Raw genomic sequence first — 56,532 nt, 5'->3', positions numbered from 1 at the left:
CCAGCGGGCGCCCGTACAGGAAGCGGATGATGAACCGCTCGATCAGCACGCCCATCAGCCCGGCCACCAGGAACGCGCAGGGGATGCTGATCGCGAGCGACCAGCCGAACAGGGACGGCGCCTGGGTGCGGATCAGCTCCTGCACGCCGTAGGTCGTGTAGGCGCCGAGCATCACCATCTCGCCGTGGGCCATGTTGATCACGCCCATCACCCCGAAGGTGATGGCGAGCCCGATGGCGGCGAGCAGCAGGACCGAGCCCAGCGAGATGCCATACCAGACATTCTGGAGGGCGCCGAGGATCGCGAGCCGCGTCTCGATCGCCGCGATGCCGCGGGCGGCGGCGGACCGCACCGCCTCGCTCGGATCCGCCGCAAGACCGCGCAGGATGCCCATCGCGTCGCCATCGCCCCGGGCCTGGATGGCGGGAATTGCGGCAATCCGGTCGGCTTCCGCGGTGCCGGGCTTGGCGAGGAGCACGGCGGCGCGGGCCTCGGTGAGCGCCTGGCGGACGCCCGGATGGGTCTCGCGGGCGAGCGCCGCGTCGAGGGCCGGCAGCGCGGCCGCGTCGCGAGCCTTGAACACCGCGTCGGCGGCGGTGCGGCGCTTGGTCGGATCGGGGCTCGCGAGGTCGAGCTGCCCGCGGGCGGCCTCGATCGCCCGGCGGACCCGGTTGTTGGCGCGCACGGGCTTGAGATCGGGGCTGTCGGCAGCCGGGGCGCCGGTCTTCGCATCCACGACGGCGTTGCCCTGCCGGATGAGCAGGGTCTTGTCCGGGCTCACCAGCAGGCGGCCGTCCGACAGGGCCGCGAGGATCGCGTCGGCGCGCGGGTCGCCGGAGGCGGCGAGGCCGGAGACGCCGGCCTCGATCTCGGCATAGCCGTCCCCGGCGAGCTGGCCGTAGGGGTCGGGCGCCTGGGCCAGCGCGGGGGCGGCGAGGAGCAGGAACAGGAGGGTGAGGAGACGGAGCATGGCACTTCTGGCGCGGCCGGACTCTCCTCCCCCTTGCGGGAAGAGCCGGAGGTGGGGGTGGTGCAGGATCGAGCGGTGCGGTGCCTCCTGCACCACCCCCACTCCTACCCCTCCCCACAAGGGGGAGGGGATGAGAAGCGGCTCAGGCGCCGCCGCAGGTCTTGGTCTTGGTGTTGTAGTTGCCGCACTTGAGCTTGACCCAGTCGGCCTCAAGGTCCTTCGAGCCCTCGAGCTGCTTCGACCAGGCCTCGCCGGGGATCAGTTTGTCGGTCTTCCACACCACGTCGAACTGGCCGTTCGCCTCGATCTCGCCGATGAAGACCGGCTTGGTGATGTGGTGGTTCGGCAGCATCTGCGCGGTGCCGCCGGTGAGGTTCTTCTGCTCGATGCCCGGCAGCGCGTCGATCACCTTGTCGGGGTCGGTGGTGCCGGCCTTCTCGACCGCCTTCACCCACATGTTGAAGCCGATATAGCTGGCCTCCATCGGGTCGTTGGTGACGGCCTTGGGGTTCTTCTTGAACGCCTGCCACTTCTTGATGAAGGCCTCGTTCTCCGGCGTCTTGATCGACTCGAAGTAGTTCCAGGCCGCCAGGTGCCCGACCAGCGGCTTGGTGTCGATGCCGGCGAGCTCCTCCTCGCCCACCGAGAAGGCCACCACCGGGATGTCGGTCGCCTTGATGCCCTGGTTGCCGAGTTCCTTGTAGAACGGCACGTTGGCGTCGCCGTTGATGGTCGAGACCACGGCGGTCTTCTTGCCGGCCGAGCCGAACGCCTTGATCTTCGACACCTCCGTCTGCCAGTCCGAGAAGCCGAACGGCGTGTAGTTGATCAGGATGTCCTCGTCCTTGACGCCCTTGGACTTGAGATAGGCTTCGAGGATCTTGTTGGTGGTGCGCGGGTAGACGTAGTCGGTCCCCTCCAGCACCCAGCGCTTGGCGCCGCCGCCATCCTCGGACATCAGGTAGTCGACCGCCGGGATCGCCTGCTGGTTCGGGGCGGCGCCGGTGTAGAACACGTTGCGCTCGCTCTCCTCGCCCTCGTACTGGACGGGGTAGAACAGGATGTTGTCGAGTTCCTTGAACACCGGCAGCACCGACTTGCGCGAGACGCTGGTCCAGCAGCCGAACACGGCCGCGACCTTGTCCTTGCTGATCAGCTCGCGGGCCTTCTCGGCGAAGAGCGGCCAGTTCGAGGCCGGATCGACCACCACCGGCTCCAGCTTCTTGCCCAGCACGCCACCCTTGGCGTTCTGCTCGGCGATCAGCATCAGCATCGCGTCCTTGAGGGTGGTCTCGGAGATCGCCATCGTGCCCGACAGCGAGTGCAGGATGCCGACCTTGATGGTCTCCTCCGCCCGGGCTGCCCCGGCGCCGAGCGCCCCCAGCGCGAGCCCGGCGGCCAGTGCGGCGGCCGAGGCCCAAGTTCCAAATACTCTCACGGCGGTGCCCTTCGTCGTCTTCGTTGAGACGCCCCCGGGCTCGCAATTCATGTGCCACATATTTAGGCAGTCGCGCCCGGGTGGTCGATCCCCGGGGCGGCATCTGCCTACCGGCACGGCGCCGACCTGCCGATCCGGCGGTCCGCGGACAGGTTGCGTATGGATCCAGACAGATTGATCCGCGAAAACTAACCTACTCAATACTGCGTCGCGTGGTGTTGTGAGACAGTGAGCATCATCCGCCGGGGTCCCGGCGTGCGGGTGATTGGGAGATGGCCTGTGCTCCTGCCCGGAAACGGAGGAGCCCCATGGCGCTGCCGCTGCAATCCGTCCTCCGCAACCGTCTGCTCACAGCCCTGGATCCGGAGGCGTTCGGCCGCCTCGCTCCCGCCCTGGAGCCGGTGCCACTTCCCCTGCACGAGGTGCTGATCGCGCCCCGGCAGCCGATCACGCAGGCCTATTTCGTCGAGGACGGGATCGTTTCCCTCGTGGCCGACACCCGCGAGGGGCGCATCGAGATCGGCCTGACGGGCCGCGAAGGCTTCGTGGGCGTGCCGCTCGCGCTGGGCACGGAGAGCACGCCCCATACGGCGATCGTACAGGCCGGGGGCCAGGCGCTGCGCATCGCGGCCGATGCCCTGCACGAGGCGCTCGATGTGAGCGCCGGCCTGCGCCGGGTGCTCGGGCGCTACGTGCAGAGCCTGATCGTGCAGGTGGGCCAGACCGTCTACGCCAACGCCGACCTCACCGTGGAGGCGCGCCTCGCCCGGTGGATCCTCATGACCCACGACCGGCTGGAGCAGGACGAGTTGCCGCTGACACACGAGGTGTTGTCGAAGATGCTCGGCGTGCGCCGCCCCACCGTGACGATGGCGACCCACGCGCTGGAGGGGGCCGGCATGATCCGGGCCCGGCGCGGGCGCATCACGGTGATCGACCGCGTGAAGCTGGAGGATCTGGCGGGCGCGATCTACGGCGGGGCTGGGGTGTAGGTTCGGTTGGACAGCGGGCGCCGCCGCTTCTCCCCCTCCCCCGCATAGGGGGAGGGAGAATCCCGCAGGCGCGCGGACGCCGCGCGTCCGGATCCTGCCGGTCAGCCCAGCCGCACCCGCCAGATCTCCTCGGCGTATTCCCGCATCGCCCGGTCGGAGGAGAACCACGCCATGCGGGCGGTGTTGCGGATCGCCTTGGCCCACCAGCCACGGGGATCGCGCCACGCGGCGTCGATCGACCGCTGCACCCGCCAGTAATCGTCGAAATCGGCGGTGAGCAGGTACTGGTCGCGCCGGCGCAGGTCGTCGGTCAACGGCCGGAACCGGCCCGGCTCCTCCGGCGAGAACCGCCCGGAGGCGATCATGTCGAGCGCCGCCGCCAGTCGCGGCGAGGCCTGGATCGCCCGGGCCGCGTAGTCCGGCTCAGCCTGCCGGGCGCGGACCCCGTCGGCCTCCAGGCCGAAGATGAAGATGTTCTCCGCCCCGACATGGTCGCGGATCTCGATGTTGGCGCCGTCGAGCGTCCCCACCGTGAGCGCGCCGTTGAGGGCGAATTTCATGTTGCCGGTGCCCGAGGCCTCCAGGCCGGCGGTGGAGATCTGCTCCGACAGGTCGGCGGCCGGGATGATCGCTTCGGCGAGGCTCACCGAGTAGTTCGGCAGGAACACCACCTTGAGCCGGCCGGCGACCTCCGGATCGTCGTTCACCGCCTTGGCGATGTCGCAGGCGAGCTTGATGATCAGCTTCGCCTGCACGTAGCTCGGCGCCGCCTTGCCGGCGAAGATTTTCACCCGGGGCGTCCAGTCCCGGTGCGGCTCGGCCTTGATCGCCTGGTAGAGCGCCACCGTCTCGACGACGTTGAGCAGCTGGCGCTTGTACTCGTGGATGCGCTTGACCTGCACGTCGAACAAAGCGTCCGGATCGATGTCGATCCCGGTCCGGTCAGCGACGACCTTGGCCAGGGCCTCCTTGCGCCCCCGGCGCACGGCGGCATAGCGCGCCACGAAGGCCGGATCCTCGGCATGGGCCTCAAGGCCGCGCAGCAGCTCCGGATCGTCGAGGACGCCCGCCCCCACCGTCTCGACGGCGAGCCGGGTGAGCCCCGGATTGGCGTTGTGGAACCAGCGGCGGAAGGTGATGCCGTTGGTCTTGTTGACGATCTTGTCGGTGTCGAGCGCGTGCAGGTCCGAGAAGACCGTCGAGCGCATCAGGTCGGTGTGCAGGGCCGAGACGCCGTTGACCCGGCGCGCCCCGTGGAAGGCGAGGTGTCCCATCCGCACCCGGCGGCCGTTCGACTCGTCGATCAGCGAGATCGAGGCGAGGTAGGCGGCATCCTGCCGGCCGTGCTTCGACTGCTCCTCAAGGTGCATCCAGTTGATCAGGTAGATGATCTGCATGTGGCGCGGCAGCAGCCGCTCCATCAGCTCCACCGGCCAGGTCTCGAGCGCCTCGGGCAGGAGGGTGTGGTTGGTGTAGTGCAGCGTGTTGGTGGTGACGTGCCACGCATCCTCCCAGGAGAGGCCGTGCTCGTCGATGAGCAGGCGCATCAGCTCCGGCACCGCGATCGCCGGGTGTGTGTCGTTGAGCTGGATCGCCGCGTGGTCGGGCAGGGAGCGGACGTCGCCGCGCTCGGCCACGTGGCGGGCGAGCAGATCCTGGAGCGAGGCGGCCGTGAAGAAGTATTCCTGGCGCAGGCGCAGCTCCTGGCCCTCGGCCGAGGAATCGCTCGGATAGAGCACCCGGGAGATCGCCTCGGCGCGCATCCGCGCCGCGACCGCGCCGACATGGTCGCCGCCGTTGAACCGGGCGAGGTCGATCGGCTCGCCGGCCTCGGCCTTCCAGAGGCGCAGCGCATTGACGTGGCGCCCGCGCCAGCCCAGCACCGGCACGTCATGGGCCACCGCCCGCACGATTTCGGCCGGCTGCCAGTGCCGCCGGATCACCCCCTCCGCCGAGGACGACATCGTGACGGTGCCGCCGAAGCCGATCGCGTAAGCGGCCTCCGGCCGGGCGAACTCCCAGGGGTTGCCCTCGGCGAGCCAGGTTTCCGGCGCCTCGCGCTGCCAGCCGTCCTCGAAGGATTGGCGGAACAGGCCGTGGTCGTAGCGGATGCCGTAGCCCATCGCCGGGATGCCGATGCTGGCCATGCTCTCCATGAAGCAGGCGGCGAGCCGCCCCAGGCCGCCATTGCCCAAAGCCGCGTCGGGCTCGGCCTCCTCCACGGCACCGAGATCGACCCCGAGCTCCTTGAGCGCCGCCCGGGTCGTCTCGGTCAGGCCGAGGTTGTTCATCGCGTCCGACATCAGCCGGCCGATCAAAAATTCCAGCGACAGGTAGTAGACGCGCTTGTTCGGCACGCCGTGCTGAGCCGCCATGCAGGCCGCCACGATCCGCTCGCGCAGGGCCAGGGCGGTCGCGGCGAACCAGTCACGCGGGCGCGCCGTCTCGGACGTCCGGCCCAGGGTGAAGGCCAGCTTCGCGCGGATCGATTCCCGCATGTCCACCACCGCGTCTCCACTTACGGAGAGGGTCGGGGCGGCCCATGCCGTGGGCGCCTCGGCGGCACGCTCCTCGTGCGAGCCTTCCTGCGGCGCGGGCCGGGTCAGAACGTCGTTCAACACGTGCAGGTCCCCCAAAGTCTGTGTCCCGGATCGTTGCCGGGGAAATCGTGGGCCGATTATCTTATGTGATGGATTGCCGCCGTATGAACGGTCAGGCGATCCGTGCCCCGAAGCATTCGACTGTGCGGACAGCTTCCGGCGAAGTCATGGCAGCGCCGCTCCACTAGGGCGTGCAGGCCCGACACGCGTGATATAGCACGCGCTCGTGACATTCCAGTCACACCGGCCGGATAGGGAGTTCGGATCACCGGTCGCCAGCGGAGCGGTTCGCCGCTAATCCCGGCTCGGCAACGCGAGGGGCTGAGGCATGACCGAGACTGTCTGGTGGAAGCGCGGGACCGTCTATCAGGTCTATCCCCGCTCCTTTCAGGATACGAACGGCGATGGGGTCGGCGACCTGCCGGGCATCACGGCGCGGCTCGACTACCTCGCCTGGCTCGGGGTCGACGCGGTGTGGATCTCGCCCGTCTACCCCTCCCCCATGGCGGATTTCGGCTACGACGTGGCCGATTATTGCGGGATCGACCCGCTGTTCGGCACGCTCGCGGAGTTCGACACGCTGATCGCGGAGGCCCACCGGCGCAAGCTGAAGGTGATCCTCGACTTCGTGCCCAACCACTCGTCGATCGCGCATCCCTGGTTCGCGGAGAGCCGGTCGTCGCGCACGAATCCGAAGCGGGACTGGTACATCTGGCGCGATCCCGGCCCCGATGGCGGACCGCCCAACAACTGGGTGTCGAATTTCGGCGGCCCGGCCTGGACGCTCGATAAGGCCACCGGCCAGTACTACTACCACGCCTTCCTGCGCGAGCAGCCGGACCTGAACTGGCGCAACCCCGCCGTGCGGGAGGCGATGCACGACGTGCTCCGCTTCTGGCTGGAGCGCGGGGTCGACGGATTCCGGGTCGACGTGATCTGGCACCTGATGAAGGATGCGGGCTTCCGCGACAATCCGGTCAACCCCGATTACGCGCCGGGCGCGCCCGAGATCACCCGCTTCCATCAGGTCTACTCCGCCGACCGGCCGGAAATCTTCGACGTGATCGCCGGCATGCGGGATGTCCTGCGCGCTTACGGCGAGCGGGTGCTGATCGGCGAGATCTACCTGCCGGTGGAGCGGCTCGTCGCCTATTACGGGCCGGACCTCACCGGCGCCGATCTGCCGTTCAACTTCCAGCTGATCCAGACCCCGTGGCGGGCCGAGGCCGTGGCCGACCTCGTGGCGCGCTACGAGGCCGCCCTGCCCCCGGGCGGCTGGCCGAACTGGGTGCTGGGCAACCACGACCAGCCGCGCATCGCCGCCCGGGTGGGGGAAGCCCAGGCCCGCATCGCCGCGATGCTGCTCCTGACCCTGCGGGGCACGCCGACCCTCTATTACGGCGACGAGATCGGGCTCGGCCACGTGCCGATCCCGCCGGGCCGCGCGCAGGACCCCTGGGAGCGCAACGAGCCCGGGCACGGCCGCGACCCGGAGCGCACGCCCATGCAGTGGGACGACAGCCCGAACGCGGGCTTCTCCGCGGCCGAGCCCTGGCTGCCCCTGTCCGAGGACTGGCCGACCCGCAATGTCGAGGGCCTGCGCTCGGACCCGGCCTCGATGCTCACCCTGTACCGGCGCTTGCTGGCCCTGCGCCGCGACCATGCGGCCCTCTCGGTCGGCGCTTATCGCGGCGTGAAGCTGGGGGCCGCCGAGGTATTCGCCTACGAGCGGTTCGCCGGTGATGAAGTTGTGCGGGTGGTGCTGAATTTCGCTGCGGCGCCGCAGACCCTGCCGCTGCCGGAGGGCGACTGGACGCTGCTGCTCTCGACGCGGACGGGCCGCGCGGGCGATTCGGTCCGCGCAAGTCTCACCCTCGATCCCGCCGAGGGCGTGATCCTGCGGCATGCCTGAACGCCCGCTACGGTCCGAATAGAAGTTCTCTCTGGCTGAAACGACCCGTTCTCTATGCGCCTCATGCCGCATTGCACTATGGCGTAACCGAACTTTAAGGAAGCGGGTGGCCTATTTTGTGCGTCGCAACGGAACCGGTGCGGCGGAGGAGCATTAACCGTGGTTGAGATCGCGACAGCCGTGTCTGCCCGATCGTCTGCCAGACCGGGGCATCCCGCCCGGCTAGGATCCGTGCCGATGCTCGATGCCCGCTTTGGTGGGGCCCTGACGGACCGGATGTCCGGAGACGGCGAGGGGAGCTACGCGAGCCCGATTCCGGCCAGGCCAGTCTCGCTGCGCCGCCGCATCCTCTACGCCACCCCCGAGATGGCCGACTTCGTGAAGACCGGCGGCCTCGGCGAGGTCTCGGCCGCCCTGCCCCGGGCCCTGGTGCCGCATTACGACATCCGCGTGTTGATCCCCGGCTACCGGCAGGTCCGGGCGGCGTTTCCCGAAATCCCGGTGGTGGCACGCCTCGAGGGCTTCGCGGGCGTTCCGCCCTGCGACCTCGGCCTCGTAGAGGCTGCCGACGGGCTGCGCATCTACATTCTGCTCAGCCCCGACCTCTACGAGCGCGACGGCACGCCCTACGGCGACCAGCACGGGGATTTCGGCGACAACGATCTGCGCTTCGCCCGGCTCAGCCTCGCGGCGGCGGACCTCGCTGCCGGCGCCGACCCTGACTGGGCGGCCGACCTGCTGCACCTCAACGACTGGCAGGCGGCGCTCGCCCCCGCCTATCTCGCGTGGCGCGGCCGGCGGGTGCCGAGCGTGCTGACGATCCACAATCTCGCCTATCAGGGCCTTTTCCCGCGGGACGCCCTGCCCCGGCTCGGCGTGCCGGATTCGGCCTTCCAGGTGGACGGCGCCGAGTTCTACGGGCAGCTCTCCTTCCTGAAGGCCGGGATCTTCTACGCCTCGCAGGTCACCACGGTGAGCGAGACCTACGCCCGGGAGATCCAGACCCCCGAGATGGGCTGCGGCCTCGACGGGCTGCTGCGCACCCGCGCCGGCCAGGGCCGGCTTGCCGGCATCCTCAACGGCATCGACGAGACCTGGGACCCGAGCACCGATCCGCACCTCGCCACGCGGTTCGAGATCGACGACTGGAAGGGCAAGCGCGCCAATGCCGAGGCGGTGCGCCAGCAATTCGGGCTCGCGGTCTCCCGCGGGCCGCTCTTCGCGATCGTGTCGCGCCTCGTGCACCAGAAGGGCATCGACCTGAGCCTCCAGGCGGCCGAGACCATCGTGGCCGGGGGCGGCCAACTCGTGGTGATCGGCCAGGGCGAGGGCCGGTTCGAGCAGGCGCTCCAGGGCCTCGCAAAACGCCATCCGGACGCGGTCGGCGTGCATGTCGGCTTCGAGGAGGCCCAGGCCCGGCGGATGTTCGCGGGCAGCGACTTCCTGCTGATGCCCTCGCGCTTCGAGCCCTGCGGCCTCGCCCAGATGTACGCCCAGCGCTTCGGCTCCCTGCCGATCGTGCGGCGCACCGGGGGCCTCGCCGACACGGTCGAGGACGGGGTGACGGGCTTCACCTTCGCGGAGCCTTCGGCCTCGTCCTTCGGGGCGGCGGTGCGGCGGGCGCTGGAAGCCTTCGGCCAGAAGAAGCGCCTCAACGCCATGCGGCGGCGGGCGATGTCGGCCCGGTTCGGCTGGGATCAGGCCGCCGACAATTACGCCGGGCTGTATGGGCGGGCGATCGGCAACAGCGTCGGGCTGCGCTGGCGGGTGGCGTAGGGCGCCGCCCGCGCCCCGCAGAAGCTACCGGGCTTATGATCTCAGTTTGATACCAACATCCTGAAAGATGAGCGCTTTTCCCCTCCCCCTTGCGGGGAGGGGGCAGGGGTGGGGGTGGTGCAGGAGGCACCGCTGCGCTCGATCCCGCACGACCCCCACCTCCAACTCCTCCCCACAAGGGGGAGGAGAGCGCGTCGCGGCCAGCGGTGGGCCAGAGAGTTGCCTCTCACCCCTCCAGCAAAAAGATCATCGTCGCCAGCGGCGGCAGGGTGAGCGACAGGCTCTGGCCCTGGCCGTGGCTCGCCTGATCGTCGGTGTGGCGGCCGCCCGCATTGCCCACATTCGAGCCGCCATACACGCCGGCATCCGAGTTGAACGCCTCACGATAGAACCCCGCCTGCGGCACGCCGACCCGGTAGCCCTCACGCGGCACCGGAGTGAAGTTCGACACCACGATCGCTACCTCGCCGGGCTTCGCGCCCTTGCGGGCCCAGGCGATGACGCTGTTGTCCTGATCGTCCGCCACCAGCCACTGGAAGCCCGTGTGCTCCACGTCGCGGCTGTAGAGGGCCGGCGTCGAGACGTAGAGCCGGTTGAGGTCCCGGACCACGTCCTTGACGCCCTTGTGCAGCGGATCGTCGAGGTGGTGCCAGTCCAGGCTGGTGTCGTGGTTCCACTCGCGCTCCTGGCCGAACTCGCCGCCCATGAACAGCAGCTTCTTGCCGGGATGGCCCCACATGAAGCCGTAATAGGCCCGGAGATTCGCGAATTTCTGCCAGCGGTCGCCCGGCATCTTGCCGAGCAGCGAGCCCTTCCCATGCACCACCTCGTCGTGGGACAGAGGCAGGATGAAATTCTCCGAGAAGGCGTAGAGCAGCCCGAAGGTCAGGTTGTGGTGGTGGTAGCGGCGGTGGATCGGGTTCTCCTGCATGAAATGCAGGGTGTCGTGCATCCAGCCCATATTCCACTTGAAGCCGAAGCCGAGGCCCCCGGTATAGGTCGGGTGCGAGACGCCCGGCCAGGAGGTCGATTCCTCCGCCACCGTGATCGTGCCCGGGGCGTGGCTGTAGGTCGCCTCGTTGGTCTTGCGCAGGAAGTCGATGGCGTCGAGGTTCTCGTTGCCGCCGTAGCGGTTCGGGATCCACTCGCCCTGGCGGCGCGAGTAATCCAGGTAGAGCATCGAGGCGACCGCATCCACGCGCAGGCCGTCGAGGTGGTAGTGCTCCAGCCAGAACCGGGCGTTGGCCGCCAGGAAGGTCGCGACCTCGGTGCGCCCGAAATTGTAGATGTAGGTGCCCCAATCCTGGTGGAAGCCCTGGCGCGGGTCGGCATGCTCGTAGAGATGCGTGCCGTCGAACAGGCCGAGCCCGTGGGCGTCCAGCGGGAAGTGCCCCGGCACCCAGTCGAGCAGCACGCCGATCCCGGCCGCGTGAGCGGCGTCCACGAAGGCGGCGAAATCCTCAGGGGTACCGAAGCGGCTCGTCGGCGCGAACAGCGAGACCGGCTGGTAGCCCCAGGACCCGTCGAACGGGAACTCGGTGATCGGCAGCATCTCGATATGGGTGAAGCCCATATCCTTGACGTAGGGGATCAGCCGCTCGGCCAGCTCCCGGTAGGTCAGGTAGCGGTTGCCCTCCTCCGGCACCCGCGCCCAGGAGCCGAGATGGACCTCGTAGACCGAGATCGCGGCGTGGCGCGGGTCGTTGGCGCCGCGGGTGCTCATCCAGCCCGAATCGCGCCAGTCGAACTCCCCGACCCCGTAGGTGATCGAGGCGGTCTCCGGCGGGTGCTGGGCCGCGAAGGCGACCGGATCGGCCTTGAGTGGGACCAGGGCGCCGTCGGGGCCGCGGATCTCGAACTTGTAGCGCACGCCGGCCTTGAGGCCCGGCACGAACAGCTCCCAGACGCCACCATCCTGCCAGAGGCGCATCGGGTGGCGCCGCCCATCCCAGTCGTTGAAGTCGCCGACGACGCTGACCTTGCGGGCATTGGGGGCCCAGACGGCGAAGCGGAACCCGTCAATCCCGTCGAGCTGGCCCGACTGGGCGCCGAGGATCCGGTAGACAAGGTTGGTGCCGACTTCGCGGAGCGCGGCCACGTCGTACTGCTCGATCGACGAGCCGAAGCCGTAGGGGTCGTAGCGGCGACGCTTCGCGCCGTCCCAAGACTCGACCTCGATCTCGTAGAGCGGCCGACCCTCGCCCTCGACCCGCGCGACCCAGAACCCGTCCGGGTGGCGCTTCTCAAACGGCACGGTCCGGCCATCCATCACCAGGGCGGCGGCGCGCGCCTCGGGCAGCACGGCACGCACCTCCCAGGCATTCGGCCCGACCCGATGGGGGCCCAGCACCGAGAAGGGGTCGCCGTGGCTTGCGCCCATCAGGGCGGCGATCGCGTCCGGATGGACGCTCGGTGCCGCGCCGGCGGAATCCGGGACATCCGCGCTCCGCGCCTGCCCAGCCTCCGGGTCGGCCCGTCCTGCGAAGGTCTCGTCGATCGCCGTCATTCGGTTTCCCCGGGCTCGTTTCGGTCCGTGTCCAGAATGGTGAGAACCCCACGGGCGGGGATTTCGATCCAGTCCGGCCGGTTGTTGGCCTCGTAATCGACTTCGTAGAGCGCCTTCGTCAGCAGGCAGAGGCGCAGCAGCCGGTCCCGCGTGTCCGGATCGGTCACCGCCGCCCGCGAGCCCTCGATCGCGGCCAAGTAGCCGGCGAGGAACGCCGCCTCGATCATGCCGCGCCACGCGGTGGCGGCATTGCGCGCCCGCTCCTCGGAATCGGCGAAGCGCGCGGTGATCTCCCGGATCACCGTCTCGGCGCCGTACGCGAAGGAGCGCATCAGCCCGGCCACGTCGCGCAGGGGCATCGACTTGGCCCGCCGCTCATCGGCCGGCCGCGAGGGCTCGCCCTCGAAGTCGACGATGATCAGGTCGTTCTCGGCCACCAGCACCTGACCCAGGTGATAGTCGCCGTGGATGCGGGTCTTGTGGGCGCCGCGCGGCGGCTCAGCGGAGAGCTGCTCGATCAGCGCCTCGACCTCCCGGCGGCGCTGGGCCAGCTCCGTGCAGGCCGGCTTGCCGGCATCGAGGCCACGCTCGACCTGACCCTTGAGCGCCCGGAAGGCGCGCTCGGCCTGATGGCGGGCGTCGCGGGCCAGCACCGCGAGGTCGCCCTCCTCGAACGGCTCGGCCGCGAAGGCCGGGTCGTCGGTCTCGATGGCGAGGGCCGCGTGCAGCTCGGCGGTGCGCCGGCCGAGTAGGTCGGCCCAGGGCCCATGGGCCTGGAACGCCTCCTCGGGGGTGGCGGCCTCGCTTTCCGGGGTGAGCACCACGGTCTCGAAGTCCCGGCGCAGCCCCTCCAGCATCAGAGTCCAGGCGTCGCCCTGGTTCATGACGAATTTTTGGAGCACAGCGAGGGCCGTCCGGGTGCCGTCTTCGGCCACGTGCTCCAGGGTGCCGAGCAGAGCGGGTGTATTGGAAAAACCCGCCTGCTCGGTGAGGAAGCGGCCGACCTCGATCTCGGGATGCGTGCCCGGCTGCAGGCGGCGCAGGAGTTTGAGCATCATCTTCGAGCCGATGGCGATCGAGGTGTTGCTCTGCTCGGCCGAGAGCCGGCGGATATCGGCCACGTCGACCGTGATCTCCGGATCGAAGGCCGAGGTGGTGGCGAAGACGAGCCGCCCGCTCTCCGTGGGCAGCTCTGTGCCCTGGCGCATGGCGTCGATCAGGCCGGCCGCGAAGTCGTTGGAGCCGGCCGCCCCGTAGAGCAGGCCGGTGCGCGGACCCCGGCGGACGCGGGCCACCGCGAAGGGCAGCAGCGTCTCGTCCTCGCGGCCCTCCTCGACGCCCACCGGGACGAAGTACTGGTGGGTCTCACCGTTGGCGAGCAGCACGTCGAGGCGCGGCAGCAGGAAGCGCGCGCTCCCGTCGACATCCTTGACGGCGGCGCAGTCGATCACCTTCACGCCCTTGATCCGCGAACCCTTGGCGCCGAACCAGCGCCGGCTCATCAGGAAGGGCGGCACCACGGTGCGCTCGAAGGCAACGCGCTCGCGCCCGCTCATCAGGGTCTCGATCCCACCGGTGAGCACCAGGGTGAACAGCTCCGGCGGCTCCTGCTGCGGGCCGATCGCCCCCGACCGGGCGGCACTCAAGCTGAACCAGTAGAAGCCGTAGGACGGGAGGGTCAGCAGGTAGGGCAGGTCGCCGATCGGCGGAAATTCGGTGCCGCCGGTCAGCTCGATCGGCACCGCGGTGCGCAGCTCCGACAGATCGAGCTGCACCGCCTGCGGCGCCCGCGAGAGGTTCGCTACGCACAGGATCCGCTCGTCCTCGTGCTCGCGGATCCAGGCCAGCACCTTGCGGTTGCTCGGATACAGGAACTGAATCGTGCCGCGCCCGAGGGCGACGCTGTTGTTGCGGATCGCGATCATGCGCCGCGTCCAGTTCAGCAGGCTCGTCTGGGCCTGGGTCTGCGCCTCGACGTTGATCGCGTCGAAGCCGTAGATCGGGTCCTGGATCGCCGGCAGGAACAGGCGCTGCGGGTTGGCGCGCGAGAAGCCGCCATTGCGGTCGGGCGACCACTGCATCGGCGTGCGCACGCCGTCGCGGTCGCCGAGATAGATGTTGTCGCCCATGCCGATCTCGTCGCCGTAGTAGAGCACCGGCGTGCCGGGCATCGACAGGACGAGGGACTTCATCAACTCGATCTTGCGCCGGTCGTTCTCGAGCAGCGGCGCGAGGCGGCGGCGGATGCCGAGGTTGATCCGGGCGCGCCGCTCGGCGGCATAGAACGACCAGAGGTAGTCACGCTCCTCCGCGGTGACCATTTCGAGCGTCAGCTCGTCGTGGTTGCGCAGGAAGATGGCCCATTGGCAGCCCTCGGGGATCTCCGGGGTCTGGCGCATGATGTCGGTGATCGGGTGCCGGTCCTCCCGGGCGATCGCCATGTACATCCGCGGCATCAGCGGGAAGTGGAACGCCATGTGGCATTCGTCGCCGTCTCCGAAATATTGCGCGGTCTCCTCCGGCCACTGGTTGGCCTCGGCGAGCAGCATCCGGTCCGGGTAGCTGGCATCCAGCGCCGCCCGGATTTTTTTGATCACATCATGCGTTTCGGCCAAGTTCTCGCAGTTCGTGCCGTCCCGCTCGATCAGGTAGGGGATCGCGTCGAGCCGCAAGCCATCGACGCCCATGTCGAGCCAGTAGCGCATCACCTCGATCACGGCTTCCAGCACGGCCGGGTTGTCGAAGTTCAGGTCCGGCTGGTGGCTGTAGAACCGGTGCCAGAAATACTGCTTGGCGACCGGATCCCACGTCCAGTTCGAGGCCTCGGTGTCGAGGAAGATGATCCGCGTATCCTTGTACGGCTCGTCGGTGTCCGACCAGACGTAGAAGTTGCGCTCCGGCGAGCCGGGGGGCGCCTCGCGGGCGGCCTGGAACCAGGGATGCTGGTCGCTGGTGTGGTTGATGACGAGCTCGGTGATAACCCGCAGGCCCCGCTCGTGGGCCGCGTCCACGAAGGCCTTGAAATCCTCCATGGTCCCGTAAGACGGATTGATGCCCTCGTAATCGGCGATGTCGTAGCCGTCGTCGCGCAGGGGCGAGGGATAGAACGGCATCAGCCAGATCGCCGTTACGCCGAGATCGCGCACGTAGTCGAGGCGCTGGGTCAGGCCCTCGAAATCCCCGATCCCGTCGTTGTTCGAGTCGAAGAACGACTTGACGTGGATCTGGTAGATGATGGCGTCACGGTACCATTGCGGGTCGCTGCGATCGATCATCGCGTCGCTGCCTCATCGGTCGAATCGGACGGGACCGGCGGGGAAACCTGCCGGGGCGCGGGCTGGCGGCCGTCGCGCGGGTACCAGAGCCGGTGACGGGGATGCCCGCCGCCAGCCTCAACTGTCATGATCGAGTGCCACGGGCAGCCTCAACCCGCAACCCGCCGTGGCGCGCGAAGACGCCAGATGATGCAGGATCGCTCGGCCGGATCGAGGGCGATCCGGTGGGTCTTGCCGCGCAGCTCGAACGTGTAGCCCTGGAGCAGGTCCTCGACCTCGACCGCCCCGTCGTCGGGCAGGCCGAACAGCCAGAGCGGCACCTCGTAAGTGCATTCCTGGCGGTTCTTCGGATCGAGGTTGACCATGGTGAAGACGCAGTTGTCGCGCTCCGGCGTCGCCTTGGCGTAGGCGATGATGTTGTCGTTCCAGGCGCCCGTGAAGGTCACGTTGCGGAAGTCCCAGAGGGCCGGGTTCTCGCGCCGGATCTTGTTGAGCTTGACGATGTGCTCGCGAATGTTGCCAGGCCGGTCGTAGTCCCAGGCCTTCAGCTCGTATTTTTCCGAGTTCAGGTATTCTTCCTTGCCGGGATACGGCGCGGCCTCGCACAATTCGAAGCCGTTATAGATGCCGTAGACCGACGAGAGGGTCGCGGCGAGCGTGCCGCGAATGACGAAGCCGGCGCGGCCACTGGTCTGGAGGAAGTACGGGTTGATGTCGGGCGTGTTCGCGAAGAAGTTCGGGCGGTAGTACTCGCCCATCTCACCGGCCAGCTCCAGGGCGTAGTCGGTCAGCTCCTGCTTCGTGTTGCGCCACGTGAAGTAGGTGTAGCTCTGCTGGTAGCCCGCCTTGGCGAGCTTCTTCATCATCTTCGGCCGGGTGAAGGCCTCGGCGAGGAAGATCGCGTCCGGATACTGGCCGTTGACCTCGCCGATCACCCATTCCCAGAACGGGATCGGCTTGGTGTGCGGGTTGTCGACCCGGAAGATGCGCACGCCCCGCGCGCACCAGCCGAGCAAAATGTCGCGCAGCTCGATCCAGAGCGAGGGCAGGGCGCCCCCGTAGAAGTGGACGTTCGAGATGTCCTCGTACTTCTTCGGCGGGTTCTCGGCGAATTTCAGCGTGCCGTCGGGGCGCCACTCGAACCATTCCGGGTGGTTCTTGATCCAGGGATGGTCCGGCGAGCACTGGATCGCGAAATCGAGGGCGATCTCCATCCCGTAAGCGTGGCTCGCCGCGACCAGCCGCTCGAAATCCGCGAGCGTGCCGAGTTCGGGATGCACGGCCTCGTGGCCGCCCTCCTCCGAGCCCACCGCGTAGACCGAGCCGACATCGCCGGGCTCGGCCTTCAGGGTGTTGTTCTTCCCCTTGCGGTTGGTCCGGCCCACGGGGTGGATCGGCGTGAAGTAGAGGACGTCGAAGCCGAGTTCGCGGATCTCGGGCAGGCGCCGGATCACGTCATCGAAGGTGCCGTGGCGGTTCACGTCCATCGACTGCGAGCGCGGGAAGATCTCGTACCAGGCGGAGAACCGGGCCGCGAGGCGGTCGGCGATCACCGGCAGGGTCACGGGGTATTGGGTCAGGTTCACCCGCTCGGCGTTGCGGCGCACGAGGCTCGCCGCGTCGGGGGCGAGGATCCGGTCGAGCTGGGCGGCCGAGCCCGTCTCCTCGGCGGCGAGCGCGGCCACGAGGGCGGCGAGCCGGTCGGCGTCGCGGCCGCCCCGGGTACGGGCCAGGGAGGCGGCGGTCTCGACCAGGGCCACGCCCTCGATCGTCTCCAGGCGAACATCGACGCCGGCGTCGCGCTTCTTCAGGGTGTCGCGCACCCAGGACGAGAAGGCGTCGCGCCACGCGATCAGGGTGAACTCGTAGCGGGCGTTCTGCTCCAGGGGGAATTGCCCGGCCCAGCGGTCGTTGTCGACGAAGACCATCGGGTCCTCGCGCCACACCTCGGTGCCGGCGACCCGCGACAGGATCGCGGCGTCGATGATCTCGTGGCCGTCCGAAAAGATGTCGGCCTCGACCCGCAGGGATTCGCCGACCACCCGCTTCACCGGCGAGCGGCCACCATCGATTTCCGGGCTCACCGCCTCGATCACCACCCGGCCCTCCCCGTCCGGGGTGCCGCGCGTCGGCTGGCGGGCGACCGCCTGCGCGCTGGCGGCGAGGATGCGCAGCTCGCCCGGCATCAGGTCGATGGCGCTGCCGGGATGGAAGGCGATCGGTTCGGCCTCCGGGGTCCGGTCGACGAAGGTGCCGAGCATGCCGCCGGTGCGGGTGATGAGCGACCCGGCCTCCACCGGCACCGGCTTGTCGGTCGGGTTGTAGAGCACGATCAGCCCGTGCTGCGCCGAGGCCGGGTGGCCGGTGTCGAAGCGGGCGAGCGCCACGAGGTCACTGTCGGGCGACGAGATCCGGATCTGCGCGCCCTCGACATTGGCGGCCGGCAGCTCCGCCCGCAGGGCGTTCACCGCCCGGATATAGCCGGAGATGTCGATGCCGGTCTCGTTCTCGCGGTCGCGCGGGGTGGTGTCGACCACGTGCAGCGCCCGGCGGTAGCCCCATTCGTAGCCGATCGGCATCAGCACGCCGGCCGAGAAGAAGGCGGCGAGCGCGTAGCGGGTGCGCAGATGCGCCGCCACCGCCTCCAGGCCGCCGCCGATCTCGGCGGCCAGCCGCTTCATGTCGTGATTCTCGGGGAAGGCGATCGAGGGCGCGAGCACCCGCAGGCGCTCGTATTGCTCCAGCGCCCAGGGCTTCTTCAGGTCCCACCACGCGAAGGAGTTGAACAGGTAGTCGAAGCCGGCGCCGGCCGTGGCCTTCGCCTCCTCGAAGGTGCAGCCCAGGGTCTCGGCGGCGAACAGGCAGGCGGAATCGCGCGCCTTGGCCTGCCCGATCAGGACGCGCCAGGTCTCCGGCGGCACCTTGTAGGCGGCATCGCACCGGAAGCCCTTCACGCCGAGGCTCTGGAGATGCGCCACGTAGGCGCCCCAGATCCGGGTCAGCTCGTCCCGGGCGGCCGGCGTGTGGTAGTCGAGCTCCGCCAGATCGCCCCAGACTGTGCGGATCGACGGGTCGTCCGGATCGACCGCGGCCGGGTGCATGATTGAGCCGTCGGGCTCCTTCATGAACAGGTCGGGCCGCTCGGTGGCGAGACGCGCGTTGTCGGCGGTGTGGTTGATCACGAGGTCGGTCATCACCGACAGGCCGACAGCCTCCGCGGCGGTGCAGAAGCTGCGGATCTGCTCGTCGTCGGGCGTGCCGTCCGGGTCGCGGAACCGCTCGTCGAGCCGCTCGGGATCGGCCACCGCGTAGAGGCTGCGCGAGCCGCCGGTCTGGTGGAACGGGTTGAGATAGACCCAGTCGAAGCCGAGGCTCGCGATCCGCGGCAGTTCGGCGGTCCAGTCCGAGACGCGCCCGACCAGGAGCGGGAACAGGTTGTAGATCCGCGGCCCCTCGGCCCGGGGCGCGAGCGAGGCCGGCAGAACAGCCTCGGCTCCGGACGTCGCGGCGGCTTTGGTCGGTGCGTTCATGCGGCCCTTCTGCTCCCGTTCCCTGTGACGTAACGCCCGAACCGGCCCGGTGTGCCTCGCGATCCGGTTCGCCGTGTCTCAGCAGAGTTGCATGACACGGCTGCGGAGGCAGTCCCGGAAGTATCGCCCGGACCGCCGCCGTCCTTGCGAGCGGAGCGAAGCAATCCAGCAGCGCCACGCTGATCCAGGTCGCGCTGCTCTGGGTCGCTTCGCTGCGCTCGCGATGACGGCGCGGTCACGGCTCCCGCCGCAGCACCGCGTAGGGCAGATCGCGCAGGAGGTCGCCGAGATCGGCCCCCTCCCCGTCGCTCTCAACCACCCGTTCCGAGACGAGATCCCGCCAGCGGGTCCCCGCCCCGAGATCGACCCGGGTGCCGGCAAAAGCCTCGCCCGACCAGCCCGCCTCCCCGACGAAGCCCGCCACGAGCCGCGGCACGGCCACGAACAGGTCGCCGCCCTCCTGGCCGGGATCGGTCCGCCGGTAGGCGATCACGTGGTCGGCCCGCGGACCCGTCGCATCAACGGGCTCGTGGGCGGCGCTGGCGTAGAAGTCCGGCCGCTCGGCCCGCTCGGCGAGGAGCCGCGTCAGGGTCGCCTGCTTGACGCGCCCGTCCGGCCAGTGGCCCAGCAGCTCTGTCGGCGCCCCGCCCTGCTCCAGCATCCGTTCCAAGGCCGGGTAGTCCACCGGGCGCCGGTTGTCGGGATCGACGAACGAAAAATCCCAGATCTCCGTGCCCTGGTAGGTGTCGGGCAGGCCCGGCAGGGTGCATTTCAGGACCGTCCGGCCGAGGCTCCCCAGCATGCCGAGATGGGCGAGCCGCCGGGCGAAGGGACGCAGGTCGCGCAAAAAGTCGGAGCCCGGAGCGATCAAAGCCGTGAACAGCTTCCGGACCGCGCCCTCATAGACCTCGTCGACATTGACCCAGCTCGACCGGCGCTTGCCCTCCCGCATGGCCTTCTCGCCGTAGGCGATCAGCCGGTTGCGGAAATCCTCGATCGCGCCCGCCTCGTCCTGCTCCAGCAATTCCAGCGGCCAGGCGCCCAGGATGGCTTGAAAGAACATCCACTGGTCGTTGGCGTCGGGGGCCGGCTCGCCGTCGATGCGGGCGAGGTGCGGGCCGGCGGTCCGCTGCCACAGGTCCCAGGCCTTGGCCCATTCCTCCGGGATCTCCGAGAGGGCGAGCAGCCGCGTGCGGGCATCCTCGCCGCGCTTGGTGTCGTGGGTCGCCGTGGTGATCATGGCGTTCGGCCAGTCCCGGGCGCGGGCGACCTGCAGGTCGTGGAAATGCTCCGCGTCGATCCCGTACTCGCCCGGATCGCCGCCGACCTCGTTGAGGCCGAGCAGGCACGCGTAGCGGTAGAACAGCGTGTCCTCCAGGCTCTTGGCCATGACCGGGCCGGTGAGCTGCTGGAACCGGCGGCGGAAGCGCAGCACCACCCGCGGATCCGGCCGGCCCGGCCCCGCCGTCTCGATCCGCCCGAGCAGAACCGCGGCGGCGAAGTCGTGGACCGATCGGTCCGGCAGACTCGACCAGCGCTTGGCCTTGGCGACCGCGCCCTCGATCAGCCGGACATCCTCGGGCTCAACCTCGCCCTCCTCCAGATCCGACGGCAGGTAGCTGCGGTAGGTCGGGAAGCGTGCGATGATCTCGATCAGCGCCCGGCGCAGCGCGTTGACGGTGAAGTCGCGGGTGCGCCGGTCGGCATCGGCGACTTCCTTGAGATCGGAGGTCAGCACTTCGAGCTCGCTGGCGAAGCTGATCTCCAGGATCTCGGCCTTGGCGGCGCGGAGCTGGAAGCCGTAGGGCTCGTCGAAGCCCGTAGCCCAGGTGTAGAGCCGCTCGACCTTCCCGCGCTTGGTCTTGTCGACCAGGATCCCGTCGAGCTGGTTGAGCACGTCGTAGCCCGTGGTCCCGGCCACCGGCCAGGGCCGCAGCCGCTCGCCCGGCTCCAGGATCTTTTCCACCACCACGTAGAAGCCGGGCCCGACCGCCGCCTGAAGCGCGCGGGCATAGCCCAGCGGGTCGGCGAGCCCGTCGATGTGGTCGATGCGCAAGCCGTCGATCCGGCCCTCGCGGACGTGCCGGAACACCGTCTCGTGGGAGCGGTGGAAGATGTCGGACAGCTCGACCCGCAGGCCCGCCAGGGAGTTCACGTCGAAGAAGCGGCGGTAGTTGATGTCGCTCGATGCCACCCGCCAATGGGCCAGCCGGTAGGCCTGGGCCTCCAGCAGGCGGTGCAGCGGCCCGAAACTGTCTGGGCGGCCCTTGAAACCGTTGAGCAGCGCGAGCGTGCTGGCAGTGGCCTCCTGGATCAGCGGCGAGACGCCGTAGATCTCGGCGAGCCGGCGCTTCAGCCCCTCGGCCTCCTCGGGGAAGGTCTTTCTGCGGGTCTCGTCGGTGTCGATTCCCATGGCCCGCAGCCGCTCGGAGATGGCGAGCAATTCCGCGGTGGTGTCGTCGTCCACCGCCCCGATGGCGGCGATCACCCGGTTGAGGATGGTCGGGTAGCTCAAGGGTCGGATCGGCAGCTGGTGCTCGTAGTGCCAGACGCTGAAGGCGCCCTTCTCGGGGTCGAATTTAAGCTCCAGCGTGCCCTTCTCCAGGGCCTCGCCGTAGCGGTCGCCGAGGAACGGGATCACGAGGTTGCGCCCGGCTCCGAGCCGCTGCCAGTCGATATCGAAGGCATCGGCGAACGGAGACAGGGAGCCCCACTCCAAGACGGAGAGCCACCACGGATTGTCGGACCCGCCGACGCCCATGTGGTTCGGGACGATGTCGAGCAGCAGCTTCATCCCGTGGGCATGGAGCGTCTCGGAGAGCTGGATGAAGCCCTCCTCGCCGCCGAGTTCCGGATTGATCGCGCCGTGGTCGACGATGTCGTAGCCGTGGGTCGAACCAGGCCGCGCCTTCTGGAGCGGCGAGGCGTAGACGTGGCTGATCCCGAGTCTTTTGAGATACGGGACGATCCGGCCGGCATCCTTGAAGGTGAAGTCCTTGTGGAATTGCAGCCGGTAGGTCGAGCGGGGCGGTGGCGCCGCGAGCCGCGCCGTGCCCGAGCGCGGGCCCCGCGCCTCGGACGACAGGGCGGCCGCGAGCTTCGCCAGCGGCCCGCCGGGGGCGGCGATGTCGGCAAGGTCCCGGTCGAGCTTGCGCCGCCAGTTGGGATAGCCCTCGGTCGAGCCCGGCACGTTGGCCTGGGCGAGTTCCGAGACCACGTCCTCGTACTGGACGGCGGTGAGCATCGAGGGCGCGCGGGCGAGGTAGCGCGCCGCCGCCTCGAAGGGCGCGGAATCCGGCGGCTCGGCCGAGGGGATCAGCTGCTCGGACGCCAGCGCCTCGGCGAGGCGGCGGCGCTCGACCACGCGCTCGGCGCGCTCTGCCTCGGCCCGGTCCTGATCGTAGAGGCCGAGCGACTGGCGGGTGTCAGTGTCGACCCCGCGCCACCAGCCGACGAAGGTCGGCAGGTCGTGGGTGGTGATGGCGGTGAGCGCGTCGCGCGGATAGGCGGACGGCGGCTTGAACCGGCCGTCGGCCTCGCGCTCGAAGGCGAGGATCCGGTAGCTCAGCACACCCGCCCGCATCAGCGCATCGGAAAAACCCTCGGGCGCGGTGCCGAGGTCTTCCGCGATGACGAGGCACTTGTTGCGGTGACTCTCCAGCCGCAGCACCGCCAGCATCGGCTCGAACGGCATCGCCACATAGGCGCCCGCCTGGGCGCCCGCGCCTAACGGAATCAGGTAGAGCCGGGCGAGCTGGAAGGCGTGGTCGATCCGGATCGCGCCGGCATGGCGCATGTTGGCCTGGACCAGGGCCCGGAAGGCCGCGAGCCCATCGCGCTCCATCTCCAGCGGATCGAAGGCCGGCAGGCCCCAGTTCTGGCCCTTGGGCGCCAGCAGGTCCGGCGGCGCGCCGATCGAGACCTTGTCGGCGAAACGCTCGGGATGGGACCAGATCTCGGAGCCGCCCCGGTCGGCGCCGACCGCGAGGTCGCGGTAGAGCCCGACCCGCATGCCCGCAGTGAGCGCCGCCGCGGAGGCGGCCTCAAGTTGCTGATCGGCAAGGTACTGCAGCCACGCATGGTAGCCGACGCGTTCCGCGTTCTCCGCCGCGAAGGCCGTCACGGCCTCCGTGCCGGCCCGGCGGTAATCCTCCGGCCAGTCGCCCAGCCAATGCGCCCCCTGCCCCCGGAAATGCTCCGACAGAGCCTCGAAGATCGCATGGGATTCCAGATCCGCGCCGCCCTCCTGGCGGAAGCGCTCGAAGCCGGCATCGGTGCCGGCGCGCGCCGGCGAGTCCGCCCACAGGGCGCGCAGCACCGGATCGAGCACGTCGTGCACGCCCTGATGATCGACGAGGGCGGCCTCGCGCAGGGCCGTGATTGCGTCTTCACGCTCGGCGAGCAGCGCCTCGGCCCGGGACCCGGCGAGGCCCGGCAGGCTGCGCGGGGCGATGAACAGGGTTTCGAGGAACAGGCGCGACGAGGGCGAGTAGGGCGAGATCTTGGTCCGGTCGGAGGCGAACAGGGCGTGGACCGGGCTGAGGCCCAGGAAGGCCGCGCCGCGCAGGGCGGCCTCGCGGGCGGCTTCGCCGGCATCCGCGTAGGTGCCGATGCCGATATTGGTGGCCGAGCGCAGGCCGTAGAGCTGGGCGGCCAGACCCCAATCGGAGGCGCCCTCCTCCGTGTAGGGGCGCGGGCGCCAGCAGCGCTGCGGCGCGGCGATGACCCAGGCCTCGGTACGGCTCTGCCCAGCCTGGACGGTGAGGCGATGGTAGCCCGGCGTCAGCGGCGGCAGCTCGAAGCCCGGCTCGGACCCCTGCGGGTTGGCCCGGCCCTCGCGGGCCGTGCCGCGCTCGTCCACGAGGCGCCAGACCAGGGTGTGCGGCGTACCGTTCTGGAGCCGCACCGGCACCCGGGCTGCCCGGCGGGCCTCCACGGGCAGAAGCGGCGGGATCAGACCGCGGCGCAGGCGCTCGACCGCGGCCAGACTCTCGGCGATCGCCGCCTCGTCCTCCACCGCGAAGCCGAGCGCCGCGAGCAGGCCGCGGCGCACCTCTAGGGTGGTCTCGACGGGCTTGCCGAAGGCATCGGTGTAGCCGCCGGCGACGCCGACGAGGTCGGCCAGCTGTTCCAAGGTCCCCACGTTCAAGGCGCTCACGAGTGGGACTCCGTCAGGAACACGCCGGTCCAGGATGGAAGATCGCGTCCAGCCCCGTCCGGGGCGTTGGTCCAGACCAGCTTGGCATCGCCCGGATCCAGCGCGAAGGGTTCGGTCCCGACATTGGCGACGAAGCGCAGGGTGCCGGCGCCGAAGCGCCACGTGCAATCGACCACGTCAGCCCGCGGCAGCGTGGCAGCGGCGCCCTCGTAGCCCGACTTCGCCAGGGGCACGACCACGTCGCGGCGCAGGCCAAGGAGCCGGGTCGTCTCGGCCAGCACCTCACGGTGCGGCGCGCGCTCCCGCTCGGACCAGTCGAGCTTGGAGACCTCGAAGGTCTTGCGCTCGGTCGGGTCGGGGATCTTTCCGGTATCGTCCGCGAAGGCCGCAAAGCTCTTGAACTCGCGGCGGCGGCCGTCGCGCACCGCCTTGTTCAACTCCTCGTCCGGCGCGAAGTCGACGAAGAACAGGAACGGCGCGGAGGCCGACCATTCCTCGCCCATCCAGAGCATCGGGATCTGCGGCGCCAGCAGGAACCCGGCCCGGGCGAGGTCGAGCTTCTTCGGATCGGCCAGATGGTTGAGCCGCTCGCCGAGGGCACGGTTGCCGACCTGATCGTGGTTCTGGAGGAAGGTCACGAAGGCCGAGGGCGGCAGATGCCCGGAGGGCTCGCCGCGCGGGTGGTTGTCGAGGGTCGAGAAGGGCTCGCCCTGATAGGCAAATCCCTCCGCGAGGCAGCGGGCGAGGTGCGCGACCGGTTTGTCGGCAAAGCTCTTATAATAGCCGGCATCCTCGCCGGTGAGCAGGACGTGCCAGCAATGGTGCAGGTCGTCGGCCCATTGCGCGTCGTGCATCTTCGGGCGCCCGGCGGCGTCGCGCTCCAGCCAGCGGGCCTGGTTGGCCTCGTTCTCCAGCATCAGGTGGATCTGGCGGTCCGGAAACGTCTTCCGGATCGTCTCGCCGAGTTCGGCCAGGAAGTGGCGGGGCGAGTCGTCGAGGATCGCGTGGACGGCGTCGAAGCGCAGGCCGTCGAAGCGATACTCCTCCAGCCAGTACAGGGCGTTCTGGATGAAGTACTGCCGCACCGTGGCGCCGCTCTCCTTGCCGTCGAAGTTGATGCCGGCGCCCCACGGCGTCTGGTGACGCTCGGTGAAGAAGGTCTTGGCGTAGGCGTGAAGGTAATTCCCGGCCGGGCCGAAATGGTTGTAGACCGCATCGAGATAGACCATCAGGCCGAGCCCGTGGGCGGCGTCGATCAGGCGCTTCAGGTCATCGGGGCGGCCATAGGCGCCGTCGGGGGCGTAGGGCAGCACGCCGTCGTAGCCCCAGTTGCGCGAGCCCTTGAAATCAGCGAGCGGCAGCAGCTCAATGGCGGTGACGCCGAGCGCCTTGAGGTCGGGCAGCCGGGCCTGAAGGCCGGCATAAGTGCCCTCCGGCGTCGCGGTGCCGACATGGCACTCGTAGATCACTGCCTCCTCGAAGGGGCGCCCGGTCCAGCCTTCGTCGGACCATTCGAAGCTGCGTGGGTCGATCACCTCGCTGAGACCGGAGACGTCCTCCGGCTGGAAGCGGGAGGCTGGATCGGGGGCCACGAGGTCGCCGTCGATGCGGAAGCCGTAGCGGGCGCCGGGCTTCACCCCGGGTAGGGCGGTGCGCCGCCAGCCGCCGCCGGATTCGGGCAGCGGGTGATCGACGCCGTCGACGACGAGCGCGACGCTCTGCGCGGTGGGCGCCCAGAGGGCGAAGCGGACGCCGCCCCCGACCATCTCGGCCCCGAATTCCATGCTGTGGGCGCGCCGCATCGGGCCACATTCCTCGTCATTGGCCGCGCGCCAAGGGCGCAAGCGCTGCAGATCATCCGTCGTGGGAGAAGGCCCCGGGGTCGATCCGGTTCCCGCAGTGCAGCTATGGCGGGCGCGGTGTGTGGCAATGGGGGCGATCGAAGCTTCCTTTGGCAGGGGGGGTAGCTTCATCAATTATCTGGAGGGCACTCAAGCGCCAACTTTTCGCGCTGGCTGAGGCGGATCACACGGCCTGTTTGGTCAATGCAGTGCGGCAAGCATGGCGAATCGGTGATCTTAAAACTTCTCAAAACCCTCTTGAGAAAACTCAGCATTATTCGTTATGCGTGGGTGAATAACGACCATCAGCCAGAATCGTCGAATAATATGACAACAATACGTAAGTTAATATCAATAAGATGAATGAAGAGGCATAAATTCCAGAACGTCGTCGCTTTGACCCAGGCTTCGTCGCCCACTGGTATCCTGCTTCTGCAACTCAAGTCTGAGAAATTTTCCACATGAGTGACAATTGAATTTGATTTGGTGAAAGACGCAGATTTTCTCGATTCTCAATTGCTTTCACGTGATTGTAAACCTTTTTTTTTGTGCACAATGAGTATCTCTAGCGGGATGACAGCAAATTCTACTCGATGAATGAACTTGCAAGACCCATGAAATTATCGTACCCGCCATCATGAGAATTTTGTTTGCAAATAGAATGATGGAAGAACGATGTTTACGGTTAGATACTCTGCTTTATTTGAGCCTTCAAAAATCAATACATATTTCATCGAGCTCGCGTTGTCGATGGCGACTTTAAAATATTTCATTGGACCATATGTCGATCTTAAAGTAGTTATATACATACAACAGAGGTATCGACCCAAATTTGAAGCATTTGCCGCAAGCTACGGATTCAACTATAAACTTGTGGCGCTTGATGATGGGCCAATTTTTCACCACGATAAGGAGTTCGCCCAGACCATCGTAAACTGTGAAGATGTTGATCGGATTTGTATTCGGCGCATGCTGGCAGATTTTCGAGAATTGGATGTACAAAGCCATCGACTGCTCATAGGCGCGGATGTATTCTTTTTCGCCGCACCTGACGAAATATTGCGATTTTACTGGTCTTCTGGAAATAAAAACCGAGTTTTGTACGCGGCAGATACGCTATCATTTCGTGGATCGCTGTATAAACTAAAGTTCTTTCGGGCGCCTATCATCGAGGGGTTGCTAGGAGATTTTTATATGCTCGCTCCGGGCGTTTCCTTGACAGAGAAATCCATAAAGCAATGTTTACGATTGATCGACTCGTGGCCTGTTTCAGAATGTCAATTCGTACCTGAGGTCAGTTGCCGGAGTAATCTGTCCGAGCAGCATGCAGCAGCGATATTGCTTGAGCCCTTCGGGGGTGAACTCTTGCCGCCAGAACGTTATAATCATTCCCAGTATGGACCCGACTCGGTAGCAACGCATTGGCATGCAGCAAATCTCGTTGCTCAACGTATGCCCGAGGCAGTCATGCGGATTTTTGGAGAAGCGCTTCACACAATCATGTAAAGCGATTGGGTTCTATTTTGACGGGAAGCCTCTTTCGGGCGTTCAAATTTCGCATTCCGAAGCTTGGCAACTCGAATCCCGGACGCTTTAGCCCTGCCATCTTCCGCTTACGTAAGCGCGTTTTATGAGCCCTACCGTCCTGACGCCCATCCGGCCCGGATCCCGGCCCCGGCCCCCGCGGCGGTGAGCACCAAGACCGTGCGGCCGGCCAGCGGCACGGCGGCGCCAGATGCGTAGGCCGGGGCGTCCGGCGGCGATGCGCCTTCCGGCTCACCCGTGTCGAACACGGGCCACCACGGGCCGCCGACCACCGGGTCGAGGTGGAACGTGCAAGCCCCCTCCCCGGCGTTGAACAGCATCAGCAGGCGGTCGCCCGGCTCGCCGTCATTGCCGATCTGCATGCCGAACGCCTGGAGCCCGTCGTCGGACCAGTGGCTTTCGCCCATCTCGGTGCCCTCGGGGGCCAGCCAGTGGACGTCGCGCAGGGGCTGGTCCGGATCGATCAGGGTGCCGGTGAAGAAGCGCCGCCGCCGCAGGGCCGGCTGGGACCGGCGCAGGGCCAGCAGGTTGGACACGAAGCCTGAGAGCGCGGGATCCGGATCGGTGCTCCAGTCCATCCAGCTCGTCGGATTGTCCTGGGCGTAGGCGTTGTTGTTGCCGCCCTGGCTGCGCGAGCGCTCGTCGCCCATCAGCAGCATCGGCACGCCCTGGGCCAGCATCACGGTGGCCAGCATGTTGCGCTTCTGGCGGGCGCGCAGGCTCAGGACCGCGGGATTGTCGGTGTCGCCCTCGACCCCGTAATTCCGGCTGACGTTGTGGCCGTGGCCGTCGCGGTTGTCCTCGCCGTTGGCTTCGTTGTGCTTCGCCTCGTACGCCACCGTGTCGGCGAGCGTGAAGCCGTCGTGGCTGGCGATGAAGTTGACGCTGGCGAGCGGCGAGCGCCGGGAGGGCGCGAACACCTCCCGTGAGCCGGTCAGCCCCTGCGTGACCTTGGCGAGGGTTCCAGAATCGCCCTTCCAGAACCCGCGCGTCGCGTCGCGGAACTGGTCGTTCCACTCGCTCCAGCCGCGCGGGTAGCCGCCGAGCTGATAGCCCCCCTCCCCGATGTCCCAGGGCTCGGCCACCATCTTGACCCGGGCGAGCACCGGATCCTGCGCCACCGCCTGGAAGAAGGCCGCTTGCGGGCTGAAGGCAAGCGGCGAACGCCCGAGGCTTGAGGCGAGGTCGAACCGGAAGCCCGCGATCCCGTAGGCAGTCACCCAGTGGCGCAGGGAATCCAGCACCAGCTGCATCACCCGCGGGTGGCTCACGTCGAAGGTGTTGCCGCAGCCGGTGCAGTCGATGTTGCGGTGCCGGTCTGCGGGGTCGAGCTTGTAGTAGCTGGCGTTGTCGATGCCGCGGAACGCCAGCGTCGGGCCGGTGTGGTCGCCCTCCGCGGTGTGGTTGTAGACCACGTCGAGCCAGGTCTCGATCCCGGCGGCGTTGAGCTCCCGGATCGCCGCCTTCAGGCTGCCGAGCCCGCCCTCCCCCAGGTAGCGCGGGTCCGGGGCGAAGTAGCTCAAGGGCTGATAGCCCCAGAAATTGACGAGGCCCTTGTCCACCAGGAAGCGGTCATCCACGAAGCCCTGGATCGGCAGGAGTTCGAGCGCCGTCACGCCGAGCTTGACGAGGTGCTCGATGATCGCCGGATGGGCGAGCGCCGCGTAGGTGCCGCGCTCGGGTTCGGGGATCGCGGGATGGGTGCGGGTCAGCGCCTTGACGTGCGCCTCGTACACCACCGTGTCGGCGAGCGGCCGGCGCACCGGATCGAGGGCGAGGTTGGGCACCTCGGGGGCGGTGACCACGCAGCGCGGCATGTAGACCGCGCTGTCGCGCCGGTCGATCCGGTCCTCGCGCCCGCCCCGGCGGTGACCGTAGAGCGCGTCGTGCCAGCGGATTTTTCCGCGGATCTCCCGGGCGTAAGGGTCGAGCAGCAGCTTCGAGGGGTTGAACCGGTGGCCGTTCCCCGGATCCCAGGGGCCGTGCACCCGGTAGCCGTAGAGCTGGCCCGGCAGCACCCCGCGCAGGTAGCCGTGCCAGACATCGTCGGTCCGGCAGGGCAGCCGCACCGTGCGGGTCTCGTGCCGCTCGCCGGGCTCGAACAGACAGATATCGACCGCGGTGGCGTGCTCGGAGAACAGGGCGAAGTTGACCCCGCGCCCGTCGAAATGCGCGCCGAGCGGCGCCGGCACCCCGTCATCGACGGCGATCATGGGCGAGGTCCAGCTGTAAATGTGAGATCAGAAGGGTACCGCTGAGCGTCATGATTTCAAAAGGTCTTCGACCTTTTGTGGGTACAGGGCAAAGCCCTGCTGGGTTCGGTCAACGCCCGACATCGGGGCTCCGCCCCGATCACCCGCCAAAGGGATGATCCCTTTGGAAACCCATGACATCGCCGGTTATTCGGCTGCCGCTGCGGTCGTGGTGGGTGGCCCGTGCTCGACCGTACGGAAGTTCTCGAGTTCCGCCAGGAAGTTGCGCGCCCACCAATCGACATCCTCGCGGGTCATGCGCTCGACCATCGGCTTCCAGCGCGCCAGCCGCTCGGCCTTCGGCATGTAGAGCGCCGCGCGGATCGCCTCCGCCACCTCGAACTTGTCGTAGGGGTTGATCAGCAGCGCCTCGGGCAACTGACGGGCGGCGCCGGCGAATTTCGACAGGACCAGCACGCCCGGATCGTCCTCGCTCTGCGCGACCACGTATTCCTTGGCGACGAGGTTCATGCCGTCGCGCATCGGCGTCACGAGGCCGACCCGGGCCGCCCGGTACAGGCCGGCGAGCACGGGCCGCGGATAGGCCTTGGTGATGTACTGGATCGGCGTCCAGGCAGGGTCGCCGAGCGAGCCGTTGATCTCGCCGACCTTCTCGTTCACGTCGCGGGCGAGCTGCTCGTATTCCGGTACCTCGCTGCGGGATTTCGGCGTGATCTGGATGTAGGTGACGTTGCCGCGCTGGTCGGGGTTCGAGGCGAAGAAGCTCTCCACCGCCTCCATCCGCTCGGGCACACCCTTGGAATAATCGAGCCGATCGACGCCGATCAGCAGCTTGCGGGTGCGCAGGCCCGCCATGGTCTCGCGCACGACCTTGTTGGCGCCGGCCTTCTCGGCCGCCTCCTTGAAGCCCGCGACGTCGATGCCGATCGGGAAGGCGCGGATCCGGGTCCGGCGGCCATCGACCATCAGTGAGCCGCCGCCCAAGGGAATCGCTCGCTGAGTGTCGACGAGGTTGCGCTGCAGGTTCTGGACGTCCGCCTCGGTCTGCAGGCCGATCAGGTCGTAGTCCACGATGGCGCGCAGCAATTCGGTGCTGGCCGGCAGCGAGTTGAACACGTCGGCGGCCGGCCACGGGATGTGGTGGAAATAGCCGATCGGGTTGTCGAGCCCGAGTCCGCGCAGCTCCGCGGCGAGCGGCAGCAGGTGGTAATCGTGCACCCAGATGATGTCGTCGGGCTCGACCAGCTTGGCGAGCGCCCGCGCGAAGGTCCGGTTGACGCGGCTGTATCCGGCGTAATCCGAGCGCGAGAAGGCGCCGAGCCCCAGCCGGTAATGCATGATCGGCCACAGGGCCCGGTTCGCGAAGCCGGCGTAATATTCGAGGTGGTCCTGGGGCGAGAGGTCGACCACCGCGTATTGGACGCGGCCCCGGTCGATCAGGGTCGGCTCCTCGGAGGGCTCGTCCGTGATGGTGCCGCTCCAGCCGAACCACAGGCCCTCGTAGGCCGTGAAGGCCTCTTTCACGGCGACCGCCAGGCCGCCCGCCGCCACCGCCTTGCCGCCCTCCTCCGGGACGGCGACGCGGTTCGATACGATCACAAGGCGTGCCACGGGGGTCGGCTCCGGATCAGGGGCGCAGGCCGAGTCGAGGATCTCGCCGCGCCTGCATCGGGACATCAACTCTATGTCAGAACGCGCGGGAACCCTGCGCGATCCTTTGTTGGTCTTCGGAGCGTCCCAAGGTGGGGCGGCCCGCGTTTCAGACGACCCAAGCGTGAAGCCGGGCGCGGGTCAAGTCGCGCTCATGCCGTTCCGGGATCAGGGCGGCCGCTCCGTCCCGGCACCGTGCTCCACCGATCGCCCGCGGATGAGCCGGCGGAGTTCGGGTGGCCGTTGTCGAAGCGTGACGGTTCTGACAGACCGTGCCTGAACGGGGACTGACCGCTGCGCCGAGTCGCATCGGGCCGGGATCGGTTCGGCGTTCACGGGATTCACGACACGCGGCACCGGAACCGGTCACAGCTGAGTCGGTTACTCAGCCATCGCGGGGGTCACGGTCGCCGCGAGCGGTGTCCCACCCCGCGTCGCGAGGAGTGTTTTCGAGATGGCCGGCAACGAGTTACCGCACGACGCGCCCAAGGATACGCTTCACGGGACCGCGCACGAGGCGCAGCACGAGGCGTCCCATGCTGCGGCCAGTGAACGCGCGCAGTGGCGTGGCCTGCAGGGCGATGTCGAGGGGTTGGCGGACGTGGCGGCGGAGCGCGGTCGCGGGCTGCTCGACGCGGCCCGGCTTCAGGCGCAGAGCTATGTCGAGCAGCGCAAGAGCGATGCGGCGCAGTCGGTCCACGATCTGGCCCAGACGATCCGCAATTCCGGCCGCGATCTTGGCGACAAGCCGAACGTGCGCGCCTTCTTCGACAGCGCCGCCGACGGGCTGCAGCAGCTCGGCTCCTCGATCGAGCGCCGCAGCCTCGGCGATTTCTACAGCGAGGCCGAGTCCCTCGCCCGCCGGGCGCCGGTTGCGGTGGCGGTCGGCACCTTCGTGGCCGGCCTGATCGCCGCCCGGTTCATCAAGTCGTCGAGCCTGCCGCCGGAGGCGCCGGAGGGCGACGCCCGCGACAGCTTCCGGGCCTGACGCCATGGCCCAGGGGACTGATCCGCGCCAAGCCGGCCCATCTGCCGGCACCACCGGTGCCTCGAGCATCCAGAGCCTGATCGGCGACGCGCTGCGCGAGACGAATGAGCTCGCCCGCAAGGAGATCGCGCTGTTCCGCGCCGAGATGGCGGGCAACATCCGCCAGCTCATCGTCGGCCTCGCCTGCATGGTCGGCTCGGCGGTGTTCGCCGTGGTCGCCCTGCTGGTCCTGATCGGCGCCTTCGTGAAATGGCTCGCCACGGTCGTGGGGTCGGAGTGGCTCTCGGCCCTGATCGTCGGCGGCGTGCTGCTGGTTCTCGCCCTCGGGATGGCCCTGTGGGCGCGCAGCGTCCTGTCCCTCTCCACCCTGGCCCCAAAGCGCACCACGCGCCAGGTTCGCCAGGATGCCCAAGCCCTGTCGGAGCGCGTGTCCGGATGAGTTCGATGAACGACCTCGAGAAGGAGATCGAGGAGAGCCGCGCCCGGCTCGACGACACGATCGACCGCATCCAGGGGCGGCTCTCGGTGCCGAACCTCGTGGACGAGATGCTGGGCAACGCCCGGCGCGTGCCGGCCCTGAACAGCACCTACGATTCGGCCCTGGAGGCGGTGCGCCGCAACCCCGTGCCGGTGCTGCTGATCGCGGCCGGCGTCGGCCTGCTGTTCAACCGGATGGCGAAGGACGCCCAGCGGCGGCGCACGGAAGTCGCAGCCGAGCGCGTGCCCACGCTGAATACCGGTGCCGCGCGCAGCTACGATCCCGATCGTCCCATGGGCCGCCCGGCGCGCGAACCTCTGGACAAGACCGAGATCTGAGGATCGGCGCCGGACACAAATCATAAGGCCGGCCGGTAGGCCGGAGGCAACGGCGGTGCCCCTTGAGGGCACGCAGCCGAGACGGACATCCGAGGACACCGCCATGACAGACAAGCCGGGCACCCCCTCCACCCCCTCCCGCACCCCCGAGCAGATCGCCGCCGAGGCGGGCATGCCGCACGGGTCTGGCGGCACCGGCCTCCGTCCGGATCCCGCCGGCCTCGGCGATCCGGGTGCGCCCGGCACGGCGGCGGGCGATTTCACCCTGCGGCCCGATCCGCGCGGCCTGCACGATCCGCTGCCGCAGGGCGGCACGCCGCTCTCGTCCGGCGGGACCTCCAGTGGCGGGTCGCACGGATCCGACCCGGCCTCGGCCGTGAAGGAGGGAGCCCGGGCAGTAGGCGACCGCGCCGCCGACCTCGCCGGTCAGGCGAGCCAGACCGTTTCGAGCTTCGCCGACGACATCAGCAACCGCCTGGGTGGCGCGGCCGATCAGGCCCGCGACCGCGCCTCGGCGGCCTATGACGACGTGCGGGAGCGTGCGGAGGGGCTTCACCGACGCAACCTGCGCGCGCTCGACGACCTGACCAGCCAGGGGATCGACGGGCTGCATCGCGGTCGCACCGCGGTCGAGCGCTTCGTGGACGACAACCCGCTCCTCGTCGGCGTGGTGGGCGTCGCTGCTGGCCTGCTACTCGGTGCCTTGCTGCCGCGCACCCGTCAGGAGGATCGGAACATCGGTCCCTGGGCCGACGAGATGCGCGACCAGGGCCTGCGCTACGCCCGCGAAGTGACCAATATCGGTCGCGAGTTCGTCGAATCCGCCCTTGATCCGGACAATCTCAACGCCGCCGCCCGCAAGGTGGTGGATCCGGATGGGCACACGCCGCCGGAGGGTGAGCGGAAAGAGCATAATCTTTGATCTCGGGCCGGCTCGCCTCCCTTGGGCTTGCCGGCACCGTCCTCACGGGTGGAACGAAGTGACCCGGAATCGTACATGTCGCAAGGCGTTGTGCGATTCCGGATTGCTTCGCTTGCAACACTGAAGCGTGCTCGTTCGACGGCGAAGCGGACTTGGCCGCGAGCCTGCATCAGTCCCGATACAGCCCCGCATGCGCCTCCCGGAGCAGGTTCTTCTGCACCTTGCCCATGGTGTTGCGCGGCAGCTCGTCCACGAACAGCACCCGCTTGGGGCATTTGAACCGGGCGAGCCGGTTTTCCAGGGCGGCCTGCACGCCGGCCTCGTCCGGGCAGCCCGGGCCGCCCACCACCACGGCGGTGACGGCCTCGCCGAAATCCGGGTGCGCGAGGCCGATCACCGCGGATTCGACGACGCCGGGGAGCGCGTCGATCTCGGTCTCGACCTCCTTCGGATAGACGTTGAAGCCGCCCGAGATGATCAGGTCCTTGCCGCGCCCGACGATGTGGACGTAGCCCCGGCCGTCGATCTTGCCGAGATCGCCCGTGATGAAGAAGCCGTCGGCCCGAAATTCGGCTGCGGTCTTCTCCGGCATGCGCCAGTAGCCCTGGAACACGTTCCGGCCCTTCACCTCGATCATCCCGACCGTATCCGGGCCGAGCACGCGCCCGCCCTCCGGATCGACCACCCGCAGGGACACGCCCGGCAGCGGGAACCCGACTGTGCCGGCGACCCGGTCGCCGTCATAGGGGTTCGAGGTGCTCATGTTGGTCTCGGTCATGCCGTAGCGTTCGAGGATGGCGTGGCCGGTGCGGGCCTGCCACTCCCGGTGCGTCTCGGCGAGCAGCGGCGCCGAGCCCGACACGAACAGGCGCATGCCCGTGGCTGCCTCCGGCGTCAGGCCCGGCTCCTTCAGGAGGCGCGTGTAGAAGGTCGGCACGCCCATCAGGACGCTGGCCCGGGGCATCAGGCTCAGGATCAGCTTGGGATCGAGCCGGGGCAGGAACAGCATCGAGCCGCCGCTCGCCAGCACCGTGTTGGTCGCCACGAACAGGCCGTGGGTGTGGAACACCGGCAGGGCGTGGATCAGCACGTCGTCGGCGGTGAAGCGCCAGGTATCGACCAGCGTCCGGGCGTTCGAGGCGAGGTTGTCGTGGGTCAGCATGGCGCCCTTGGAACGCCCGGTCGTGCCCGAGGTGTAGAGGATCGCCGCCAGATCTTCGGGGCCCCGGGGCACATCGGCGACATCTCCGTCCTGCTGGTCCGCCGCCTCGGCCGCGCTGCCGCCGCCCGCGCCGTCGAGGGTCCAGATCGTCCGGACGCCCGCCGCGGCCTCGGCCAGCGCCTCGCGCCGGCCCGGATCGCAGACGAAGACGGTGGGTTCGGCATCGCCCAGGAAGTAGCCGATCTCGGCCGGGGTGTAGGCGGTGTTGAGCGGCAGGAACACGGCGCCGGCCCGGACCACGCCGAGATACAGGAAGATGACCTCCGGGCTCTTCTCGACCTGCACGGCCACCCGGTCGCCGGGCGCGACGCCCGCCGCCCGCAGGGCCGCCGCGTAGGCGCCGGCGCGGGCGATCAGGTCCGCGTAAGCGTAGCGACGGCCCTCCGGCGTCTCGATCACGGTCTTGGCGGGATCGGGGACGCCGTCCCGGATCAGGGAGAAGAGGTGGTTGGTCATCAGGCGGCTTGGGCTGTGGCGGGCCTTCGTGTCTCCCGCACCCATAGCCGCCTTAGGGGCCTCCCGGCGAGCCCTTTCAGGCGGCGAACGGCCCGAGGCCGTTGGGCACGCGCATGCGGAAGAGGATCCGGGTTTCCAAAGGACGAGTCCTTTGGCGGGTGCAGGGCAGAGCCCTGCTGTCGGGCGAGGCCCGATCGTCGGGGTTTCGCCCCGACACCCCACCAAAGGGAAAGCCCTTTGGAAACCCGTGATCCTACGCCTCGGCCAGCACCACGGCGCGCGGCGGCGGCAGCTTAGCGCGCAGCTCCCGGCTCACCGCCGGAGAGGCCACCACCGTGCCGAGATTGGCGTAGGTCTCGTGGTTCCGCTCGATCGCGGCGAGGTCGTAGAGATAGTTCACCATCAGCCCGTGGGCCTGGGACAGGCCCTTCTTCGACGTGTCGCCGAGGAAGTTGATCCGATCGAGCCGGGCGCCGTTGCCGAGGTGGAACCGGGCCACCGGGTCGAGGGGCCGGCCCCGGGCGTTCTTGGCGCGCAGGAAATAGGCGGCCGCCGCCGGGATCAGCGCCTTGCGCACCGCCTCGGCCTTCGCCTTGTCGGTGTGCCAGTCGGGATCGTCCAGCGCCCGCAGGGTCTCGACATCCTCGGGCAGCAGCCCCTGCGGGCTGTCGGCCCGGCGCTCCCGGGCAAGCCACGCGGCAAAGCCCGGCACCGGCGAGAGCGTCACGAAGGTCTTGAGCGTCGGCACTTCGCGGGTCAGATCCTCGACCACCTGCTTGATCAGGAAGTTGCCGAAAGTGACGCCCGCGAGCCCCTTCTGGCAGTTGGAGATCGAATAGAAGATGGCCGTGGTCGCCGCCTGCGGCTGCAGCGGCTTGCGCTCCCGCGACAGGATCGGCGCGATGGCCGGGGCGATCTCCCCCGTCAGCGCCACCTCCACGAAGATCAGCGGTTCGTCGGCCAAGGCCGGGTGGAAGAACGCGAAGCAGCGCCGGTCCGGCGGCTCGATCCGGGCGCGCAGGTCGTCCCAATCGGCGATGGCGTGGACCGCCTCGTAGCGGATGATCTTTTCCAGGATGTGGGCCGGCGTGGTCCAGTCGATGTGGCGGAGCACCAGGAAGCCGCGGTTGAACCACGAGGCGAACAGGTGCTCGAAATCGCAATCGAGGCTGTCGACCGCGTCCAGCAGGGCGGGATCCGACGTGTCGCCCGACCGCAAAGCTTGACGCAGGTCGAACAGATCCTCGCGCATCCGCACGAGGCTGAGCGTGCCGCCCCGGGCGAGGTTGAGGCGGCGAATCAACTCCTGGCTGCGGGGCTCGGCCGCATCGTGCAGGGTCCCGAGCCGCGCCCGCGACGGAGCGGCCCGGTAGGCGGCGATCGCCTCGTCGACGGCGGCGGAGTCCGCGTCGAAATCGAGCGCGATGGCCCGCAGGAAGGCGTGGCGCTCTGCCGGCCCGAAGCTCGCGTAGCGATCGAGGATCAGGCGGGCCAAGGCCACACCCGAGGCCTCGCCGCGCCGGGAGATCAGATCCTCGCACAGCTTGACGAGATCGCCCGCATTGGCCCGGGAGGCAAGATCGCCGCGGCCGATGCCGATCAGGTCGCGGCCGCGCTCGCTGATGGTCTGAAGGAGGTCGCCGAAGAAGGAGATCGCCGCCATGACCTTCGCACTGACCCCTGTCGATCCGGACTCGAAGCGCGTCCCGCCCCGCGACGCCGGCTCGCCGTCCGGACACGGGCGCAACCGGATCCGGTGCTGCCGACCCTCCACCGGAGAGGCCGGATCGGCACTTCGATCCTGCCCGGCACCTTACGGCGGCGCGGCCTCCGCGACCAGAGCTTGACCGGTCGCAGAGTGCGAAGATCGCGCTTTCAGATCGCCGCGGAGGGCGCGGGACGGACTGGATTTCCGCCGGTCAGATCCGCTCGGCCACGGTGGCGAGGTCGGCCCGCTCGCGCCAATCGCCAACGCCATGCTGGCGGGCGAAGCGGAGCTCGGCCGCGCGGCGGGCGCGTTCGGGATCGCGGGCCCGCATGATCTCCACGGAGCCGATCGTGAACGGGACCCCGAGGATCTCCTTGGCGAAGTCGACGCGGTAGTTCGGCATTCCGTACTCCCTGTTCCGACGGTTCCGGGGGCGTCTACACGGAACGAAACCGCCCTCTCGCTCGTATCCGGTTCTGGTGCCTGTCAGGCCCGGATTTCCGTGCTGCGCGGCATCCCGCCCGCAGGACGGCGCCGCATGTCGTATCGATTGCATATGGTGCTCCGTCGGCACCCGTGAAGGGGCGCGCCGCGTGCCGGCAGGGATGCATCGCCGCAGCTTGCCGGCCGGCGCGGTCACCCCGTAACCCTCGCGGCTCGGCCTTTCCCTTCGGAGATACGGACCCGACCATGGCCCATCCGCCGCGACGGACCCGCCTGCCCTCGATCCTGCCGTGACCACAACCCTCGACGCGAAGGCCCGCCTCGGCCTGACGCTGATCGCCGGTGGGGCGGTGGCCAACATCTACTACAACCAGCCGCTGCTCGGCCTGATCGTGGCCGAGTTCGGCGATCGGGCTGCCCTGTGGGTGCCGACCACGGCGCTGGTCGGCTACGGGCTCGGCATCGTCGGGCTCGTGCCGCTCGGCGACGCGCTGCCGCGGCGGGCGCTGATCGTGGGGCAATGCCTCGGCCTCGCCCTGGCGCTGCTCGCGGTCGGCCTCGCCCCGAACCTCGCGAGCTTGGCGCTCGCCCATCTCGTCGTCGGCGTGCTCGCCAGCGCGGCCCAGCAGGCGGTGCCGTTCGCGGCCGAGCTCGCGCCGGATGCGAGCCGCGGCCGGCTGGTCGGGCAGGTGATGACCGGGCTGCTGACCGGCATCCTGCTCGCTCGGACGGCGAGCGGGTTTCTGGGGGCGCATCTCGGCTGGCGGCCGGTCTTCCTCGTCGCGTCCCTGCTGGCGCTCGCAATGGCGGGCATCGCCCGGGCGACCCTGCCCCACACGCCGCAGACGCATCCCCTGCGCTACCGCGCGCTGATGCTGTCCATCCTCCACCTCGCTCGGAGCCAGCCGGTCTTGCGCACGGCGAGCCTGTCGCAGGCGCTGCTGTTTGCCGCCTTCAACGCCTTCTGGGCAACGCTGGCGCTGCTGGTGGAGGGGCCGCCCTTCGGGCTCACCGCCGCGGGCGCCGGGCTGTTCGGGGTGATCGGCGTCTGCGGGGCCTTCGTGGCCCCGCTCTCGGGCCGGTTCACCGATCGGAAGGGCGCCAAGCCCGTGGTGCTCGGCGGCAGCCTGATGGTCGCCTTGTCCTTCGTGGTGCTCTGGGCCGGGGGCGCGTGGTCCCTCGTCGCGGTGGCGCTCGGCGTGCTGCTCATCGACATCGGCATGAACGGCGCGCTGATCGCCAACCAGACCCGGGCCTACGCCCTGGTTCCGGGCGCGCGGGGGCGGATCAACACCGTGCTGTTCACGACCCTGTTCGTGTTCGGAGCGCTCGGCGCCTATGCCGGCTCGCAGGCCTTCCTGCTGGTGGGCTGGCCGGGGGTCTGCGCCGTGGGGCTGGTGTTCTCGGCGCTGGCGGTGGTCGTGGCGGCGCGCGACCCGCATGGGCGCACTTCGTGAAGCATATAGGATCGCAAAGGGCGTAGCCCTTTGGCGGGGGATCAGGGCAGAGCCCCGATGTCGGGCGTTGCCCGAACCCGGCAGGGCTTTGCCCTGCACCCACACAAGGTCCCGGACCTTGTGGATCCGGAGCGCCGAAGGCCGGACCGCCTGCGTCTATTTCAGCACCCGGGACAGCCGGCACCAGGCCGTCTTGTCGGGCGGTAATCCGAAGCGCAGGCGCTCCGGGCGCTCGGCGAAGCGGCGCACGGCAATGCCCGCCGCCGCGAGGCGCCGGTAAAGGTCGGGCCCGTCTGAAAAATCCGCGGTCCGGAACAGGCATGTGCCGCCGACGACCTGTCCTCCGCCCCGCACGATCATCCGGTCGAGCCGGGCCGCGTCCGCCGCCCGGGTCCGAGCGGCCTCCGCGCGCCATTCGGTATCTGACAGGGCCGCGGTCCCGATCGCCAGCGCCGGGCCGGACACCGCCCAGGGCCCCAGCGCCTCCGCGATCCGGGCCGCGATCCCGGGCTCGGCGACCGCGAAGCCGAGGCGCAGGCCCGCAAGCCCGTAGGTCTTGCCGAAGGAGCGCAGCACCACGAGGCCCGGCCCGACATGCGGGCACAGGCTCTCCACCGGTTCGAGATCCGCGAAGGCCTCGTCGACCACCAGCAGGCCGCCGCGGGCGCTGAAGGTTTCGGCCAGGGCGCGGCGCTCGGCCAGCGCAAATGTCCGCCCGTCCGGGTTGTTGGGGTCGACGATCACCGCCACCCGGGCGTCGTCGAGCGCGTCGAGATCCGCGACCTCGCGCACGGTGTGGCCGGCCCGGGCCCAGGCAGCGGCGTGCTCGGCATAGGTGGGGCCCAGCACAGCCACCTGGGTCGGAGCCAGCAGCCGAGGCAGGGTCTCGATCAGGATCTGGGTGCCAGGGGCGGGCACGACATGGGCCGCATCCGGTGCGCCATAGGCCGAAGCCGCAGCCGCGCGCAGGGTCTGGACCTCGGAAGCCTCGGGGAGCCGCGTCCAGGCGCTGGTTTCCACGGGCGGCACGGGATACGGGATCGGATTGATCCCCGTCGAGAGGTCGAGCCAGGGCTCCGGCGCGTCGGGAAAGGCTTTACGGAGGCCTCCGAGATCGCCGCCATGGGCGATCGCGGCGGTCTCCTGCGCGGAAAAACGCCACACCGAATGGTCCATCCGCCCGAAACGCTCGCCGTGCTGGCCCTCGCCCTCGGGATCGAGGCGGCGGCCGGCTATCCGGACGCGCTCTACAGGGCGGCCGGCCATCCTGTCACGTGGATCGGACGGTTGATCGCGGCCCTGGAGCACGGCCTCAACCGCGGCTCCGCGCGGCGGCGCCGGCTCGCGGGCTGCGGCGCGCTGGTGCTGCTGCTCGCCGCCGTGGGCCTGCCCGCCCTCCTCCTCACGGCGCTCGCGGGCCTTGCCGGCCCCCTCCCCGCCCTGCTCCTGCTGAGCCTCGCCTGTGCGAGCCTGCCGGCCCAGCGCAGCCTGCACGACCACGTGGCCGCGGTGGAGGCCGCCCTGCGCAGCGGCGGCCTGGAGGCCGGGCGGCGGGCCGTGGCAATGATCGTGGGCCGCGACCCCGAGCGCCTCGACGAACCGGCGGTCTGCCGGGCCGCGATCGAGAGCCTGGCGGAGAACTTTTCCGATGGGATCGTGGCGCCGGCCTTCTGGATCGGCGCCCTCGGCCTGCCGGGCGGCGCGCTCTACAAGGCGATCAACACCGCCGACAGCATGATCGGCCACCGCACGCCCCGCTACGCGGCCTTCGGCTGGGCGGCGGCCCGGCTCGACGACGGCGTGAACCTGCCGGCCGCGCGCCTCGCGGGCCTGCTGATCGCCGGGGCGGCGCGCCTGCGCGGCGCCGATGCGCGCGGCGCGCTGCAGGCGATGGCCCGGGACGCCCGCCATCACCGCTCGCCCAATGCCGGCTGGCCGGAATCCGCCATGGCGGGCGCGCTCGGCCTGAAGCTCGCGGGGCCGCGGGTCTATGATGGCACCCTGGTGCCCGACGCCCATATGGGCGATGGCCGGGCCGAAGCCACGGCCGACGACATCGCCCGGGCGCTGGTTCTCTACCGCACGGCCTGCTGGCTCCAGGGTGGGCTCGTGCTGGGGTTGCTCGGGCTTTGGCTGACCCTGGCGACCTGACCGTCTTTGCGAGCGGAGCGAAGCAATCCAGGGACGCGGGACATCCGTCAGCGTGGCGCGCCTGGGTGGCTTCGCTCCGCTCGCAAGGACGTCGCGCTGGTTGCCTGGGACTTGGTTGCCCAGGACTTGGCACGATCCGCGCTCTCAGCGCATCGTGACGGGGCGGGACAGGGAGAAGCCGATGCGCGCGGTGTTCGTGGATGCCAGCGAGACGCTGGCGGCGGTGGCGCGCCGGCTGCTGCGGCCGGACGACCCGCCCTTCGCGATCCACGCCGAGCCCGCCATCACCCCGCAGGACCTGCCCGGCCTCCTGGCCGGCGCCGAGATCGCGGTGATCGACCACACCGCCCTCCCCCGCGACGTGGCCCGGGCCTGCGTCGGGCTGAAGCACGTGGTGTTCCTCGGCACCGGCGCGCGCAGCTACATGGACCCGGAGGCGCTTCAGGCGGAACTCGGCGTCACGGTCCACACGATCAAGGGCTACGGCGACACGGCGGTCGCCGAATGCGCCTTCGCGCTGATGTGGGCGGCGGCCCGGGGCTTGGCCGAGATGGACCGGGCGATGCGTGCCGGCTCCTGGCTGCGCACCGAGGGAATGCAGCTTACCGGCAAGTGTGTCGGCCTCATCGGCTTCGGCGGGATCGCGGCCGAGATGGCGCGGCTCTGCGCGGGCATCGGCATGCGGGTGCTCGCCTGGAACCGCACGCCCCGAACCCATCCCGACGTCGCCTTCGTGCCCCTGGAGCAGCTGCTCGCCGAGAGTGACGTAGTCTCGCTCCACCTGCTGCTGACCGACGAGACCCGGGGCTTCCTCTCGGCCGACCGCATCGCCGCGCTGAAGCCCGGTGCCATCCTGATCAACACCGCCCGCGGGGCCGTGACCGACGAGGATGCTCTCGTCGAGGCCCTACGCACAGGCCACATCGCGCAGGCTGGGCTCGACGTGTTCACGGTCGAGCCCCTGCCGGCGGATCACCCGCTGGCCGGCCTGCCGAATGTCACCCTTTCGGCGCACTCGGCCTTTCGCACGCCCGAGGCCAGCGCCAACCTGATCGGCGCCGCCCTCGACCATTGCCGCCGGATCGCCGCCGGCTGAGGGCGCTCCAGGCCCGGTTTCGAAAGGTCGAGACCTTTCGCGGGTCCAGGGCAGAGCCCTGGTCGGGGCCCTGCCCCGACACCCCGCCAAAGGGTTGAAGCCCTTTGGAAACCCAGAATTCAGGCGCTCAGTGCTCGGTGCCCGGCATGTTCGGCCGCGGCTCGCCACCGTGGTGGTGGATCAGGTTGGAGCGTTCCGGGCTGCCCTTGGCGTTCGCGACCTGCTTCCGGGCCGCAGCGGCCAGGAACCAGATCCCGCCGAGCGTGCCGAAGGCGAGGATCAGAAGCGGAAATCCCTGGCTCATCGCGGTGCCCTCCTCGACGATGGCCCGCAGGCGCGCGGGTTTGCATCATCGTGCCAGCGTTGCCGGCACAATGAATGATAACACACGAACCCGCCGCGCGTTCAGACGGCCCGCGCGCGCTCCGGGACGCCCCGCCGTTCCGTGTCCCGCCGCAGGGCCGAGAGCACCACGAACATCAGGCCGGCCCCCACCGCGAGGCAGACCGACAGGAACAGCATCGGCACGAGGTCGCTCTTGGTCTGGTCGCGGATGAACGGCACCGCGTTCTGCGCGATGAGGCCGCCGAGATTGCCCACCGAGTTGATCGCCGCAATCCCGGCCGCTGCCGTGGCGCCGCGCAGGAAGGTCCCGGGCATCGACCAGAAGACCGGCTGCGCCGAGAAGGTCCCGGCGGCCGCCACGCACAGGCAGGCGAACTTCACGGCGTTGCCCGGCAGGATGACGGAGAGCGCGAGGCCCGTCGCGCCGACCAGAGCCGGCCCGACCACGTGCCAGGTCAGCGCGTTGCCCTGCGCGCCGGTCCGGGCGGCGTGGCGCGGCACCCACCACAGGGCCACCGCCGTAGCCGTCCAGGGGATGATGTTGAGGAGGCCGTTGGTCAGGTTCGAGACGCCGAACCCCTTCACCACCGTGGGCAGCCAGTAGCCGAGGCCGTAGGCGGCGAGCGGCAGGAACACGTAGATGCCCGCCAGCATCAGCACGCGCTTGTCGAGGAGTGCCGCGAACGGGTTGCCGTGATCGACATGGCCCCCGGCCTCGCTCTCGGCCTTGAGCGTCCGGCTGAGCCAGTCGCGCTGGGCCTGCGACAGCCAGGGCGCGGTCTCCGGCCCATCCGGCAGGACGGCCAGCACCACGAAGGCCATCAGGATCGCCGGCACGCCGGTGGCCAGAAAGACCCATTGCCAGCCCGCCAGCCCCCAGACCCCGTCGAGGCCGAGCAGCGCCCCGCCGACCGCCGCGCCGACCGCGTTGGCGATGGCGCTGGCGATCATGAACCAGCCGATCATCCGCGCCCGGTGGGTCTGCGGGAACCAGAGCGTGAGGGCGAACAGCACCCCGGGGAAGAAGCCGGCCTCGGCGACGCCGAGCAGGAAGCGCAGCACGTAGAACATCGCGGCGTTCTGGGTGAAGCCGAGGAGCACCGTGACGAGGCCCCAGGTGATCATGATCCGCGCGAACCAGATCCGCGCGCCCACCCGCTCCAGGAAGACGTTGGCCGGTACCTCGAACAGGAAGTAGCCGAGGAAGAACAGCGAGGCCCCGAGCCCGTAGGCGGTCTCGCTGAGCCCCAGGCTGCCGACCATCTCCAGCTTGGCGTAGGAGACGTTCTGCCGGTCGATATAGGCGATCAGGTAGAGCAGCCCGAGGAGCGGCATCAGCCGCAGGGTCACCGTGCGGACGGTGCTCGCGGCGAGATCCTCCCCGGGCGGGGCTTGCGTGGACGGCATCGGCGTTCCTCTGAGCGGTCGCGGCCCTTCGTGGCGAGGGCCTGCCATTACGCAGAGTAATCGCTGGCTCGCCCCGCGGCTACCGGGCAAGCGCCAGGAGACGGTCGCAATCGACATGGGCCGCGATGTGGCGCGCGAGCCCGTCCAGCGCCGCCTCGACCCCGGCCTCGTAGCCGGCCCCCGCCGAGGCCGTCCCGAGGCGCGCGAGCCACGCGGCCCGTTGGGCGTCGTCGGCGAACAGGCCGTGCACGTAGGTTCCGGCCACACGCCCGTCCGCCGAGACCGCCCCGTCCAGGCGCCCATCCGCGAGGCGCAGGAGCGGCCGTGCCGCGTCGGGGCCCGCGGTGGCGCCGATATGCATCTCGTAGCCCGAGAACGGCACGCCATCGGGCAGGCTCGTGCCGGTGACGGCGACGAGGCGCTTCTCCGGCGTCATCACGGTCTCGACGTCGAGGAGCCCGAGGCCCGGCACCGTGCGCGGCGCCCCCTCGATCCCGTGCGGGTCGGCGAGGCTTTGGCCCAGCATCTGGTAGCCGCCGCACAGCCCGAGCACCCGGCCGCCCCGGCGGACATGCGCCCGCAGGTCGATGTCCCAGCCCTCCTGGCGAAACGCCTCCAGGTCGTCGATCGTGGTCTTGGAGCCCGGCAGCAGCACCAGGGCGGCCTCCGCGGGGATCGGCGTGCCGGGCCGAACCAGCACCACCGACACGCCGGGCTCCGCCCGCAGGGGATCGAGATCGTCGAAATTCGCGATCCGCGGCAGCACCGGCACCGCCACTGTGACGGCGTCTTTTCCACGTGCTTCCGAGCCGGCGAGCCCCAGCACGTCCTCGGCCGGCAGGCGGGCAGCGGCGGGGAAATGCGGCACGAGGCCCAGCGCCGCCCAGCCGGTCTTGTCGGCGATCAGCCGCATCCCGTCGGCGAACAGGCTCGGATCGCCGCGGAACCGGTTGACGATGAAGCCCGCGATCATCGCGGCATCGTCGGGATCGATCACCGCCTTGGTGCCGACGAGGCTCGCGATCACCCCGCCCCGGTCGATGTCGCCGACCAGCACCACCGGCGTGTCGGTGGCCCGGGCGAAGCCCATATTGGCGATGTCGCCCGCGCGCAGGTTCACCTCCGAGGCCGAGCCCGCGCCCTCGACGAGGATCAGGTCGGCCTCGTCCCCGAGGCGGGAAAAGCTCTCCAAGACGGCCGACATCAACCGCGGCTTCCAGGCCTGGTAGTCGCGGGCCTTCACGGTGGCGACCATCCGGCCCTGCACCACCACCTGGGAGCCGACTTCGCTCTGCGGCTTCAGCAGCACGGGGTTCATGTGGACGGAGGGCGCCACCCGGGCGGCCCGGGCCTGGAGCGCCTGCGCCCGGCCGATCTCGCCGCCATCCTGGGTGACGGCGGCGTTGTTCGACATGTTCTGTGGCTTGAACGGCCGGACCCGCAGACCCCGCTCCGTGAAGGCGCGCGCCAGCCCCGCCACGAGCAGCGACTTGCCGACATCGGAGCCGGTGCCCTGGATCATCAGGACCTTTGCGTGGGGCGGGCTCAGAACTCGATCCCTTCCTGCGCCTTCACGCCGGCGGCGAAGTGGTGCTTCACGCTGCCCATCTCGGTGACGCAATCGGCGGCCTCGATCAGGGCCGGCTTGGCGTTGCGGCCGGTGACCACGACGTGCAGGTCCGGCCGGCGCCGCGTGAGCGCGGCCAGCACCGCGTCGAGGTCGAGGTAGTCGTAGCGCAGCGCGATGTTGAGCTCGTCGAGGACGAGGAGGCGGATCGTGGGATCGGCCATCAGGTCCTCGGCGACCGCCCAGGCGTGGCGGCAGGCGGCGATGTCCCGGGCCTTGTCCTGCGTCTCCCAGGTGAACCCCTCCCCGAGGGTGTGCCAGACGACTCGTTCGCCGAAGGCCGCCACGGCGTGGCGCTCGCCCGTGTCCCAGCCGCCTTTGATGAACTGCACCATGCCGACCCGCCAGCCCCGGCCGAGCGCCCGCAGCATCAGCCCGAGCGCGGCCGTGCTCTTGCCCTTGCCGGGGCCGGTATGGACCAGCAGCAGTCCCTTCTCGAGGGTCTTCTCCGCCACCTCGGCGTCCTGCACGGCCTTGCGCTTCTCCATCTTGGCGCGGTGGCGGGCTTCGTCCTCGTTCATGCGGAGGCTCCGGGTTTCACGATCAGGGGTAGTCCGGCGACGGTGAGCACGACCCGGTCGGCCTCAGCGGCGAGGCGCTGGTGCAGGCGCCCGGCCGCGTCGCGGAAGCGGCGGGCGAGCGCGTTGTCGGGCACGATCCCGAGCCCGACCTCGTTGCCGACCAGCACCAGCGGGCCGGGGGCACGGGTGCAGGCGGCGACGAGCTGCGCGGTGGCTTCCTCCAGATCGGCCTCCGCCAGGATCAGGTTGGTGAGCCACAGGGTGAGGCAATCGACCAGAACCGGCCCCTCCGCCTCGGCCACGGCCTCCGGCAGGGCGAGCGGCACGTTGCGGGTGCGCCACGCCTCCGGCCGCCGCGCGCGATGCTGGGCGATGCGATCGACCATTTCGTCATCGAAGGCCTGGGCGGTGGCGAGGTAGAGCCACGGCCCGGGGCAGGCCTCGATCAACGTTTCCGCGTAGGCGCTCTTGCCGGAACGCGCCCCGCCGAGGACGAGGGTCATGCGAGGCGTGGGTTGAGGCATGCCCCTCCATCGCGCCTTGCCGGCGTCCGGTCAAACTGGAGCGATGTGGCGCTTCGGCGGTTGCCCGCCGCCTCGCCTCCGACTATAGAACCCTCGGTCCAGCCAAAGCGCCCTTCGTCTAGCGGTCCAGGACGTCGCCCTTTCACGGCGAAAACACGGGTTCGATTCCCGTAGGGCGCGCCAATAATATCAAGCACTTAGCTTGTATCGGCGCTGGGCGTGTCCAACAAATGTCTCATATACGCCCCTAGGCAAAGGTGGACTCTACAGCCCGCACCGGATGCGCGAGCGGCGTTCGTTAGGCGTCGGAGCCCAACAGATTTGCTTGTCGACAACCCGGGAACCCAGAAACTTAGAGGTCTCCCGTCCGCTACTCTCCAGCGCCGCCTTGGCGGGTGTGGAGTACGTATACGATGGCATCGATCAAGATCCGCGCGGCAGGTGACAGTTCGTTCGGCGTCTACCGGAACGGAGCTGCCGTCGCGTCCGGCCTGACCCGGGCTCAAGCCGAGCGCTGCGCCAAGGTCCTGGGTTGGATCGCTTGAGACGGCAGGTCACTCTTTCGCAAGAATGCAAGGCTATCGCTCATCTGCTGGCGGGTTGAGACGGTCCCGCTGACGATCCGCGCCCGCCCGCAAATATGCCCCTCAGCTGTTGAGGGCGGGCGTGGGTGACCAGGGTACGCATCTTGAGCGTGCCCCTGAGAGAAACTTAGACCGTGCCGGCCTATGCTATCCCTGCCAGAGCTTCCGGCTCTCAGCCAGCCTGTCGCGCAACTGCTCTGCCTCCGGCGGCTCTGGCTCCCCGAGCAAGGCAGCGATCCTCTCGCTACAGGCCAGTCAACGCGCCGCGTCGCGCTGCCATCTGGCGAGCCCCCGATCTGCCCCGATCCGGGCCATGCGGCGAGCTGCTGCCCGCCGCCGAAAGCCATGCCAGTGGAAAGCCGCGACTAGGACGGCCAGCCGGATCCCATCCCCGAGGGTTGGCGTCTGTCGCGGAAGGATGGTTGGCATCACTCGGCCTCAAGATCGCGGTCCGTGCCGCGCAACCAAACGACTTGGCTCTCGTGATGGTTCTCGGGAGCGCCGAGGCTGGGCTCGCTGTCCCCGCCGTCCTCGCGGTCGGGATCCCCGTCGCCGTCGTCCAAGAAGGCGACGATGCGATCCACGATGTCGAGGGCGAGTTCGGCCAGCCGCTCGAATTCCTCTCGGGGGATCGGCTTGGCAGCAGGCAGGCTCGGGCGGCCCAGGAAGGCGACGATCTTGCTCATGGTCTGGGTCTCGGTGGGGTTGGACCTGTAGTCCCCCGGCAGGATCCGGCCGGGGCGGTACGCACGGCGACAGAAGGGGAGGTCAGGCCCGACGCGCACGGCGCCGAAACTGGATTAGTCCTTCGGGCGGTGAGCCTCCGGGAGGCCGCCAGTTACGGCCAGTACGTCCCCTGCGAGGTCCATCAGCAGCCCGTCGCTATCGTCAGGGTCGTAGAGCCGAGCGCTGCAGGCTTTGGGGTCGGTCTCGGCGGCCATGTTCGCGGCGATGCGGGCCTTGATCGCGAGGCCAGTCAGCCCCCGTGCCGTAACCTCACGACCCCGCTGTAGAACGGTGTCGCGGGTGGCCTTGGTCGCATCGTAGGCTGCTTCCAGAGCATCGAGGTTCACCACCGCACGGGCTTCTCGGATCTGCTCCTGCCACTGATCCCACGCTGCCACGATGGCATCGGCACGGACCTGCGCCCTCGGGTCCGGTCGAAGACGCGTCACGCCGTCCGGCTGAAGCTCGCCCTCAGTGCCGCCGACGAAGTGGCCGAGACACGGCTGCACCCGCAGGATCTCTACCTCTTCCGCACCGTATGGCAGAAGAAGTTCTCGGCCACCGGCAAGAGGCTGCGTTCTGGGTCTGGGTATCGAGGGATAGACCCAATCGTGCGACCATACCTTGAGGCCAACAGGGACGGGCGGCTTGTCGTACCGATCCCGCGCGACGCGCAGAGCATGCGCCGCTGCTCTGAACGCCGCATCGGTCTCAAGGAGCTCGGCTTCCAGTGCGATCAGCTCCGCGTCGGCCTCATCGCCGAACAGCTTCAACACGCCGTTGCACATGCTGCGCAGAGCGCGCCGGGCGTCCTCCTCCACCTCGACGCAGTTGGCATCGAACACCGCACCCGGCAGGTAGCCGGCGAGCGCCACGAGGCCGCCCACGGTGGTTGCGCGTGTGTCGACTAATTCCTCGAACGCCTCGGCCTGGATGCGGTAGGGTTCGGCTTCCGCCTTCTGAGCCATCGCGCAGGCGTCGCTTCCCTCAACACAATCGTTGTAGGCATCGCCGAGCGGCTTCCAGGCGGCATAGGCGGCACGGTGCTCCGCGATGATGACGTGGGCATAGTCGCCATCCGGCTCCGGCAGGGGCTCGGGATCCTCACCGTCAGGATAGGCCAGTGCGTACAGCTCGCGGATAGCCGTCTGCCGCTGCGCCTCGGCGAACCGTAGATCCCGGCGGGTGGTGATGACGAGAAGGTCGGCCAGTTCGGCCGCGGTCTTAGCGCGGGCGGCCGGCATCTCGCGGACCGTGAACCGGGTGAAGTCGCTACGCTGGGCAGCCTTCACCCATTCCGTGGTCCAGAGCGTGAAGCTGTCTCCGATGCGCAGGGCCGCATGCTCGCCTTCCGCGAGGCACGTCAGCCGATCGAACTCGCTGCGGGCCTTGTCCCATGCCGCGATAGCCTCATCCGAACCGGGTGCGGGCAATGGGTTCGGAGCCGCCGTGCGAACCGTGAGGTTCAGGAGGTCGGATTTTAGGGCAGCCGCACGCCGCTTGAGCGAGGATCCGGCTTCGGCGCGGCGGAACGGGTTGGATAGCTTGAGAGAGGGCATAGGTGCCTCCGAGGATCACGGGGTGACGGGAGGCGCGGCGGGCAAGCGCCGCGCGGTGGCGGGCTGGGTCAGAGCAGGGTGGCAAGGCCGGTGAGGACCATGCCCCCGCCGATGATGGCGACGGCGGCCAGCAGCTCGCCGGCCGTGTCGAGGAAGCGGAGGCTGCGGCTGTGCGCGGTGTCGGGGCGGACAGGCGTCACGGCCTGCCACGGCTCGATAGTGCCCGGCTGCGCCTCGTTCGGCTGATCGCGGTAGGGGCGGGCGACGCGGACGCGGACGGGCTTGCCGCTGTCCGTGATGCGGACTGGGACGGGCTGGCTAAAATCTGGGATACGGACGTGTTTCATCGTTCGGGCTCCAGAGGGCTCGTGGGGGTCGGGTCGGTGATGAAGGGGTGCGGGCGCCGGTCAGGCCGGCGCGGGCGTCAGGGCGATGCGCTAGGCGTCGGCGAAGTCCGCCAGGATCTCGACAAGGTGGGTGAGGCCTTCGCCGTCCGGATCGCAGGACGTGGACGCGTAGTGCTGGGCCAGGGCTGAGAGGCCCGCGAGCGTCGTCGGTGCCGTGGTCCGCAGGACGCTATCCGCGGCATCAAGGCGTCGGTCTCCAGCCCACCAACGCGCGGTAGGCTCGGCGCTCTCGTCCCCGGCGGTATCGTTGCCGATCTGCGCGAGGTCGCGGCTTGCAGCCTCGCGGACTGCTAGGGCTGCCAGGGTGGGGTCAGGCTCGGCCACGCTGGCAGGCGCGGTAGGCGCTTCCGGCAAGGCGGCGCCGAGCGGGTGGACCATGCCGGCCGCGAGCGCCCAAGCGGGATGATCGCCGTCCGGCCCATACAGGTCCGGCAGCAGGGCCCACAGCCGATCATCAATCCGGTTCAGCAGGTCGTGGGCTACGTCGCTCGCGGCGGACCGCAAGGCATCGTCCTTGAACTGGTCTGCATCGGCGCGGCCGTCGCCGTAGACGTACTGCGCCAATTCCATGCCGATGACGGCCGTGCCGATCTCGGCCTGCGTCTCGGGAGAGAGCAGATGCCACGCCTCGGCGGGTGTGAAAGGCAGGGGCATGCGGGCCCAGAGCGCGGCGTGGTCGGGCAGCCGGGCGGTACCGTCGCCGCGGAGGGTACCCACAGTGCGGGTATCCTTGGCGATGGCAGGGACGGCCGTGGCGGCGAGGATCCCGGCGGCGAGGGCGCGGCGGTTGATGCGGGCGGACATCGCGGCGGCTCCTCAGTGCGCGGCCATGTGGCGGGCGAGCTTGGCGGACCGCCACGCGGCGGTGAGGCAGACGGACATCGCCTCGGCCCAGGTGCCGCCGAAGCGCTCCTGATGGGCGTGGGCGGCGGATGCCGCGGCCGACATGATGGCGGCGCGGTTGAACTTACCGGCAGCGTAGAGCGGGCGGCGGGTGGTGCGCACCGTCATGTCAATGCGGGCGGTGGCGGACAGGAGGCCGGCGGGGATCTGAGGGCGGCTGTCGCGGCCGGCGCGGTCGATGCGGGTCCAGGAGACGGTGCGGTGGGACATCGGGTGCCGTCCACGTTGCGGCGGTTGCTACCGCCTATGGACTTGGTATAATACCCATGCCTTGGTGTAGTCAACAGGGCATTGGGTATAAAAACAACCGAGGGTGTGATGTTATCGACCGGCAATCAGCTCCGCGCGGCTCGGGGCCTTGTTGCGATGGATCAAGTCACCCTCGCGGAGCGATCCGGCGTCAGCGCCAACACCATCCGGTCAATGGAGGGGAAGGGCGCGAACGGGCTTACGAGCGGCCTTGATACGGTGCGTGCCGTCCAGTCTGCGCTTGAGGCTGCAGGCGTCGAGTTCCTGAACCACGGGCGCCCTGGCGTGCGGCTGCGGGCTGAGCCTCCCGACCGGGAGATGTCCAAAGCCTAATCGCGCGCACTCGCCCATTGACATCAACCTGCGGTAGTCCGCAGGGCTTACCTATGTTGAAAAATCTCCCTCGAGGCCCGACCACCTTCGGTGGCCGCGGGCTGGCGTTCGTGCACGGCATCCGCATCGTGATGAAGGTCTGCCCGACCTGCTCGCAGTGGAATTCTCCGAAGGCGGCCGATAGCGGCGTGTGCGGCTGGTGCGCCTACATTCCCTTATGTGAGGATCTGGAGCCCGCCGTACAGTTCGAGCGCCCCTGATCTACTCCACGGTGCGCCGTTTCAGGGGTCGATTGTCGGCTCGTTCTCAAGCAATTGGATCGAGGCCGCGACTGGACCGTCCATCGGTCCGACGTGGGCCACGAAGCGTGCACGCGACCAGAGTTCGACGCGATCCCCGTCGCTTAGGTGGAAAGCGCGTTCCGCGGCTTCCGCATCGGTGTCGGCCTCAATCAGGATGGTTGCTCTGACGCTGCCGTCCGATGTGAACCGATACGCGCGATACGGCGACATCGTGCAGGACGAGCGACGATCGGTCGGAAAGCTCACAACGTCTGCCATTTACGCTTGTTCACTACCCTTGGGAGCACCAGCCCCAAGCTGTTGGAGCCTGGGAAGTCGATCTACTTATGCCGGTATCCTGCGCCTTCAGAAGCAGCAAAGATAGCGCGGATGATGGGGCAGCCGGGACGAACGTTGGCAGCACTGTCAAGGAGCCTGCGAGAGCCTGTCAGACGTCATCCGGTCTAAGCAATGCATGGAACGGTCGGTCGACGCGGCTGGTTCGGACCTCACAGCAGGCCGCGTTGGCGTGCTGAAGACGACCAGGATATCGCGATGGCTACCGGCACTGTGAAGTGGTTCAACGAGACCAAGGGCTATGGCTTCGTCCAGCCCGACGATGGCGGTAAGGACGTGTTCGTGCACATCTCGGCTGTCGAGCGCGCTGGCATGCGCAGCCTCAACGAGGGTCAGAAGATCTCCTACGACGTCGAGGCCGACCGTCGCAGCGGCAAGGAGAGCGCCGCCAACCTAAAGGCGGTCTGAGCCCGCACGAGGGTGATGACGCCGCCCCGGCTGTGGCGTCATCGCTTGTGACAGGGTGTAGGGATTGTCATGTCAGACGTGCCGCACCCCTACTCCATCGAGGTCTCACCGCTCACCAAGCCGGAGGGCCACTTCCAATGGGCGATCCGCAAGAGCGGCAAGTTGAGCGAAAGGTCCGACCGCCCGCACTGGAGCGAGTCAAAGGCGTTTGAGAGTGCCATGGAGGCTGTGGAGCGCGCCATGAAGCCGGGCACTGACGGCGGCGGGCGTCGCTGATTGCGTAGTCCCCTGCCGAGCCCACCAGCCCGTGAGCAGATCGGCCGGCGGGGCCGAGCCGAGCATGAAAAACATCTCGAGCACGACGGTGGCGGCTTCAGTGCTCGGTCCCCGGCATGTTCTGGCGTGGTTCGCCGCCGTGATCCTTGATGAGGTTGGATCGTTCTGGGTCGCCCTTCAGATTGGCGACCTGTTTCCGAGCAGCCAATGCGAGGAAGCCGACACCGCCGATTGTGCCGAGCGCGAGAAATAACAGAGAGATGCCGCTGCCCATGGGCGAAGCCTTTCGTCGGAGGAACCGCCGAATGAGGGGCGACGGGGAGCATTATGCTACAGGTCGAACGAAGCCCGGCGTATTGAGTTGCCGTTTTTATAAGATTTTTCGGGGTTCTGCGCCTTTACCTAACATTTGTAGGTAGGATCAACGAGGTTCACGCCGCGTTGATTAGAAATATATCCGCCTAAGCTCGGGTTTTTATCGTGTACAATCCTATCTTTTCATCGATAATGCTGGCGATCGAGTCCCAGCGCGTGATCGAGCTGCGCCTGGTCCGCCTCGCATGGGGTGGCCGCGAGGGTCGGGCCGAGATGCAGTCGATGGTGACCGAGAAGGTACACGCCGCTGCCGAGGCGATGACGACGCTGATGCTCGGGGGCTCGCCTGAGACGGTCATCGCCCGCTACCGTGAGCACGTCGCCCGCAACATCAAACGACTGTCGGCGGCCTAGCGCTAGGCGTCAGTCACGCCTCGCTTCGGCACCGGTGCCCTCGACACATGCCCGCAAAACTGCGTTGCCCTCCATCGCAAACCAAGCGCGCAACATGCTGGTGGCCCCTGCCCCGCCCCCGTGGCGGCCTTTTCGGAGCCTGCGGGCAGCTTTCTCGATCCGGCCAGCAGCGAGACTACTCACAACGGCTTCAGTTGCCGCCGCAGCCAGCGACATGCATCTTCAAGGGTGGGAAAGGTCGGAACCCTCTGCCCCTGTAGTCGGCCGAACCCCGCCTCCAGGAACCAGCTCCCGACATTGTCATGCTCCGGTTCGGCGAGGCGGACCAGCACGGCCACGAGCAACCCGTTGGCGATCACGAGCATGCCCTCACGGTCGGGGCTGTTGGTGTCGACCGCAATCGGCTGAAGCTGCAGCACGAGCAGCGTCGCGACGTTGCCGCGCCCGGACATCAGCTAACCCTCCTGGGCTGTGCCGGGCCAGCTCAGGTCGCGCCGCTCGCCCCAGCGCGTGTTGCGCAGGTGCAGGTAGTTCGGCGTGAAGTCGCAGAAGGCCTGGAGCCGCTCGACGTCGAGGATGGTCAGCACCCGCCGCTTCAGACGGATCAGGCCCTGCGCGCGCAGATCCCGCAGCGTGCGGTTCACGTGCACGTCCGACAGGCCCATCATGTCAGCGATCTGCGTCTGCGTCAGCGGGAAGGCGTAACTGTTGTCGGTCACGCGCCCCACCGCCTCCAGGCGCATGAGAAGCTCGCAGAGAAGGTGGGCGATGCGCTGAGGCGGGAGCCGGCCGCCGATGTTGACCAGCCACTCGCGCAGGACGGCGCCGTCGACCAGTGAGCACCACCAGAAGGCGCGCGCGATGTCGGCGTGGTCCCTGGCAATCTCGTCGATGGCTTGGCGCGGGATGTCCACGACCTGGCACGCCGAGATCGTGCCGATGGCGTGGTCCATCTGGTCGAGGATGAACACATTCAGGTCGCAGAAGTCGCCTGGCACCAGCAGGGCCATGATCTGGCGCTGGCCGTCCGGCAGGACCTTGTAGCGGTAGGCAAAGCCGTCGAGGATGAGCAGGACGTTCTCGGGCTTGTCGCCCTCCCGGATCAGATCCTGGCGCGCGGCCACCTGCCGGACCTTGAGCACCAGGCGGTTCAGGGCCCAGCGGGCCGAGTCGGAGAGGGGTTCGAAGCTCTCGAGCTTCCGTCTCAGCGCCTGCTGCATCGGACCGTCCTCCCTGAAGGGAGAACGCGGTAATCGTTCTGAAGGTGACCTTCGGAGGTACACCGGATTGAGCGTCGCCAATCCAGCGACATCGCCATAAGGGCAACGTTGGATGCCCTTGCCCTGTGCTGCAATCGATGATCGGCCCGGTAAAAGGCCCCGCCACCCGGACCGGGCGACGGGGCTCGAGTGCGCTCGGGTCTGAAGAAGCCGTGCAGGCGATGAAGGGGCAAGGAACGCTCGCGCGGCTCGCTGCGCTTGCAACATCACAGCTACAGCCTGCTATCCATGACACTGGCGTGGGAGGCGCATCTCGTCAAAAAGCAGGTTTCATCCAGATTTATTCTCAATAGAGGGCGCGCGCGCCAAAGAAGCGATTAATTTTCCGTAAAAGGTTCGCGCAACTGTCTTTTGATCGCGGGAGAAAGCGCTGTTCCCGTAGGCTGGCGATAACTTGACACTTCGTCATGCACGACCAAGGCGCGGGAACCGGCAATGGCAGCAGGACCTCTGTGGGATCGTCTCTCTCTGGCGCTGTCTCCCGGCCCGAATGGCTACGGCTCACCCCGACGACGTGCGCCTGCGGAACACCGGCTGTTCGATACCGGCACGATCGAGGCGGTACGGCGCGGCCTGTGGTCGGTCGAGACCCTGAGTCGGTGCATCGTCGAGACGAGCCCGGACTGCATCGAGGTGCTCGACCCGCAGGGCAACCTTCAGTTTGCCAACCCGACCGCGCTACAACAGCTGCGCAGCAGCGAAACTGCCGAGAACGAGGGCGAACCCTGGGTTTTGTCCTGGCCCGATGATGCGCGGGCGGCCGTTCTCGAAGGACTTGAAGTCGTGCGGGAAACGGGCGTCGCTCGCTTCAGTCATTGGCGTCCGGGCCTCTCCGGAGAGGCGCGTTACTGGGACGTGACGCTCTCGCGCATGTTGGACGATGACAGGGATCCCATCGGCCTGCTCGCGGTCTCGCGAGACATCACCGCCCTGGCTCAGGCGGGAACCGACCGCGACCTGTGCAGCCGTGAGTTGAGCCACCGGCTGAAGAATGTCTTCGCCCTGGTCAACGGCCTCGTCACCCTGTCTGCACGAAACACTCCAGCAGTTCAGCCGTATGCACGGACGCTGAGGGATCGTTTCACCAGTCTCGGTCGGGCGCTGGAGTACCTGCAGGTGCCGCCCCCGGATGAGGCAGCGCCGCGCCCGGCGCAGACCCTGCAAGCGCTACTGCGTACCTTGCTGATGCCCTACGAGGGCGTGGGCAACGCGCATCGCCGCATCCGGTTGTTCGATGGGGCCGACATTCCAATCCGCGACACGGCGGTGACGAGCCTCGCGCTGATCATCCACGAACTTGCGACGAACGCGGTCAAGTACGGAGCCCTGTCCAGTGACACAGGCACCGTC

The 56,532-nt window shown here is 68.7% G+C and carries 45 protein-coding genes and 1 tRNA gene (1 of these 46 only partly in view); 18 read left to right on the top strand and 28 right to left on the bottom strand.

What is annotated here, in order from left to right; genetic code table 11:
* On the bottom strand, positions 1-970 hold the 5' portion of the coding sequence (gene urtB / locus BLQ49_RS23190; RefSeq protein WP_091720324.1) for an urea ABC transporter permease subunit UrtB. 602 nt of this gene lie to the left of the window's left edge; 970 of the gene's 1,572 nt are visible here — the first part of the coding sequence; the start codon lies at positions 968-970; the stop codon falls past the left edge of the window.
* A gap of 142 nt (positions 971-1,112) precedes the next feature.
* A complete protein-coding gene (gene urtA / locus BLQ49_RS23185) occupies positions 1,113-2,408 on the bottom strand; it encodes an urea ABC transporter substrate-binding protein (RefSeq protein WP_091720456.1) in 1,296 nt (431 codons plus the stop codon).
* Positions 2,409-2,716: 308 nt separating this feature from the next.
* On the opposite strand from urtA, the gene BLQ49_RS23180 reads away from it, so the two are divergent.
* Positions 2,717-3,400, top strand: coding sequence for a Crp/Fnr family transcriptional regulator (locus BLQ49_RS23180; protein ID WP_091720321.1), 684 nt, complete (start codon positions 2,717-2,719; stop codon positions 3,398-3,400).
* A gap of 101 nt (positions 3,401-3,501) precedes the next feature.
* Here BLQ49_RS23180 and BLQ49_RS23175 read toward each other — a convergent pair whose 3' ends face one another.
* Entirely contained in the window at positions 3,502-6,018 is a 2,517-nt protein-coding gene (locus BLQ49_RS23175; protein ID WP_091720453.1) for a glycogen/starch/alpha-glucan phosphorylase, read from the bottom strand.
* Positions 6,019-6,328: 310 nt separating this feature from the next.
* Here BLQ49_RS23175 and BLQ49_RS23170 point away from each other — a divergent pair, with 310 nt between their 5' ends.
* Together BLQ49_RS23170 and glgA are read left to right on the top strand one after the other, a co-directional pair.
* Entirely contained in the window at positions 6,329-7,912 is a 1,584-nt protein-coding gene (locus BLQ49_RS23170; protein WP_091720318.1) for an alpha-amylase family glycosyl hydrolase, read from the top strand.
* 276 nt (positions 7,913-8,188) lie between these two features.
* On the top strand, positions 8,189-9,688 hold the full coding sequence (gene glgA, locus BLQ49_RS23165) for a glycogen synthase GlgA (protein ID WP_244507734.1): 1,500 nt from the start codon (positions 8,189-8,191) through the stop codon (positions 9,686-9,688).
* A 226-nt stretch (positions 9,689-9,914) separates the two neighbouring features.
* On the opposite strand, the gene glgB is transcribed toward glgA, so the two are convergent.
* From glgB to treZ, 5 genes are all read right to left on the bottom strand, one after another.
* Entirely contained in the window at positions 9,915-12,194 is a 2,280-nt protein-coding gene (glgB, locus tag BLQ49_RS23155; protein WP_091720311.1) for a 1,4-alpha-glucan branching protein GlgB, read from the bottom strand.
* Entirely contained in the window at positions 12,191-15,469 is a 3,279-nt protein-coding gene (treS, locus tag BLQ49_RS23150; protein WP_091720308.1) for a maltose alpha-D-glucosyltransferase, read from the bottom strand. The genes glgB and treS overlap by 4 nt, the downstream gene beginning before the upstream one ends.
* A 149-nt stretch (positions 15,470-15,618) precedes the next feature.
* Positions 15,619-18,999, bottom strand: coding sequence for a maltotransferase domain-containing protein (locus BLQ49_RS23145; RefSeq protein WP_091720305.1), 3,381 nt, complete (start codon positions 18,997-18,999; stop codon positions 15,619-15,621).
* 235 nt (positions 19,000-19,234) lie between these two features.
* Positions 19,235-24,142, bottom strand: a complete 4,908-nt coding sequence (locus BLQ49_RS23140; RefSeq protein ID WP_091720450.1) for a malto-oligosyltrehalose synthase — start codon at positions 24,140-24,142, stop codon at positions 19,235-19,237.
* Between the two features lie 11 nt (positions 24,143-24,153).
* Positions 24,154-25,959, bottom strand: a complete 1,806-nt coding sequence (gene treZ / locus BLQ49_RS23135) for a malto-oligosyltrehalose trehalohydrolase (RefSeq protein ID WP_091720302.1) — start codon at positions 25,957-25,959, stop codon at positions 24,154-24,156.
* A 714-nt stretch (positions 25,960-26,673) separates the two neighbouring features.
* On the opposite strand from treZ, the gene BLQ49_RS29165 reads away from it, so the two are divergent.
* Complete coding sequence (locus BLQ49_RS29165) at positions 26,674-27,504, top strand: hypothetical protein (RefSeq protein ID WP_143012299.1); 831 nt, start codon at positions 26,674-26,676, stop codon at positions 27,502-27,504.
* A 131-nt stretch (positions 27,505-27,635) separates the two neighbouring features.
* On the opposite strand, the gene glgX is transcribed toward BLQ49_RS29165, so the two are convergent.
* Together glgX and BLQ49_RS23125 are read right to left on the bottom strand one after the other, a co-directional pair.
* Complete coding sequence (gene glgX / locus BLQ49_RS23130; RefSeq protein WP_091720299.1) at positions 27,636-29,756, bottom strand: glycogen debranching protein GlgX; 2,121 nt, start codon at positions 29,754-29,756, stop codon at positions 27,636-27,638.
* A gap of 186 nt (positions 29,757-29,942) precedes the next feature.
* The gene (locus BLQ49_RS23125; RefSeq protein ID WP_091720447.1) at positions 29,943-31,367 is read right to left on the bottom strand and encodes an alpha,alpha-trehalose-phosphate synthase (UDP-forming); all 1,425 of its coding nucleotides are present in this window, start codon (positions 31,365-31,367) and stop codon (positions 29,943-29,945) included.
* A gap of 493 nt (positions 31,368-31,860) precedes the next feature.
* Between BLQ49_RS23125 and BLQ49_RS23120 the strand changes: the two genes are divergently transcribed.
* From BLQ49_RS23120 to BLQ49_RS23105, 4 genes are all read left to right on the top strand, one after another.
* Positions 31,861-32,394, top strand: coding sequence for a hypothetical protein (locus tag BLQ49_RS23120; RefSeq protein ID WP_091720295.1), 534 nt, complete (start codon positions 31,861-31,863; stop codon positions 32,392-32,394).
* Positions 32,395-32,398: 4 nt separating this feature from the next.
* Positions 32,399-32,833 carry a phage holin family protein gene (locus BLQ49_RS23115; protein WP_091720292.1) on the top strand — a complete coding sequence of 145 codons (435 nt, stop codon included), beginning with the start codon at positions 32,399-32,401 and terminating at the stop codon, positions 32,831-32,833.
* Between the two features lie 5 nt (positions 32,834-32,838).
* Positions 32,839-33,210 carry a DUF3618 domain-containing protein gene (locus BLQ49_RS23110; protein ID WP_208859103.1) on the top strand — a complete coding sequence of 124 codons (372 nt, stop codon included), beginning with the start codon at positions 32,839-32,841 and terminating at the stop codon, positions 33,208-33,210.
* Positions 33,211-33,313: 103 nt separating this feature from the next.
* On the top strand, positions 33,314-34,132 hold the full coding sequence (locus BLQ49_RS23105) for a hypothetical protein (protein ID WP_091720287.1): 819 nt from the start codon (positions 33,314-33,316) through the stop codon (positions 34,130-34,132).
* Positions 34,133-34,301: 169 nt separating this feature from the next.
* Here BLQ49_RS23105 and BLQ49_RS23100 read toward each other — a convergent pair whose 3' ends face one another.
* From BLQ49_RS23100 to BLQ49_RS23090, 3 genes are all read right to left on the bottom strand, one after another.
* The gene (locus tag BLQ49_RS23100) at positions 34,302-35,810 is read right to left on the bottom strand and encodes a malonate--CoA ligase (RefSeq protein ID WP_091720285.1); all 1,509 of its coding nucleotides are present in this window, start codon (positions 35,808-35,810) and stop codon (positions 34,302-34,304) included.
* A gap of 253 nt (positions 35,811-36,063) precedes the next feature.
* The gene (locus BLQ49_RS23095; protein ID WP_091720282.1) at positions 36,064-37,473 is read right to left on the bottom strand and encodes a malonyl-CoA decarboxylase; all 1,410 of its coding nucleotides are present in this window, start codon (positions 37,471-37,473) and stop codon (positions 36,064-36,066) included.
* Between the two features lie 256 nt (positions 37,474-37,729).
* Positions 37,730-37,921 (bottom strand): hypothetical protein, encoded by a 192-nt coding sequence (locus BLQ49_RS23090; protein WP_091720280.1) that lies wholly within the window; start codon positions 37,919-37,921, stop codon positions 37,730-37,732.
* 331 nt (positions 37,922-38,252) lie between these two features.
* Between BLQ49_RS23090 and BLQ49_RS23085 the strand changes: the two genes are divergently transcribed.
* Positions 38,253-39,419, top strand: coding sequence for an MFS transporter (locus tag BLQ49_RS23085; protein WP_091720277.1), 1,167 nt, complete (start codon positions 38,253-38,255; stop codon positions 39,417-39,419).
* 156 nt (positions 39,420-39,575) lie between these two features.
* On the opposite strand, the gene cobD is transcribed toward BLQ49_RS23085, so the two are convergent.
* Complete coding sequence (gene cobD, locus BLQ49_RS23080; RefSeq protein WP_091720274.1) at positions 39,576-40,595, bottom strand: threonine-phosphate decarboxylase CobD; 1,020 nt, start codon at positions 40,593-40,595, stop codon at positions 39,576-39,578.
* Here cobD and cbiB point away from each other — a divergent pair.
* Positions 40,587-41,570 carry an adenosylcobinamide-phosphate synthase CbiB gene (gene cbiB, locus BLQ49_RS23075; protein ID WP_091720271.1) on the top strand — a complete coding sequence of 328 codons (984 nt, stop codon included), beginning with the start codon at positions 40,587-40,589 and terminating at the stop codon, positions 41,568-41,570. The genes cobD and cbiB overlap by 9 nt on opposite strands.
* Positions 41,571-41,751: 181 nt before the next feature.
* Complete coding sequence (locus BLQ49_RS23070) at positions 41,752-42,666, top strand: NAD(P)-dependent oxidoreductase (RefSeq protein WP_091720268.1); 915 nt, start codon at positions 41,752-41,754, stop codon at positions 42,664-42,666.
* A 127-nt stretch (positions 42,667-42,793) separates the two neighbouring features.
* Here the strand turns inward: BLQ49_RS23070 and BLQ49_RS29840 are convergent, their stop codons facing one another.
* The 5 genes from BLQ49_RS29840 to cobU all read right to left on the bottom strand — a co-directional run bounded on the left by BLQ49_RS29840 (position 42,794) and on the right by cobU (position 47,090).
* Positions 42,794-42,970: a hypothetical protein gene (locus tag BLQ49_RS29840; RefSeq protein WP_167627764.1), complete on the bottom strand. Its 177-nt coding sequence runs from the start codon at positions 42,968-42,970 to the stop codon at positions 42,794-42,796.
* 101 nt (positions 42,971-43,071) lie between these two features.
* Positions 43,072-44,418 carry an MFS transporter gene (locus BLQ49_RS23065; protein WP_091720265.1) on the bottom strand — a complete coding sequence of 449 codons (1,347 nt, stop codon included), beginning with the start codon at positions 44,416-44,418 and terminating at the stop codon, positions 43,072-43,074.
* 79 nt (positions 44,419-44,497) lie between these two features.
* Positions 44,498-45,940 carry a cobyric acid synthase gene (locus tag BLQ49_RS23060; protein ID WP_091720262.1) on the bottom strand — a complete coding sequence of 481 codons (1,443 nt, stop codon included), beginning with the start codon at positions 45,938-45,940 and terminating at the stop codon, positions 44,498-44,500.
* Positions 45,941-45,963: 23 nt separating this feature from the next.
* Positions 45,964-46,566, bottom strand: coding sequence for a cob(I)yrinic acid a,c-diamide adenosyltransferase (gene cobO, locus BLQ49_RS23055; RefSeq protein WP_091720259.1), 603 nt, complete (start codon positions 46,564-46,566; stop codon positions 45,964-45,966).
* A complete protein-coding gene (gene cobU / locus BLQ49_RS23050) occupies positions 46,563-47,090 on the bottom strand; it encodes a bifunctional adenosylcobinamide kinase/adenosylcobinamide-phosphate guanylyltransferase (protein ID WP_208859102.1) in 528 nt (175 codons plus the stop codon). Before cobU ends, cobO begins: the two co-directional genes overlap by 4 nt.
* 107 nt (positions 47,091-47,197) lie before the next feature.
* On the opposite strand from cobU, the gene BLQ49_RS23045 reads away from it, so the two are divergent.
* Positions 47,198-47,273: transfer RNA gene (locus BLQ49_RS23045), tRNA-Glu, on the top strand.
* 230 nt (positions 47,274-47,503) lie between these two features.
* A complete protein-coding gene (locus BLQ49_RS30665) occupies positions 47,504-47,635 on the top strand; it encodes a hypothetical protein (protein WP_280141001.1) in 132 nt (43 codons plus the stop codon).
* A gap of 467 nt (positions 47,636-48,102) precedes the next feature.
* Here the strand turns inward: BLQ49_RS30665 and BLQ49_RS23040 are convergent, their stop codons facing one another.
* The 5 genes from BLQ49_RS23040 to BLQ49_RS23020 form a co-directional block, all read right to left on the bottom strand.
* Complete coding sequence (locus BLQ49_RS23040) at positions 48,103-48,360, bottom strand: hypothetical protein (protein WP_091720253.1); 258 nt, start codon at positions 48,358-48,360, stop codon at positions 48,103-48,105.
* A 114-nt stretch (positions 48,361-48,474) separates the two neighbouring features.
* Positions 48,475-49,959, bottom strand: coding sequence for a hypothetical protein (locus tag BLQ49_RS23035; protein ID WP_091720250.1), 1,485 nt, complete (start codon positions 49,957-49,959; stop codon positions 48,475-48,477).
* A 68-nt stretch (positions 49,960-50,027) separates the two neighbouring features.
* Positions 50,028-50,306, bottom strand: a complete 279-nt coding sequence (locus tag BLQ49_RS23030) for a hypothetical protein (RefSeq protein ID WP_091720248.1) — start codon at positions 50,304-50,306, stop codon at positions 50,028-50,030.
* Positions 50,307-50,396: 90 nt separating this feature from the next.
* Positions 50,397-51,170, bottom strand: a complete 774-nt coding sequence (locus BLQ49_RS30435; protein WP_244507730.1) for a hypothetical protein — start codon at positions 51,168-51,170, stop codon at positions 50,397-50,399.
* A gap of 12 nt (positions 51,171-51,182) precedes the next feature.
* Positions 51,183-51,479, bottom strand: coding sequence for a hypothetical protein (locus BLQ49_RS23020; RefSeq protein WP_091720245.1), 297 nt, complete (start codon positions 51,477-51,479; stop codon positions 51,183-51,185).
* Between the two features lie 425 nt (positions 51,480-51,904).
* On the opposite strand from BLQ49_RS23020, the gene BLQ49_RS23010 reads away from it, so the two are divergent.
* Complete coding sequence (locus BLQ49_RS23010) at positions 51,905-52,111, top strand: hypothetical protein (protein WP_091720240.1); 207 nt, start codon at positions 51,905-51,907, stop codon at positions 52,109-52,111.
* 21 nt (positions 52,112-52,132) lie between these two features.
* Here BLQ49_RS23010 and BLQ49_RS23005 read toward each other — a convergent pair whose 3' ends face one another.
* Positions 52,133-52,411, bottom strand: a complete 279-nt coding sequence (locus tag BLQ49_RS23005; RefSeq protein WP_143012298.1) for a hypothetical protein — start codon at positions 52,409-52,411, stop codon at positions 52,133-52,135.
* A 276-nt stretch (positions 52,412-52,687) separates the two neighbouring features.
* Between BLQ49_RS23005 and BLQ49_RS23000 the strand changes: the two genes are divergently transcribed.
* Both BLQ49_RS23000 and BLQ49_RS22995 read left to right on the top strand, forming a co-directional pair.
* Entirely contained in the window at positions 52,688-52,897 is a 210-nt protein-coding gene (locus tag BLQ49_RS23000; RefSeq protein WP_091720235.1) for a cold-shock protein, read from the top strand.
* 69 nt (positions 52,898-52,966) lie between these two features.
* Positions 52,967-53,173 (top strand): hypothetical protein, encoded by a 207-nt coding sequence (locus tag BLQ49_RS22995; RefSeq protein ID WP_091720232.1) that lies wholly within the window; start codon positions 52,967-52,969, stop codon positions 53,171-53,173.
* A 97-nt stretch (positions 53,174-53,270) separates the two neighbouring features.
* Here the strand turns inward: BLQ49_RS22995 and BLQ49_RS29835 are convergent, their stop codons facing one another.
* Positions 53,271-53,447 carry a hypothetical protein gene (locus BLQ49_RS29835; RefSeq protein WP_167627763.1) on the bottom strand — a complete coding sequence of 59 codons (177 nt, stop codon included), beginning with the start codon at positions 53,445-53,447 and terminating at the stop codon, positions 53,271-53,273.
* A gap of 233 nt (positions 53,448-53,680) precedes the next feature.
* On the opposite strand from BLQ49_RS29835, the gene BLQ49_RS22990 reads away from it, so the two are divergent.
* The gene (locus BLQ49_RS22990; RefSeq protein WP_425284028.1) at positions 53,681-53,902 is read left to right on the top strand and encodes a hypothetical protein; all 222 of its coding nucleotides are present in this window, start codon (positions 53,681-53,683) and stop codon (positions 53,900-53,902) included.
* A 179-nt stretch (positions 53,903-54,081) separates the two neighbouring features.
* Here BLQ49_RS22990 and BLQ49_RS22985 read toward each other — a convergent pair whose 3' ends face one another.
* Entirely contained in the window at positions 54,082-54,354 is a 273-nt protein-coding gene (locus BLQ49_RS22985; RefSeq protein ID WP_091720227.1) for a hypothetical protein, read from the bottom strand.
* Positions 54,355-54,357: 3 nt separating this feature from the next.
* Positions 54,358-55,122, bottom strand: coding sequence for a Crp/Fnr family transcriptional regulator (locus BLQ49_RS22980; RefSeq protein ID WP_091720225.1), 765 nt, complete (start codon positions 55,120-55,122; stop codon positions 54,358-54,360).
* Positions 55,123-55,617: 495 nt separating this feature from the next.
* Here BLQ49_RS22980 and BLQ49_RS22975 point away from each other — a divergent pair.
* On the top strand, positions 55,618-56,532 hold a 915-nt coding region (locus tag BLQ49_RS22975; RefSeq protein ID WP_143012297.1), incomplete at its 3' end, for a PAS domain-containing protein.

Source organism: Methylobacterium phyllostachyos, from assembly GCF_900103445.1.
Lineage (GTDB): Bacteria > Pseudomonadota > Alphaproteobacteria > Rhizobiales > Beijerinckiaceae > Methylobacterium > Methylobacterium phyllostachyos.
Note: the sequence above shows the minus strand (reverse complement) of the source record. Positions and strands in the feature narration are given on the sequence as shown.

What these genes read in the sequence shown, in the direction of transcription:
- BLQ49_RS23000 (WP_091720235.1), top strand. Translation starts at nt 52,688, where the DNA reads ATGGCTACCGGCACTGTGAAGTGGTTCAACGAGACCAAGGGCTATGGC.
- BLQ49_RS22990 (WP_425284028.1), top strand. Translation starts at nt 53,681, where the DNA reads ATGCTGGCGATCGAGTCCCAGCGCGTGATCGAGCTGCGCCTGGTCCGC.
- BLQ49_RS23100 (WP_091720285.1), bottom strand. Translation starts at nt 35,810, where the DNA reads ATGACCAACCACCTCTTCTCCCTGATCCGGGACGGCGTCCCCGATCCC.
- BLQ49_RS22980 (WP_091720225.1), bottom strand. Translation starts at nt 55,122, where the DNA reads ATGCAGCAGGCGCTGAGACGGAAGCTCGAGAGCTTCGAACCCCTCTCC.
- BLQ49_RS23070 (WP_091720268.1), top strand. Translation starts at nt 41,752, where the DNA reads ATGCGCGCGGTGTTCGTGGATGCCAGCGAGACGCTGGCGGCGGTGGCG.
- cobU (WP_208859102.1), bottom strand. Translation starts at nt 47,090, where the DNA reads ATGCCTCAACCCACGCCTCGCATGACCCTCGTCCTCGGCGGGGCGCGT.
- treS (WP_091720308.1), bottom strand. Translation starts at nt 15,469, where the DNA reads ATGATCGATCGCAGCGACCCGCAATGGTACCGTGACGCCATCATCTAC.
- BLQ49_RS22985 (WP_091720227.1), bottom strand. Translation starts at nt 54,354, where the DNA reads ATGTCCGGGCGCGGCAACGTCGCGACGCTGCTCGTGCTGCAGCTTCAG.
- cobD (WP_091720274.1), bottom strand. Translation starts at nt 40,595, where the DNA reads ATGGACCATTCGGTGTGGCGTTTTTCCGCGCAGGAGACCGCCGCGATC.
- BLQ49_RS23120 (WP_091720295.1), top strand. Translation starts at nt 31,861, where the DNA reads ATGGCCGGCAACGAGTTACCGCACGACGCGCCCAAGGATACGCTTCAC.
- BLQ49_RS23035 (WP_091720250.1), bottom strand. Translation starts at nt 49,959, where the DNA reads ATGCCCTCTCTCAAGCTATCCAACCCGTTCCGCCGCGCCGAAGCCGGA.
- BLQ49_RS23010 (WP_091720240.1), top strand. Translation starts at nt 51,905, where the DNA reads ATGTTGAAAAATCTCCCTCGAGGCCCGACCACCTTCGGTGGCCGCGGG.
- BLQ49_RS23145 (WP_091720305.1), bottom strand. Translation starts at nt 18,999, where the DNA reads ATGAACGCACCGACCAAAGCCGCCGCGACGTCCGGAGCCGAGGCTGTT.
- BLQ49_RS23105 (WP_091720287.1), top strand. Translation starts at nt 33,314, where the DNA reads ATGACAGACAAGCCGGGCACCCCCTCCACCCCCTCCCGCACCCCCGAG.
- BLQ49_RS23065 (WP_091720265.1), bottom strand. Translation starts at nt 44,418, where the DNA reads ATGCCGTCCACGCAAGCCCCGCCCGGGGAGGATCTCGCCGCGAGCACC.
- treZ (WP_091720302.1), bottom strand. Translation starts at nt 25,959, where the DNA reads ATGCGGCGCGCCCACAGCATGGAATTCGGGGCCGAGATGGTCGGGGGC.
- cobO (WP_091720259.1), bottom strand. Translation starts at nt 46,566, where the DNA reads ATGAACGAGGACGAAGCCCGCCACCGCGCCAAGATGGAGAAGCGCAAG.
- BLQ49_RS23040 (WP_091720253.1), bottom strand. Translation starts at nt 48,360, where the DNA reads ATGAGCAAGATCGTCGCCTTCCTGGGCCGCCCGAGCCTGCCTGCTGCC.
- BLQ49_RS30435 (WP_244507730.1), bottom strand. Translation starts at nt 51,170, where the DNA reads ATGTCCGCCCGCATCAACCGCCGCGCCCTCGCCGCCGGGATCCTCGCC.
- BLQ49_RS23005 (WP_143012298.1), bottom strand. Translation starts at nt 52,411, where the DNA reads ATGGCAGACGTTGTGAGCTTTCCGACCGATCGTCGCTCGTCCTGCACG.
- BLQ49_RS23095 (WP_091720282.1), bottom strand. Translation starts at nt 37,473, where the DNA reads ATGGCGGCGATCTCCTTCTTCGGCGACCTCCTTCAGACCATCAGCGAG.
- cbiB (WP_091720271.1), top strand. Translation starts at nt 40,587, where the DNA reads ATGGTCCATCCGCCCGAAACGCTCGCCGTGCTGGCCCTCGCCCTCGGG.
- BLQ49_RS22995 (WP_091720232.1), top strand. Translation starts at nt 52,967, where the DNA reads ATGTCAGACGTGCCGCACCCCTACTCCATCGAGGTCTCACCGCTCACC.
- BLQ49_RS23115 (WP_091720292.1), top strand. Translation starts at nt 32,399, where the DNA reads ATGGCCCAGGGGACTGATCCGCGCCAAGCCGGCCCATCTGCCGGCACC.
- BLQ49_RS23020 (WP_091720245.1), bottom strand. Translation starts at nt 51,479, where the DNA reads ATGTCCCACCGCACCGTCTCCTGGACCCGCATCGACCGCGCCGGCCGC.
- BLQ49_RS29840 (WP_167627764.1), bottom strand. Translation starts at nt 42,970, where the DNA reads ATGAGCCAGGGATTTCCGCTTCTGATCCTCGCCTTCGGCACGCTCGGC.
- BLQ49_RS23030 (WP_091720248.1), bottom strand. Translation starts at nt 50,306, where the DNA reads ATGAAACACGTCCGTATCCCAGATTTTAGCCAGCCCGTCCCAGTCCGC.
- BLQ49_RS23110 (WP_208859103.1), top strand. Translation starts at nt 32,839, where the DNA reads ATGAACGACCTCGAGAAGGAGATCGAGGAGAGCCGCGCCCGGCTCGAC.
- glgA (WP_244507734.1), top strand. Translation starts at nt 8,189, where the DNA reads ATGTCCGGAGACGGCGAGGGGAGCTACGCGAGCCCGATTCCGGCCAGG.
- BLQ49_RS30665 (WP_280141001.1), top strand. Translation starts at nt 47,504, where the DNA reads ATGGCATCGATCAAGATCCGCGCGGCAGGTGACAGTTCGTTCGGCGTC.
- BLQ49_RS23090 (WP_091720280.1), bottom strand. Translation starts at nt 37,921, where the DNA reads ATGCCGAACTACCGCGTCGACTTCGCCAAGGAGATCCTCGGGGTCCCG.
- BLQ49_RS23180 (WP_091720321.1), top strand. Translation starts at nt 2,717, where the DNA reads ATGGCGCTGCCGCTGCAATCCGTCCTCCGCAACCGTCTGCTCACAGCC.
- glgB (WP_091720311.1), bottom strand. Translation starts at nt 12,194, where the DNA reads ATGACGGCGATCGACGAGACCTTCGCAGGACGGGCCGACCCGGAGGCT.
- BLQ49_RS29835 (WP_167627763.1), bottom strand. Translation starts at nt 53,447, where the DNA reads ATGGGCAGCGGCATCTCTCTGTTATTTCTCGCGCTCGGCACAATCGGC.
- BLQ49_RS23060 (WP_091720262.1), bottom strand. Translation starts at nt 45,940, where the DNA reads ATGATCCAGGGCACCGGCTCCGATGTCGGCAAGTCGCTGCTCGTGGCG.
- BLQ49_RS29165 (WP_143012299.1), top strand. Translation starts at nt 26,674, where the DNA reads ATGTTTACGGTTAGATACTCTGCTTTATTTGAGCCTTCAAAAATCAAT.
- glgX (WP_091720299.1), bottom strand. Translation starts at nt 29,756, where the DNA reads ATGATCGCCGTCGATGACGGGGTGCCGGCGCCGCTCGGCGCGCATTTC.
- BLQ49_RS23170 (WP_091720318.1), top strand. Translation starts at nt 6,329, where the DNA reads ATGACCGAGACTGTCTGGTGGAAGCGCGGGACCGTCTATCAGGTCTAT.